We start from the raw sequence: 55853 nt of genomic DNA, 5'->3' as shown, positions 1-55853 counted from the left end.
ACGATTGCTTCTCGGCGCAACGTCTCCGCCTGTCGTTTCGCATCGGTCACCACGGATTCCGCTTCTTGCGCCGCACGCTTAGTGGACGCATTGACGAGAAAACGCGTGATGACGAATCCGAGGGCGATGCCAGCTGCGGCTCCGACAACGAGCCAGATGATTTCAGGCATACGCTCCCCCCTTTCGTTTCGCATTCTGTCAGTGTGTTTCAAAGTACTCGTAGGCATAAAAAATCCCGGCAAAACCGGGCATGAGCGAACGCACGCGATACGGGAAGCATCGTATGAATTTGTCTATAAGAAGTACCCTCATCAGGTACGTTTCACCCAAGCTTCTATACATAATAAGGCTTGTATGCGATTTGTAAAAGCCCTCGACAAGAAATATTCGGAAACGACAAGGCGAAACGCACCTTCACGAACAGGGTCGGCAAAACGGAGGCGCCGGACGGCTTGCACGTCCGACGCCCGGCCTTACCCTATCCGGTCGAACTGCGCCGAGCAAAGGGATTCATGCCATTGACGGGCGGCTGAGGAAGCGACCGATGAGCCGTAGCCCTTCTGGACGAGTTTTCTATACGCCGCCTCTCGAGCGTTCTTCGACCGAGGGGGCTTCCGCTCGAGCAAAGCGATGGCGCGCGAGATCTCCGACGCATCGTCGCCGACCCCCTGCCCTTCGGACAACGACGCGACTTCGTCGACGGCAATGCCAAGATCCTCGAGCTCGGCGACGATGCCGCGGCGCCCCTTGCCCTGCGAAAGACGGCTTCGGACGAGCACGTCGGCATAGCGAAGATCGTCGACAAGACCGCATGCCTGGGCGCGCGCCACCGCTTCCTCGACGGCATCCTCGCAAAATCCCTCGCGCACTAAACGTCGGCGCAAAGCCTCGCTTGCCTGTTCGCGCGCGCAGGCAAGGCGCTCGATCTTGCGAAACGCGCGCTCAGGCGAATCGTCCGGCCCTTCTTTATCCCGGCCGACGGAAACGCTCTCGCACGAGACGGGTCGTGCTTTTCGCTCGGAGCTCGTTGCCTGACGCGCACCGGGCAACGACGACCGTTCTCCCGATTCGATCGCAGCGATATTCGCCCGCAAGAGGGCTTTCACGTCGTCGGAGCTATGCGACATGACGCGCTACTTCTTTCCCTTGGGCTTCGCTACCGGAGAGAGAACGTCCGCCTCTTCTGCCGTTCGCGTGATAATGGGGATATCGAACGCCTCGCGCACCTTGTTCTCCAGTTCGTCGCGCAGATCGGGGTTCTCCCTAAGCGTCTGCTTCGCGGCTTCGCGGCCCTGCCCCAAGCGCTCTTCGCCGTAGGTGTACCATGCACCGGACTTTTTCGCGACGCCGGCCTCTACCGCCATATCGACGATGCAGCCTTCGCGAGAAATGCCCTCGCCGTACATGAGATCGAATTCAGCCTGGCGAAACGGCGGCGCCACCTTGTTCTTCACGACTTTCGCGCGCACGCGGTTGCCCACGATCTCGCCGTCTTTTTTGATGGAGTCGATGCGTCGGATGTCGATGCGCACGCTCGAGAAGAACTTGAGCGCCCGTCCGCCGGTCGTGGTTTCGGGATTGCCGAACATGACGCCGATCTTCTCGCGCAGCTGGTTGATGAAGATGCACGTGGTGTTCGACTTGGAGAGCGAGCCTGCCAGCTTGCGAAGCGCTTGAGACATAAGGCGCGCCTGCAAGCCCACCGTAGTATCGCCGATCTCGCCTTCGATCTCGGCCTTGGGCACAAGAGCCGCCACGGAGTCGATGACGATGCAATCGATGGCGCCGCTTCGCACCAGCATGTCGCAGATTTCAAGCGCCTGCTCGCCGGTATCGGGCTGGGATATAAGAACTTCGTCGATGTCGACGCCGAGACGCGCCGCGTACACCGGATCGAGCGCATGTTCGGCGTCGATGAAAGCGACGATGCCGCCGAGCGCTTGCGCTTCGGCAAGCACCTGAAGCGCAAGCGTCGTCTTGCCGCTCGATTCAGGACCGTAGACCTCCACGATGCGCCCGCGCGGCACCCCTCCGATGCCCAATGCGGCATCAAGAGGAAGCGAGCCTGTGGGTATAGCGCCAATATTGAGGCTCTGGTCGCTTTCGCCGAACTTCATGATGGAGCCTTTTCCGAACTTGGTCTCGATCTGATCGGTGGTCAGCTTGAGCATCTTCGATTTTTCTTCGTTCATGCGCTTCCTTCTCTTTCCGCAGGTGCGCCAAAGCGCCGCTTTTCGACTTCTCCTATTATACGAACATCTGTTTGTCGGTCAAGCATTTTTATCGGCAAGTCCGCAATTCAAGTATAGAAGCCCTTTCTAGCTGAATCATGACGCGCGTACAGCCAAAAACCCGCTCGATCCTTTTCGAATCAAGCGGGTTTCCAACATGGTTCTATCGGGGACCTGCGTCGAATCTTGCTGAAGCGCCACGCGAATCTAGCAGAAACCTATCGTCGCTCTAGCGGCTTTCCAGCGCATGCTGCATGACCTGGAGCGCAGCGCGCACCGTTTGGAGCCGCACTTGCTCGCGCGTGCCGGCAAAGCAGCGCGTCTCCGCTTCGACCGTACCGCAGCCGTCAGCGCAGCCGAGCCATACCGTCCCCACCGGTTTGCCTGGCTCCGCTCCCCCCGGACCGGCTATGCCCGTCACAGCCACCGCCACGTCGCAGCGAAGCTCTGTGCACGCACCTTGAGCCATGGCCTTCGCGGTTTGCTCGCTCACTACGCCATGCGCGGCGATCGTGTCGGGATCCACCGCAAGCACCAGGCTTTTGACCTCGGTCGCGTAACTGACCACGCTTCCGCGCATTACATCGGAACTGCCCGGGATCTGCGTAAGCGTAGCGGCGATCAGCCCGCCCGTCAGGCTTTCCGCCGTTCCGATGGTCTTTCCAGCCGCGCGCGCCGCGGAAAGCACGGTGGAAGCAAGGGCCTCGAGCGCCTCGGGGGCTATCTCGGCAAGATCCGCATCGGAAAGGACCCGGCTCTCTGCGGGCGCAGCAGGCGACGCCGGTTCGGACGCCACCGCGCGCGCATCCTTCGATCCCCGACGCTTCCGCTTCGGCTCCTTGGGCTTCAGTCCGATCAGGTGACGCGCTTTGTCGATGTAGTCCAGCATGGACACGATGGTCAGCACGAGCGCCACGATCATGACGAGCCAGCTGATCATCCACATCCAGTCCGAGAACGCAGCGTGCACGCTGCCCACCATGTAGCTGTCCTTGATGGTGAACAGCACGATAGCCACCATCTGCGAAACGGTTTTCGCTTTGCCGTACCAGCTGGCAGCGATAACCACGCCCTCGCTGGCCGCCACCATGCGCACGCCCGAAACGATGAACTCGCGAGCCAAGATGACGAGCACCACCCAGCTGGGCAGGGCTCCCAGCTCGATGAGCGCCAGCAGGGCCGCCGCAACAAGGATCTTGTCTGCCAGCGGATCCATGAACTTTCCGAAATCGGTGACTTCCCCCCGGCTGCGGGCCAGGTAGCCGTCAAGCCAGTCGGTGCATGAGATCAGAATGAATATGCCGGCAGCGATGAGGCTCTTGGAGTCGTCCGCCACCTGCGGCAGGCCGAACCACTGCGGCCAGGGGCTGAGCAATGCTACGACGAACAGGGGCACCAGGCAGATGCGCACAAGCGTCACGATGTTCGCCGGCGTCCACAGCTTGTCGGTCGGCGTGGGCTTCATCTGGCTTGAGCTGGCCATGGGACTACTCCCCCTCCATCTCGTACAGCAGCGTGTCCGTGATTTTCACGCGCTTGATCTGCCCCGGCTCGCCCGCCTCCACGTACGTGACGCCGTCCACCTCGGGAGCTTGGCACATGGCGCGGCCGAACAACTGCCCGTCCTCTTCCACGCCCTCCACAAGCACGTCCAATTCAAGCCCCACGCGGGCGGCTATGCGCGGACAGCATACCGCGTCCGCAAGGTCGCGCAAGCGCTGCGCGCGGTCGGCCTTCTCGTCTTCATCCACCTGATCGGGCAAATCATAGGCCTTCGTGCCCTCTTCGCGCGAATACGGGAAGACGCCCACGTAATCGAACAGGCCCTCTTCCACGAAATCGCACAGATCCTCGAACTGATCGTCGGTTTCTCCGGGGAACCCGGCTATCAAGGTAGTGCGCAGCGTGGCATGGGGAATGCGCGTCCTCACGCGGTTCGCAAGCGCCTCGAACTCGGCGCGCGAGCCCGAACGATTCATCGCGCGCAAGATGGAGGGATCGACGTGCTGCAACGGGATGTCGAAGTAGTCGCACACGTTTTCGTGCGAGGCTACCGCATCGAGCAGCTGATCGGTCAGCCCTTGCGGCTGGATATACATCACGCGGAACCAAGTATGAGAAAACTCTTCGGCCAAAGCGGAAACCAGCCATGCGAGAGAAGAGGGCTCGTCGAGATCCGTCCCCCATCTGCCAGTGTCCTGAGCGATCAGCACGATCTCGCGAACGCCCCCGGTAACCAGCCCGGCTACCTCGGCGCGCACGTCCTCGTACGCGAAGCTGTGGTACCGACCGCGGATGTACGGAATGGTGCAGAAACTGCAGAATCGGTCGCACCCATCGGATATCTTCACGTAAGCCGAGACGCTCGTCGGGGCCGTTTGCTTCGCGCAGGCGGCTTCCACCGTATCGAAGCGATCCGATACAGCGGGTTCTTCGCCAAGGCCGAGCGCGTCCACGAGAACCTGCGCGATGTCGTCCTCGCGGCTGCACGGAACGAACGCGCGCGCTTCGGTCAGCTCGCCTGCAAGGTCGTCGCCATAGCGCGCCGGCATGCATCCGGCAACGATGAGCGCGGCTCCCTCGGCCACATTGGGAAGGCCCGCTACATCGAACACGGCCTCGAGGCTTTCCTCGGTAGCGCTTTGGATGAACGAGCACGTATTGACCACGACGGCGTCCGCGGCGGCAGGGTCGTCCTCCAGCGCGAACCCTGCTTCTGCAAGGCGCGCTTTCATGTGCGCCGTGTCGACCTCGTTTTTCGCGCACCCGAGCGTAACGAACGCCACGGCGGGAACCGCGGCGTTCGGCTTTGTTGCTGACATCATGATAGGGCTGCCGTCCTTAGCGGTAGTTGACGTACTGAAGGGGCTGGCCGTAGTCCTTCTCTTTAAGGAAGGCGATGACCTCCTGCAAAGCATCGCGGGATGCGGAGCTCACGCGCAGCTTGTCGCCCTCGATCTGCACCTTCACCTTGAACTTCTCGGCCTTGATATCCTTGTTGATCTTGCTGGCGGTCTCTTTGTCGATGCCTTCGACGATAGTGCCCTTCTGGCGTACGCTCTGTCCGGCGGCAGCCTCCGGATCGGCCCACTTGATCGCGCCTAGGTCGATGCCGCGACGAATGATCTTGGACGCGATCACGTCAATGACCTGCTTGGCCACGAAGTCGGCAGGAGCCGCAACCGTCATGGTCTTGTTCGCCTTGTCAAGCGTGATCTCGGCACCCGAGTCCTTCAGGTCGTAGCGCTGCGCAAGTTCCTTCTTCGCCTGTTGAAAGGCGTTGTCGACCTCCTGCATATCAACCGTGGAGACGACGTCGAAGCTAGATTCCTTGGCCATGGAGACCGTCCTTTCCGTACAACGCGGCCTGCAAGAGCGCAGGCCGCTTGAGCGTTCGCATCATGACAGCATACCGCATTTCTGCAGGTGCTTGTTCGTTTATTCGGTGGAGGCGCCCGTAGATCCCGTCGCGCCGGTTGCCGTGCTGCTGTTCGACCCGGTGCCCGTCGACGTGCTCGAGCCGGTCGACGCAGCGTCGGGATGGTCGGCCTTCCATTGCTCGAGGTACGCCTGGAAATCCACCGTGCACTGCGGCATGCCGGACGCATCCTTGCCGTCGAAGCTCACGGCCTTGCCGTCCACCGTGATGGTCACCGCGTCGACGACCCAGGTGGCAAAGCTCCACGTGCCCGTAACGTCGACGGTTTCGGTTACTGGACCGGTGATCATCTGGGGCGTTTGGGTCCCGTCAGCCGTTATGACCGCGTACACTTCCTTCCCGGTTGCAACCTTGTACTCGACGGTCACCTTCGTGGGAGCGGTTTCCACCGGCTTCGCCTCTTGCGGCGGCGCCGTTTCCTGCCCGCCGTTCGATCCCTCTCCGCTTTGCGTCGTGTCCGTCACGCCGGTAATGGGAACCTTCGGCGCGTCGTCGGTGCTGCCCCCCTTGCCGCCGAACGCCAGCACGAGAACCAGGACCAGCAGAATCAGGATGACGCCGCCCGCAATGATGAAAGGAAGCTTCGATTGCACGGCATTGGGGGCCTTGGGGCCGGCGTAGAAATTCGTGTAGTGCCCGTTCGGAAGCGCCGCGTGCCTGCTCGGATGCGTGCGATCCTCTGAGTACAGACGCCCAGGCGCGCCGGCGCGCGAACCGTAATCGCGCACGTATTCGCGGCGATCGTCGTACATCGTGCGCCCGAGCGCGTTCTGGCGCGGCGGGCGTTCGGCCTCTTGCTGGGCTGCGCGCTCGCGCGGGCGGACCGGTCCGTTACCGCTGCCCGACGAGCTTCCTGCGCGGCGCGACGCCGCGCCCATGTCGAAGCGTGCGCCGGTTTTCGTCTCGGTGCGCACGCGTCCTACCTGATAAGCGTACGCCTCGTCCAGGTACATGCGCGTCATTTCGGTGGGATTGAGCCCCACGAGGCGCGCGTAAGCGTTCACCATGTTGCGCGCGTAACCGCGCGGAGGCATGCGCGAGAAGTCGTTCTCCTCGATCGCACGCAAGATGTCGGGCCTGATGCGCAGCCGGCGCGCGGCCGTGGCCAGATCGTAGCCTTTGCGCTCGCGCGCCTCGCGCAGAATCATCCCGAAATTAACCTGAGCCATCCTGTTACTCCTCCGGACCCGACGCGTCGTTCGCTTCGAACGCCTTCAGCGTTTCGAGCTCCATGGCGTCTACCAGCACTTCGCGGGGCTTGCTGCCGTTCGGCGGCCCCACGACGCCTTTTTCCTCCAGCATGTCCATTATACGGCCAGCGCGCGAATAACCCACCTTGAGACGGCGCTGGATGTTCGACGTGGATCCCAGGCCGCTCGACACCACGATGTCTGCGGCCTCCCAGATGAGCGGATCGTCCGAAAGCCCCGAACCGCCGCTGCCGTCGGGCTGCGAAGCGCCCAAGGTGATGAGGTTCGTTTGCAGGATCTCGGAATGGTACTCGGGCTCGCCCTGTTCTTTGAGCATGTCCACCACGGCGTTGATCTCGTCCTCCGAGACGTAGCAGCCTTGGATTCGCTGGGGCTTGGCGTACTCGGGCTTCGACAGCAAAAGGTCGCCCAAGCCGATCAGGTTCTCGGCTCCGGGCGTGTCCAGCACCACGCGGCTGTCGATGCCCGACGCCACATTGAACGCGATACGGTTCGTGATGTTCGCCTTGATGAGGCCCGTGACTACGTTCGTGGACGGACGCTGCGTGGCCACGATCAGGTGGATACCCGCCGCGCGCGCCAGCTGCGCGATGCGGCTGATGGAGAATTCCACCTCTTTGCCCACGTTCATCATGAGGTCGGCAAGCTCGTCGATGATGATCACGATGTAAGGCAGTTCGCCGCCCAGGTCGTTGGCGGGAGGCTCTTCTCCGGCGTCCGCCGCGCGCTCGGCCTCGGCCTGCGCCGCTTGCACCTTGGCGTTGTACTGCCCGATATTGCGCGCGCCCACCTTCGAGAACACCTTGAGGCGGCGTTCCATTTCCGCCACGCCCCACGACAGGGCGCTGGCCGCCTCGCGCGGCTCGGTCACCACGGGCACGTACAGATGGGGAATGCCGTTGTAGGGCGTGAACTCCACGCGCTTAGGGTCGATCATGATGAAGCGCACTTCGGACGGCGTGGCGCGCATGAGGATGGACATGATCATCGCGTTGATGGACACCGATTTGCCCGAACCCGTGGTGCCGCCGATAAGCAGGTGCGGCATCTTGGCCAGGTCGGACACGATGGAGCGTCCTTCCACGTCCTTGCCGATCACGATCTGGAGCGGCCCGGCAGGCGCGTCCTTGATCACGTCGCCCAAAAGCACGCTTTGGCGGGTTCGGTTCGGAACCTCGATGCCCACGTAGTTCGTCCCGGGAATGGGCGCGAAGATGCGCACGCCCGGCGCGGCCAGCGCAAGCGCGATGTCGTCTTCGAGCGCCGTGATGCGGCTCACGCGCACGCCGGCGGGCAGGTCGACCTTGAACAGCGTGACGGTAGGTCCGGCCACCCAGCCCACCACTTCCGCGAATATCTGGAAGCTCTCGAGCGATTCCTGCAGGCAGGCCGCCGTCTCCTTCAGCTCGACATCCGACGCGACGTCCTTCTTCGCGTTCTTGGACGTGGCCAGCAGGCTCATGGGAGGAAGCTCGAAGCCGTCTTCAGGGCGCGGAGCGGCCAACGGCGTGCTCGAACCCGACGAGGGCTTCGGCATGGATGCGGAGGCGTCGGCCTCGCGTTCGTGCTTACGGCCGAGCTTGCGCGTAAGCGTCTGAGGAGCCTCCCCTGCCGTATCGGCGGCGGGTTCTACGCGACCGATGGCCTGAGTGGCCAGGGACTGCGAGCCGCGACGAGCCTTCGAGGACCGCTCCTTTTCGGCTTTCTTGCCCTTGGGCAGCACGTTGGTGGCCCCTTGCGAGAATGCGTCGCCCATCGTGGGAACGACGGGGATCTTCGAGCTTGCCGAACGCTTGACGCGCGCGAAGGGCGGTGCAGCCAGCACGTCGTCGCCGCCCTCCCCCGCTGCTGCTGCGCGCGCGTCCTGCACGCGCTCGATGAGCTTGGAAAGGGAGAAGCCGATGACGATCAGCCCGGCCAAGATGACGCCGAGCATGATAATGCACGATATGACCTGGCCGAACAGACGAAGGCCGACCCAGGCGATGCCGGCGCCCACGTATCCGCCGCGCGAAACGAGCTCGGCCTCGACGAACAGGCGATCGACGGCATCAGGAGCCGATTCGGGCGTGAACAGGGCAAGCAGCACGAGCACTGCCACGAATATCATGACCAGTCCCACCGTCACCCGCAGGGGAACGCGCTCGCGCTCGAACCGAGCTAGAAAGCTTGCCCCTACGACCAGCAGGAAAAACGGCAGGATGTAGGCGCCCAGGCCCAGTAGCAGATGCAACGCGCTCGAAACGAACGAGGTCACCACCGCGTCGGAGGGCAGAACGGCCGTCACGAACAAGACGATGCCCGCGATGGCGAACGCGACGCCGGTGATGTCGCGGCGCACGCGATCGTCGAACAAGCGCTGCTCGTCGGCCGCCGCCTTCGCGCGGCTCGAAGAGTTCTTGCCGCCGCGCTTCTCCGCGGGCGAAGCGGCACGTCCCTTGGACTTCGAGGTCGCTGCCTTAGATTTCGATGTGGTTGATGAGTTCCGGGCCACGCCCCGCTCCTTCGTGCTGCATTTGATCTACGTTTGATGAGTTCGTTTTTCGTCGGCGAGGGCCGCATGCACCCAAGGCACATGCGGCCATTATAGCTTAAACCTCCAGCAAATTTACAATTACCATGGGGCGCGTCTTCGTGCGCTCCCACAGCAGCGAAAGGAGCGCGTCGCGCGCGGCCTTCTTGATCTCTTTAACGCCGCCATCCTTGGAAAGCGCGCGCCCGATGGCGTTCTTCACTGTAGTCTGGGCTTCGCGGACCAGGTAGTCGTCATCTCCGCCCGTGATGCCGTGCATCTCGACTTGCACCGCTCCCGCCACGGACTTCTTCTTCCCGGAAACCGCCGCAGCCACGGCGGCGAATCCTTGAGCCGCCAGCGCGCTGCGCTCGTCGAGCACGCCCTGGGAGGTATCCCCCACCGACAGGCCGTCGACGAACACGATGCCCGACTGCACGATCTCGCCGCGACGGACGCCGCGCGAGGTCAGCTCGAGGCTTTCTCCGTTTTCGCAGATGAACACGTTCTCGGCGGGCACGCCCGTAGCCTCGGCCAAACGCGCATGCGCGCGCAGGTGCGTGGCTTCGCCGTGCACCGGCATGAACGCCTTGGGCTGCACGATGGACAGCACCAGCTTGAGCTCCTCAGCTCCCGCATGACCGGACACGTGGACTCGCGCACGGCTCTTGTCGTACACGTCGGCGCCGATCTTCGCCAGGGAGTTGATAACGCGCGTCACCGCCTTCTCGTTGCCGGGCACCGGCGTGGCGGACACGATGACGGTGTCCCCCTCGTCGATGGAGATGGTGCGATGGTCGCCGTTGGCGATGCGCGCCAGCGCCGAAAGCGGCTCGCCCTGGCTGCCCGTGCACATGATGACCACCTGGTCGGCCGGGATGCCCTTGAGGTCGTAGGCGTCCACGATGTCGGTGTCGCTGATGTCCAGGTAGCCCAAGCGACGGGCGATGTCGGTGTTTTGGATCATCGAACGGCCCGTTACCACCACCTTGCGCCCGTTCGCCACGGCCGCGTCGCAGATCTGCTGCATGCGGTGGATGTGGCTGGCGAACGACGCGATGATGACGCGCCCCTTCGCCTGGGAGATGATCTTCGCCAGTTCTTTGCCCACTTCGGCTTCGGAGGGGGTGAAGTTCGGGTTCTGGGCATTGGTCGAGTCGCTCATCATGAGGTCCACGCCGATGCCGCTGAACTTCGAGAGCGCGGCGAAGTCGGTGGTCACGCCGTCGATGGGCGTTTGATCCAGCTTGAAGTCGCCCGTGTGCAGCACGTTGCCGGCCGGACTCTGGAAGAACACGCCCACCGCTCCGGGGATGGAGTGGTTCACGGCAAAGAACTCGGCGGTGAAGCAACCGAGCTTCACCTGGTCGCCCGGCTTGATCTCCACGAGCTTCGCGTTCTTGATCTTATGCTCAGCGAACTTGCCTTCGATCAGGCCCAGCGTCATCTTCGTGCCGTAGATGGGCACCTGGCGGTCAAGGTCTTTCATGAGGTACGGCAGCGTGCCGGTGTGGTCCTCGTGACCGTGCGTGATGATGATGCCGCGAAGCTTCTCGGCATTTTGCAGAACGTACGTGTAATCGGGCAGGATCAGATCCACGCCCGGATGGTTGTCGTCGGGAAACATCAGGCCGGCGTCGTCGAGTATCATGTCGCCCTTGCATTCGAAGGCCGTCATGTTCTTGCCGATGGCATCAAGGCCTCCCAGCGGGATGATCTTGAGCGTTGCGGAGCCGTCTTTCTTGGGCGACGAGAAGTTGCGTCGCGAGCTCTGGTTTCCGGAACCGGGCGCGCGGCGATTGCCGACGCCTTCCTTCGAGAGCTGCGGACGCCGCCGGTCCAGCTTCACGTGCTTGTACGAACGCGTCTTCTCGCCCGACTGCCCTTGCTGGGGATTGCCGGCTTGGTCCTGTTCGGTTTTGCGCGCACGTCCATTTCCGCGTTGCGCGCGCGGCTTGTTTTCTTCCATGTCATTCCTTTTCATCGTGCGCGCACGTCAGCGCATACGTAAGGAGCCGGGAGACCCGGCTTCCTCGCGCGAAGCCTGAACCAAAACGGCCAGCTTCTACGCTTCCGCACGTCGCTGCTATGTCAATGCGTCGTGACCGACGCTACATTCCTTTATTGCAGTACGCCCGTTTCGCGCATGATCTGCGCCAAACGCTCGGACTGTTCGGGTGTCGCATCCACCAGGGGAAGACGGACGCCGCCTACCGGGAAATCGAGCAGGCGCAGCGCCTCTTTGACGAGGATCGGGTTCGACGTTTCGAACAGGCCCGTCATAAGCGGCATGAGGCGGTCGTTGGCGGCCGCCGCCACTTCCCAATCGCCGGCGGCGCACAGATCGACGATTTCCTTCATACGAGCAGGCGCCACGTTGCCGATCGTCGAGATAACGCCGGCACCGCCCATCTGCATGATGTCGAACGTGGCCGAGTCGTCTCCCGAGTATACGTCGAAGCCTTCGGGGGCAGCGTCGATGATGGCCTTCACCTGGTCCATTCTGCCCGACGCTTCCTTGACGGCTACCACGTTGTCGAATTCGTTGGCCAGGCGCAGCGTGGTTTCCGCTTCCATGTTGACCACGCAGCGACCGGGGATGTTGTACAGGATGATGGGCAGCTCCACCGAGCCCGCGATAGCGCGGAAGTGCTGGTAAATGCCCTCTTGCGGCGGCTTGTTGTAGTACGGGACCACGCACATGAAACCGTCGACGCCCAAGGCTGCGACGTCGCGTGCGAAGTCGACCGTATCGGCAGTGCAGTTGTCGCCAACGTTGGCGATGACGGGGACGCGATCGCCAACGGCCTCGACTACTGCGCTGAACAGCTTCATCTTCTGCGGGTAGAACACGGTCGGGCTCTCGCCCGTGGTGCCGTTGATGATGAGCGAATCGCTGCCGCCGTCGACCAGGCGCACGGCGAGAGCCTGGGCTTTGTCCAGATCCAGTTCGCGATCCTGATTAAAGGGCGTCACCATGGCCGGAATCATGCGACCGAAACGGGGCTGCGACATGCTCGTGCTCCTCACCTTGCTGCAACGCGGCACCGTGCCGCATTGCTGTTCCTACATCATGTACAAACCGTCATTATGCCACGACGCAAGCGTCATGACATGAAGTTCTCCAAACCTACAATGAGGCCTTCGCGCGCGCCTACGCTGCGGATGCCCAGCAGCACGCCCGGCATGTACGACGTGCGATCCCACGAATCGTGGCGAATCGTCAGCGTCTGGCCGAGCGAGCCGAACATGACCTCCTGACTTGCCACGTAGCCCATCGAGCGCACCGCATGCACGGGAACGCCCTCGACGAGCGCGCCGCGCGCGCCCTCCATGCCCTCCATCTCGGTTTCGCGACCCGGAGCCTCGCTTGCGCGACCTCCGCGAGCTTCCGCGATGATCTGCGCCGTGCGCACGGCCGTTCCCGAAGGGGCGTCCTTCTTGTTGCAGTGATGGAACTCGATGACCTCGGCCTCCGGGAAATACGGTGCCGCCGCCTTGGCGAACTCCATCATGAGCACGGCGCCCGTCGTGAAGTTCGGAGCGTAGAACAAGCACGCACCCGGCGCCGCCGCTGCCGCAAGCTCCTCGAGCACCTGGTTTGACATGCCCGTCGTGCCTACGACGCAGTCAACGCCGGCCGACAGGGCCGCGCGCACGTTGTCGGCCACGACGGAAGGCTGCGTGAAGTCCACCAGCACGTCGAACGTCGCGCCTTCGAGCGCCTCGGCAACGCTGGCGAACACGGGCTGCGCAGCGTCGAGCTCCGCTCCGTGCGGATCGATGCCGCAGACGACTTCCATATCCTCGGCCTTCCCTACTGCATCCACCACCGCGGTGCCCATCCGACCTGCACAACCCGACACTGCAACCTTGATCATGTTCTTCCTTTCGTCTTTTGTTTGCAGCATAGTACCACGAGCCGGAAAGGAACGGCGCTGCATCGGCGCATCGGGGCTTCGGCGGCGGGATTGGGCGGCGTTCGCACATGAAGCCCATCAGCGGCAGAACGCCCTGCGTGGTCCCTGCGGGGCGGTTTCGCGCCCAAATCTCCGGAAGCGGCCCTACCGCTTCCGGAGAAACGAAACGGGCGCCGACAACCGCAGGGTCGTCGGCGCCCGTCGTCAAACGAAAACGTTCGAACTCGGAAAACCGCTTCGGCAGCCTTTCCCGAAAGATTAGCCCTCGTGACGCCTGCGAGGCGTACGGCCGTTGCCGCCGTTGCCGCCGCGGCCTTCGCGACCGCTACGACCGGGACGGGTGTCGCGGTCTCCGCGGTCCTCGCGACGCGGACGGTCGCCGCGCTCGGGAGCGGAGCCGGCGGGCGCTTCCGGCTTGTCCAGGCGGTCGAGCGAGATCTTACCGGAGTTGGGATCGACCTCGAGCACCTTCACCTTGACGATGTCGCCCAAGTTCAGCACGTCTTCCACCTTGCCCACGCGGCCGTTCGCCACGCGGCTGATGTGCAGCAGGCCGTCCTTGCCCGGCGTGAGCTTGACGAACGCGCCGAAGTCCTTGATGCCCACGACTTCGCCGTCGAACTCCTCGCCCACCTCGGGCTCCTTGACGATGCCCAGGATCATGGCCTTTGCAGCGTCGCCAGCAGGGCCCTCGATGGCGGCAATGTGGATGGTGCCGTCTTCCTGGATGTCGATGTGCGCACCCGTCTCCTCCTGGATGCCGCGCACGACCTTGCCGCCGCTGCCGATAACGTCGCGGATCTTGTCAACGGGAATGTGAATGGTCTCGATGCGCGGCGCGAACTGGGAAAGCTCCTCGCGCGGCGCGGCGATGGTCTCCAGCATGGCGCCCAAGATGTGAGCGCGGCCCTCGCTTGCCTGCTTGAGCGCGCGAGCGAGGATGTCGACGGACAGGCCGCGGGCCTTGTTGTCCATCTGAAGAGCCGTGATGCCCTTCTCGGTGCCGCACACCTTGAAGTCCATGTCGCCGAGGAAGTCCTCGATGCCCTGGATGTCGGAAAGGATGACCACGTCGTCGCCCTCTTTGATGAGGCCCATGGCAATGCCGGACACGGGAGCCTTGATGGGCACGCCAGCGTCCATGAGCGCCAGCGTGGAACCGCACGTGGACGCCATGGAGGACGAACCGTTGGACTCCAGCACCTCGGACACCACGCGGATGGCGTAGGGGAAGTCGTCCTCGCTCGGCAGAACCGGAATGAGAGCGCGCTCCGCAAGGGCGCCGTGACCGATTTCGCGACGCTTCGGAGCGCCCATGCGGCCGGTTTCGCCCGTGCAGTACGGCGGGAAGTTGTACTGGTGCATATAGCGCTTGCCCTCGGCGGGGTCGATGGTGTCAAGGCGCTGCCACTCGTTCAGCATGCCGAGCGTACAGATGGAAAGCGCCTGCGTCTGTCCGCGCTGGAACAGGCCCGATCCGTGCACGCGGGGCAGGTAGCCCGGCACGATGTAGAGCGGGCGGATGTCCTCGGGGCGACGTCCGTCGGCGCGCTCGCCCGTCTCGATGACCATGGCGCGCATGGCCTTCTTCTCGAGCTTCTTGAGCTCGGCGGAAACGTCGCCCTTCCAGGCGGCCAGTTCCTCGTCCGTGAACTGCTCGGCCTTGATGCGGTTCTTGAGCTCTTCCACCTTGCCCATGCGAGCCTGCTTGTCGGCGTCGCGCAGCGCGGCGGCCATCTCGGCCTCGAACGGAGCGATGCGCTCGGCGATAGCCGGATCGGCCACATGCACGGGCCACTCGCGCGGCTCGATATGGGCGCGGTCGAGGAAGCGCTGCTGCGCCTCGCAGAACGCGGCGATGGCCTCCTGGCCGAACGTCATGGCCGCCAGCATGTCCTCTTCGGAGATCTCGTCGGCGCCGGCCTCCACCATGGAGATGTAGTCGGCCGTACCGGCGATGGTCAGCTCGAGGTCGGAGTTCTCGGATTCCTCGAACGTCGGGTTGACGATGAACTCGCCCGTTTCGGGGTTGCGGCCGATGCGCACGCACGCAGCAGGGCCGTCGAACGGAGCGGCGCCCAGCATGAGGGCCGCGGAAGCGCCCATGACGCACACGGTGTCGGGCGGGTTGATGCTATCCACCACGAGCGTCGTGCACACGATGTGCACCTCGCGCTTGAATCCGTCCACGAAACCGGGGCGGATGGGACGGTCGACCATGCGCGCGGTCAGCGTGCCCTTGTCGGACGGACGCGCTTCGCGCTTGAGGTAGCCGCCGGGGATGCGGCCGACGGCGTACATCTTCTCGATGAAGTCGACCGTAAGGGGAAAGAAGTCGTAGTCTTTCTCCTGGTTCGAGATGACGGCCGTCACCAGCACGGTGGTGTCGCCCTGAGTGACGACGACCGAGCCCGTGGCCTGCTTGGCCAGCTCGCCTGTCTCCAAACGGTACTGCTTCCCGTACAGTTCGAAGGATTCGACGATTTTCTCCATAAGCTTCTTTTCTTTCTCTTCACCTGAGCGGCCCTAGTGCTGCTCAGCTTCTTCGGCGACGAGGTACTTACGTTTTCTCTCTGCCGCGAGCGAATGCGCCCTTGCGCTTCCGACCGCTTGTATTTCCAACCCCGCTCGTGCGGGGAAAGATCCCTGCGTTTATGCGAAAAAGCCCGCCGGGGCGGGCTTCTCGGAGCTTAGATGTTGTCGCGGATGCCCAACTTCTTGATGAGCACGCGATACTCTTCGATGTTGCGGTTCTTGACGTACTTCAGAAGACCGCGACGCTTACCGATGAGCATCATGAGGCCACGGCGCGTGTGGTTGTCCTTCTTGTGCACCTTCAAGTGCTCGGTCAGGTTGCGGATGCGCTCGGAAAGAATCGCGATCTGCACCTCGGGGCTACCGGAGTCGCCCTCGCCCTTACCGAACTCCTTGATGAGCTCCGCGGTACGCTCCTTGCTGATGCTAAGCCTATCAGCCATGTCTCCACCTTTCCTGCGGGCCTTGCGGCTCCGCGTTTTCTGCGCTCGTCCGAAAACGGAGCGCGGGGTACGCGCTTTCCTCTGGGTGGACATACGGTGGACGTATGCGAACCAAGCGGAAAGTGCCTGCGTTTTCGCAGCCCGCCTATTGTATGCCAAGCACCCGCGCCCGGCAAGCAGACGATACGGGCGCGCCACAGCTTGCCCACATATAACGGCGTCGGTCACTCGCAAGCGCTCTGCGACGGCGCGATCACGCTCGGCCCCTGGGGAATCCAGATGGTGAACGAAGTGACGCCCGCATCGCTTGTCGCATAGATGTCGCCGCCGTGCGCCCGCGCTATCTCGCGCGCGATGGCAAGCCCCAGCCCCGCCCCTCCCGACGAGGCGCGCGCCTCGTCCGCGCGGAAGAACTTCTCGAAAATGCGCTCGATATGCTGGGGAGACAGTTCGCGGCCCCGGTTGGTCACCGTCAGCTCCCACCACACGAAGCCGTCCGCCGCAACGGTCAAGTTCGTGCGCACGACCACGTCGGTTCCGGCATCGGCGTACGCCACCGCGTTCTTCATCACGTTGTTGAGCACGCGCGCGACGCGGCTTGCGTCCGCAAAGACCGAAAGCTCCTCGGGTCCTTCGTAGGCCAGGCTCAGGGCGCGCCCTTCGGCCAGAGGATAGAACTCCTCGATCACCTGGTTCACGAACAGAACGCCGTCGAAACGCGAGCGCTCAATGGGAAGCGCCTGTAAATTGTACCGCGTGATCTCGAAGAACTCTTCGAGCAGCTCCTCAAGCCGATGCGCCTTCGCCAACGCGATGCCCGTGTAGCGAGCGCGGACTTCCACTGGTAAGTCGGGCGACTCTTCAAGCAGCGAGAGGTAGCCGATAATGGACGTGAGCGGCGTCTTGATGTCGTGCGCCAAGTACATGACCAGCTCGTTTTTGCGCTCCTCGGCCGCCTTGGCCGTGCGCTCGTTCTGCTCCGACTCCACCTTTATCCCGTTCAAAGCCATGGCCGTTGGAGCCAGCTCGGCCGGCAGCACGATGGGGCCTTCCCGCTTCGCGAGAATGTCGGACACCGAGTCGAGCAGCAGATCGAAGTAGCCGAGCGCCCGGTTAATGCCGGAGCGCACCACCAGCACAATTCCCAGGACGAACCCGCAAATCGTCAGCGGGATGAACAGCATGGCGATCAGTCCGTGAATCTGGTCGTTGTACAGCACCAATCGGTAGACGAGGTTGGATACGACGTTGCCCAGCGTCAGCATGAACAGCGCGAACCCTGCTATGTACGCCACCGAGAACAGGATCACGTTCACGATCGTACGGCGCAAAATGGCATTCGAAAGCCTGCGCGTCTGATCCTGCCGGGCCTGGTCGAGGACCGTTTCCTTCATAGCATCCATCCCTTTCCTTGCAAGCGCGAGGCTGTCAGCCCAACTTGTACCCGACGCCCCACACCGTCTCGATGAATTCCTGCGAGGAATCCACGGCGGCCAGCTTCTTGCGCACGTGCCTGATATGCACCATGACCGTGTTGTTGCTTTGAGGGTTCGCAGGTTCGTTCCATACGCTCTCGAACAGCGATTGCGATGCCACCGGCCGCCCTTTCGCGCGCAGCAGCTCCGCCAGTATAGCGAACTCCTTCGGCGTGAGCGTGAGCGGTTCGCCGTGCAGCGAGGCTTCGTGGGCACCCTCGTCGAGCACGATTCCGCTCGATTCCAACAGCGACGGCGTTGACCGCGCATCTGAGGGTTGAGCCGTGCGGCGAAGACGCGCCCGTACGCGGGCTATCAGCTCGCGCGGCTTGAACGGCTTGACCACGTAGTCGTCGGCGCCCAGCTCGAAGCCGACCACCTTGTCGATCTCCTCGTCTTTCGCCGTGAGGAAAATGATGGGAACGGCGCTTGTCCTGCGGATCTCGCGACAGCAGGCGAACCCGTCCATACCGGGCATCATGATATCGAGGATGACGAGGTCGAACCCCTCGCGCTCGAAAACGTCGAGCAGATCGGCGCCCGCGTAGAACACCGCGGGCTCGAAGCCCCGCTCGGAAAGCAGCTGTCCTACCAGGTCGGCGATGGCCTGCTCGTCATCGCATACGGCCACCCGGTTCCTCGACTCCACGTCTAGCCCCTTTCCTTGCCTCTCGTTGGATTCATTGTATCCGCCCCGGTCGATCCCCCGGTCGCGGCGACTCAAAATTTAAGGAAAGCTTAAGATTTAATCTCTCTGACCTGGGGTTATTCGTCGAAATATCCTTAAATATCCTAACTGGACGCAGATTGCACCAAGGCGCGGCCCACGGCGTCCACCAGGTTGTCGACCGTCGGCTTGAGGTAGTGCTTGCCGGTCACCCCCGGCAGGACGTGCCCCATAAGGAATTCCAACGTGTCGAAGTCTACCATCCAATCGTACTGGGCGATGGTGCGCCATGAGTTCCGGAGGCTGGCGAACGGTATCGCGTCAGAGCCGGCGGACGCTTCCCAGGCGTGCTTCAACGAGTTCATGCTGAGCGGCACCCCGTCGCCGCGGTCGGCCATCCATCCCGACCCCTCGGCTATCCTCTGGCGCGCTATTTCGTGCAAGCGGACCCCGTAAGGCTCCGGTATGACGGTCGTCCTCACGCTCTGCGGGTTCTTGAGATCGCCGTCCGGCATCGGGGCCTCCCCCGCCTTCTCCATGCGACGCACTATCGGCACGACCGCCAGTCGCACGCCGTGGGATTCGACGAGCTCCACTTCCTCCGGCTTGACGCCCAGCGACTCGCCCGTGCGCGCCCCTCCGAAGCAAGCCATTATGTAGGGTGCTTCGACGATGGTCCCTCGCAGCTTCGCGAGCACGGCTTCCGCGCGCGCAAGGTCGTACGTCCCGACTCGCCTCTCGATCGCTTTTCTGACCGGCATCTCGTACGGAAGCCGGAACTTGTTCGATAGGACCAGATCGTACTGGACCGCGAAGTCCAGCACTTTGCGCAGGATCACGACGGCATGGCTAGCATTGCCGACGGAGAGCGTCAGGAGCCACTCCTGGACCCTCGCCGGCTCGACGCTGTCCACGGGCACGCGATCCCATCGCGGCGCCGCCACGTTGCGCCAGCAGACGGCGTACGCGTCGCGGGTGTTCGGCTTCGTGCGACCGTCCGCAACCCGCCGCTCGATCCACGGCAGGTACCACATTCGGTACGCCTCCCCTATGGTCGGGACGGGGCGGTCCTCCGAATGCTCGACCTCCAGGCGGCTCAGCTCGAAGCACGCCTCCTTGTAAGTGCACTCGACGGTGCGCGAGCGCCGCTTCCGCCCCTCCGGCGTGTTCTCCGTCCAGCGCAGGACGTGCTTGGTTTTCGTCACGCTCGTGATCGATCCCCATGAGCGCCGCCGTTTCTTCCTCGGCATGGTACAATTCACCTTGCCTTTCCGTCAGGTTAGGTTGCACCCCCGCCCAGGTCGCCAAACTTACGCGGGGGTGCGATTGCCGTAGACCCTACTTGGACATCTCCTCGATCGCTCCTTTTATAGCGGTTCCCGCTTTGGCTATCTCGCTTTTCAGGCCGCTGCCGTTTTTACCGATGGAATCGGCGATCCTCTCGACCGCGCGCCTGGTTTGGCGCTCTTCTGAATCTGTATATATCGAGCCAAGAAATGCATCGTAATCCAGAAAGTACTCGTCGCAAAACCGGGTTCCTTCTTTATTGCTTCTACCGTAATAGAATACTCGAACCGGTATAACTCCAACAGGATCACGAAATACGGCATCGGACGATATCCCGACCACTGAGTCCACGTACGTTCCGGGAGCGAGCATTTTAATCCCGCTTTTGTTGAGCTTGTCCACGAAGCCACGATCCAAACAATCGAGCCCAGGCAGGCCATTCAGTTCAAACGATATGTCGAAAGCCACGCCGTTTCCAATGTTCTTCACCCAGAGAACAATGGATCCTTTCGATCTGTCGTGGTCGACGTAGACGATCACGTTAGGACGCGTTTGGGACAAGTACACTTTGCGCGAAACGATCGCCGACGCTATAGCGCCGACAGCGGCAACAGCCGCCACCAGCACCGAAAGGTACGGTAACGCCTGGCCCCAATCGAAATGTGACATATCTGGGATGTTCATACTGCATCCTTTACCGTTAGGAGAAGCTCCATGAGCATAGACACGCTGTTCAAGATCGTCATCGGCTGCTGGATCGTCGTCCTCGCCCTCCTACTGTGCATGCTCGCCATCATGACGGTGGCGCTCTTCTATTAGAGCTTCTTCTCTTTAAGACGCTCGAATCCTTCTATCTTGCTTTTCGCTTCGTCCAAAAAGAACTGGGTCTCCGTAGAAACGGCCTTGTTCATTTCGGGCGTCAACCTCAAATCGAACGAATCCCCATCGCTGTAGCAATGCATGGTCGCCTCCGTCGGCATCATGGCGACGCCTATCCCGGCGAGCTCAATCGCATCTTGTGCTTCGATCTGCAGCTTCGCTCCCATAGAAGCATCCATCACCAACCTCACTTGGGAGGCGGTCATCTCGGCGATTTTCGAACGAAGGAACTCCCTTGTCCTGTTCCGCTTGTCAGTCTCCGTCATCACGGTACGTTGCCCCTGGATTGGGCGCTTTTCAAGTTCGGCCACCTGTTTTTCTAGTTCGGCGAACTCGACGTCTTTGGCCTCGAGTTCGGCATCCTTGGCTTTGATCCGCGCTGCCACCCGCCACTTCATGACTGGGATGGCAATAGAGCATGCGATCCCCGCGCCGGCGATTGCGGCGAGGGCGCAGGAGAGGACGAGTGCATTCTGATTTGCGGCCATCTGCTCTTCGAGCCAGCCGTTGATAGACGACAAGATGATCGCCGGAAAAAACACCGAGCCGAAGATGCCAGCGGCTCCGACACCGCCATACTTGGCGATCGAATCAAATACATCTCCCTTTTCCTCGCTCATCTACGCTCCCTTCGCGATCTGACCGTCAGCACGTTCCGGCCTGTCTTTAACGATTCGGTTGGCCGTGTCCCTCTCCATGGACCGGGCAACCGCGGCGAGGGTCTCCTTCCCGCTCTCGTTCATGTTCTCGTAGCTCGCGTTGAGTGCAGCCTGCCCTGGGTCGTCGTAGGCGCGATCGGGGGGCTTGCGTCCTCCCAAAGCGTCGAGGGTGCAGTCCAGCGCGTCGGCAAACTCCCAGGCACGCTCATAAGAGAGGCTTATTCTTCCCTGCTCATATCCAGTATAAGTATCCTTGCTTAAGCCAACATGGTCTGCAAAAGCCTTGGCAGACTTGAATCCGGCAGCCTTTCTTGCGGCCTGAAGATGTGTGCCTATAGCTTTTGCGCGCTCTTTGGTGTCAATTCCCACAATCTCCTCCTCATTAAGTGCAAAAAATATTATCTCCTAGATACAAAAAAATCAACCTCGTTTGAGAATTTTTGTTGACATAGGGTCGTATAAAGACTAGTCTAGGCAAATAGTTAGTCGTTAAACGATCAATATTGAAGGAGAAGCCGGTGAGAATGTTCCGCGCAGTTGCTACGGGGTTCGCCTGGGCGGCGATTGTGTGCTTCGTGGGCGCCTTCCTCGGAGGACTGCAGGAGGAAGCGGGTCTTCTGATCTGCTCCTGCTTTCTGGCGGGCTTCTCCGCCGTGGCGCTGTTGGTGACGAAAGGGGGTGAGTGAATGCCGTACGACAAGAACGTCCTGGCCGCGAACCTGCGGGCATTCCGCGCGAGGGCGCGCATGAAGCAGTCCGAGGTCGCCGCCGCCGTCGGCGTGACCGCGAACACGATCATGAACTACGAGAACGGCGAGGGCGGCATCGGCTACGAGACCGCCTGGGCGCTGGCCGACCTGTTCGGCGTGACGCTGGGCGAACTCGGCGGACGTGACGAGAGCGAAACGGAATAGAAGCAGGATAGAGAGGAAGACCAATGGGACTGTTCGAATTCGCAAGCCAGATCGCGACGCCGGACTACGTCGCGGCGAAGATCGCTTCGTGCGAACTCGCGATCTCAGGGTACCAGATGGCCGTCGCCATCGAGTTGTCGATCGTCGCCGTCTGCGCCGTCGCCGCAGTGGCTGCCTGGCGCAAGGAGGAGCACGGCGGAGAGACCGTTTGGGCCGGGGTTTGCTGGGTTGCGACCATCATCGGCGCAATAGCCGCATTCTCCATGCTTCTCAGCTTGGCTTCAATCGGCTCTGAATACCAGAACCTCGCAGCATGGAGCAACGACCCGGTGACGGAGGTCGCCACGAGGCTGGCCGACAAGCTGTAAGAGCCGGCCGCGGCGATTCGTGTTTTTTCTCGACATCGTCAAGCTCGCGAAAAGCCGAAAGGAAGCGAAAAGGAGGTGAATGCCCAGATGGAATGGATTACGGATTGGATCCGCCAATGGGACGGACCAAGCGTCGCGATCTTAGTAAGCATCTTTTTTACCTATTCCGAAGCGCTAAAGGCCAACAAGCGCCTTTATCGCATCGAACAGGAGGCCGCCCGAGACGCAAAGTCGAACCGTCAACGATAGGAGGCGAGACATGGCAACGCCTAGGAAGTACCCCACCCTCGCCGAGTTCGAGGAGCTCAAGGAGGCCGTCGCCCGCATCGAGTCGGGGATGGCCGAGAAGCAGCGCCGCGCTTCCGTGCACGTGGACGCGCAGCAGATCGCAGACGCGCTCGGGCTGATGGACGCGTACGGGGACACGGTAGCCGTCGGCGACAAGCTGCTGTCGCTGGCCGACGGGAAGGTCTACACCGTCGACTCCGTGCACATCAGGAGGTCGAGTCCCGGAAGCGTGAACGTCGGAGCCAACCTGGCCGACGAATCGAACGTCATCGTGAATGGAACCAGGCCGATCGCCGTAGACATGCAGCTGATGGGCTACGCGCTGAACAAGAAAGCCACCGCGTAATGCGGTGGCCGGAAAGACAAGCGGGCGGCAATCCCTGCCAGGAACGCCCGCATGACATGAGAGAGGATACCACAATGGAGACCATCGGAGATACCGGTCAGCTCCTCGGGATGGCCCGTTTGGTCGGGCTGCCGGTCAAAGGAGCGTACACCATCAGCGAGATCGCGGCGGCGTCGGGCGTATCCCCCACGACGCTTCGGCGCGAAGCCAGCCGAGGGCGACTGAGGACGTTCCTGCCGCCAGGCCGCGAGCGAGGGCAGCTGGTGAAGCCCGAATGGTTCGACGAATGGTTCGAGGAGGGCGTCAGATGAAGGGATCGTCGTTCAATGGCCGCGAAAGCGGGCGGCGCGGAGCATACAACGACATGCGAAGCGATCTGCTGTTCGCGTTCGGGTCGTTCGCCGTCACCTACGCCGTCATCGTTCTGGCGGCGCACGGCATGGCGCAAGGATGGTGGTGACCGTGGAGCAGGCGCCCGCGATGAAGGCGGCCCGCGAGGCCGTTGCATGGGCCAAGGCCCCGTCGAAGGTCGACCCGGCCGTCAACAACTACACGGCGCTGTACCTGGACGTGCTGCGCGTCGTCCGCACGACGGACGCGGGCCAGGCGGTCGTGCACCAGCTCCCCGGCTTGGCCATGGCCCACTGGCCGTGCCTGTCCAGGCTGCTGATCATGGACAATCCCGGCCTGGCCGACCGGATACACCCGCATCTCGACCCGACGCTCGACAGCCAGGCCGGCACGACGTGGCTGCAGCTGCAGTTCGCCGAGGTCACGGGGCGCCGCCTCCTGGTCCGCAGCTGGCGGCACGTGAAAGCGTCCATGCCGCGATGACGCGAAGAGGATCGGCCCAGAGGGCGTGGACCACCGCCGAGATCGACCGGCTGCGCGACATGGCCGGCAGGATCCCCGTGCGCGAGATATGCCGCAACCTCAAGCGCTCGCGCAAATCGGTGGAGCACGCCGCCGCCAGGCTCGGCCTGTCCCTGAGGTGCTGCCGCACGAGGCTCGTATGGTGCGACGAGTGCGCCACGTGGCGCTCCGCCCTCGACAGGGACGGAAGGTGCCGGGTGTGCCGGATGCGCGAGCAGCTGGCAGGGCGCGAGGCGGCGTGCGCCGAGGCGCTGGCGGCCATGACCCCGGAGCAGCGAGCGGTGTACGCCGAGAGCGAGGCAAAGAGATCGACGCGCCGGTTCCCAGCGAGGCCGAGGCCCGCCAAGCGCGAGAGCTGCCCCATGAGCCGCTACGAGAGGGACAAGGCGCAGGCGGAGTACCTGCTCGATCTTGAAAAGTGGGAGTACCGCCGCCTCAAGCTGCCGTACGACGCCGCCAAGACACGACTGCGCCGCATGCGGGAAGTCACGGGAACGAACCCGAGAAAAAAGTGAAACGAGTGGGGGTTTTCAACGAAATCCCTGTTAGGAGGGTGTCAATGGAACTCAGAGAAATCAATGTCGAGGACGTGTACCCCGACGAGATGAACCCGAGGCAGGACTTCGGCGACATCGCCGCCCTGGCCGAGAGCTGCATGCTCAACGCGGTCAACCCCGGCGAGCCGGTGAACCCCATCGTGGTCGTGCAGGACGGAGGCATCTACCGCATCGTGGACGGCGAGCGCCGATACAAGGCCATGAAGGCCAACCGCCTCAAGCGCTGCCATGCCGTCGTGTGCGACGGCATGGACGAGGCCAACGCCATGGTGGCCATGGTCGCGACCGACGACAAGCGCCAGCTGACCGAGATCGAGCGAAGCCGCGGCGTCCAGCAGATGCTGCTGCTCGGCGTGGACCCGGAGAAGGTCGAGCGCGCTGGGCGCATGGCCAAGGGCAGCGCCGCGAGGCTGCGGCGCGCCAGGAAGGCCGTCGACGACGCGGGAGACGACATGACGCTCGACCGCATGCTGGCCATAGCCGAGTTCGACGAGGCCGGCGACGAGGACGCGGTCGAGCAGCTTGCCAGCTGCCGGCACGAGGACTGGCGGCGCATCGCCAAGGATCTCCGCGAGAAGGCCGAGAACGAGCGGGCCATGGCGGAGCTGCGCTCCAAGGCCGCGGAGCTCGGCATCGAGCTGCTGGGAAGCGTCGAGGGCATGTCCTACGTGGCGACCTGCCGCACTCCTGGCGACCTGGAGACCGCTCGCGCCGACGCCCCCGAGGGGGCCGCGTACGTTGCGATCGCGGACCGATGGAACGGCGCGCGCGTCGTCGTCTACGCGCCGGACGAGGCCGAGGACCCCGAGGCGTCGGCGGCTCGCGAGCTCGCCGACGCGTACGCAAATGCGGCCGAGAAGGCGCTGGACTCCGTCCGCGACTACCTGGTGGCCGCGCTCATGGAGGGGCCGTACCCGGAGAAAACCATGGCGCGCGCCATGGACGAGTTCATGGGCTGCGACGATCAGTGGAGCCGCCGCAGCAAGGCGGCGGAGGCCGTGAACGCATCGGGCTGGGACGGCCCGCGCCGGATCGGAAAGGCCACCTGCATGGCAGGCGTGTCGATTCTGCAGGATTGGCTCTCGTCCGCCCGCAGAGTCAAGGTCGCGATCCCGTACGCGACCGGAGCCGACGAGGGGCATCCCCGCTGGGCCGTCGAGTACGCGAGGGCGTTCCGCGACGCCGTGACCCTGGCGAAGGCCGACGGCTGGGAGATGCCGCTCTCATGCGCCGACGTCGTCGCCGAGGTGGGCGCATGGCTCGAATCAGCGCCTGAGGAAGAAACCGAAGAGGAGGAATAGAATGGCCGTGAAGATAAACAGCCTGGAAGTCGAGAACGTCAAGCGCGTGAAGGCCGTGGCCCTCGAGCCGTCCGAGGACGGGCTCACCGTCATCGGCGGGCGCAACGGGCAGGGCAAGACCAGCGTGCTCGACGCCATCGCCTGGGCGCTCGGCGGCGACCGCAAGCGGCCGAGCGACGCCAAGCGGGACGGCAGCGCGACCGACCCGCATCTGCGGGTGGAACTGTCCAACGGCATCGTCGTGGAGCGCCGCGGCAAGTCCGGCTCGCTGAAGGTGACGGACCCGGAGGGCCGCAAGGGCGGGCAGCAGCTGCTCGACTCGTTCGTGGAGTCGCTCGCGCTCGACCTGCCGAAGTTCCTCGCGATGAACGACAAGGACAAGGCCCGCACGCTGCTCGGCATCATCGGCGTGGGCGAGGACCTGGCGCGCCTGGAGCTGGAGGAGCAGACGCTCTACAACCAGCGCACCGGCATCGGGCAGATGCGCGACCAGAAGAAGGGCGCGGCAGCCGACATGCCCATGCACCCCGACGCGCCCGCCGAGCCGGTGAGCGCCATGGAACTGATCCAGAGCCAGCAGGAGATCCTGGCGAAGAACGGCGAGAACCAAGCGAAGCGGCAGAAGGCGGAGCAGTTGAAAGCGGCGTACGACAACGCCACGAACGATGCGCTGCTGATCCAGGAGCAGATCGCCGGCATGCAGAAAGCCCTCGAAGCGAAGCGCGAGGAGGTCTCCGACCTGCACGCCGACCTCCTGATCGCGAAGAAGACCGCCGAGGAGCTGCAGGACGAGTCCACGGCCGAAATCGAGGAAGAGCTGCAGCAGATCGAGACCGTCAACGCGAAGGTCCGCGACAACCAGCGCCGCCTGGACGCGGAGCGCGAGGCCGAGGAACTCGACGAGCAGTACGCGGAGATGACCGAGCGCATCGAGTCGGTGCGTCGGGCGAAGATGGACCTCCTGAAGGGCGCCGACCTCCCGCTGCCCGGCCTTGCGGTCGAGAACGGCCTGCTGACCTACCAGGGCCGCAAGTGGGACTGCATGAGCGGCTCCGAGCAGCTGCGGGCCGCAACCGCGATCGTGCGGCGCCTCAAGCCAGAGTGCGGGTTCGTCCTCGTCGACAAGCTGGAGCAGATGGACGCCGAGACCATGCGCGAGTTCGGGGAGTGGGCCGAGGCCGAGGGCCTGCAGGTCATCGCCACCCGCGTCAGCACGGGAGACGAGTGCTCCATCGTCATCGAGGACGGCTACGGCGGACAGGCTGCGCATCCCGACGCGGGAAAGGTGCTCAACTGCGGCAATCCCATCGCCCCGAACCATGCCGTGCTCGACGCCGAGGCCGTCGAGACCGAGTCGAAGTGGGTGATGTAGATGGCGCTCAACATCACGCGCGGCATCGTGCCGAAGGCGCAGAAGGTCGTCGTGTACGGGCCCGAAGGCGTAGGCAAGACCCTGTTCGCGTCGAAGTTCCCCGATCCGCTGTTCATCGACACCGAGGGCTCTACCGAGCACTACGACGTGGCCCGCACGGAAGTCCCGCGAAGCTGGCAGATGCTGCTCGACCAAGTGCGCGAGGTCAAGGCAGCGCTCCCCTGCTCGACCATCGTGATCGACACCGCCGACTGGGCCGAGCAGCTGGCGATCCGCCACGTCTACGCCGAGAAGAACTGGAAGAGCATAGAGGACGCGGGCTACGGAAAAGGCTACACGTTCGTGGTCGAGGAGTTCGGCAAGCTCCTCAACCTGCTGTCCGACGTCGCGGAGGCGGGCGTCAACGTGGTGCTCACGGCCCACGCTGCGATCCGCAAATTCGACCAGCCCGACGAGGCCGCGAGCTACAACCGCTGGGCGCTCGCGCTCATCGACGCGGCGAAGATGTCGAACGCTGCGAAAACGAAGGAATGGGCGGACGCGGTGCTGTTCGCCAACTACGAGACGATCGTGGAGACGGTCGGCGAGGGAAAGGGCGCGAAGGGCAAGGCCCGCGGCGGCCAGAAGCGCGTGCTTCACACGCAGCACCATGCGTGCTGGGACGCGAAGAACCGCTGGGGCCTGCCGCCGGAGATCCCTCTCGACTACGCGCAGATAGCGGCCTTCGTGCCGACGGCGGCTCCGAGCCCGACGCTGCAAGCCGCGCCAACTCCTGCCGCAGCGGCCCCGGCACCTGCCGCTCAAGCATCTCCCGCCCAGAGCAGCGCGCCGCGCCAGGATCGCCCCGCCGCTCCGAAGCCCGTGCAGAGCGTCACGTTCGCGCAGGACGGCACGGTGGTGAGCGACACGGCGAAGGCGGCTGCCTCCGGCCTCCCCGGCTTCTGGGCGCCCGCGCTGCAGCTGATGGAGAAGGACGGAGTGACCATCGACGACATAGTCGCGAACGCGGTCTACAGGAAGCACTTCACGCCCGACACGCCGCCAAGCCGCTATCCGAAGGACTACGTGGAGGGCGCGATCGTCACCCAGTGGCCGAAAGTAGTGGAAAACGTGCGGAACCTCCGCGAGAAAAACGAACCGGTGCCGTTCGGCGCGCCGGATATGACCAAAGCTTAGGAAAGGACAAGGACATGGCAGACAACGAAAAGGGAGAGGCGTTCGACTGGGACGTCAGGGAAGTGTCTGACGACGGCGGGTTCACGCTGCTGCCCGCCGGGACCTACGCATTCGAAGTGCTGAAGATCGAGCGCGAGCGGTTCGAGGGATCCTACAAGATGGCGGCCTGCCCGCGAGCAAAAGTAACCCTCAACGTCTGGACCGACCAGGGATGGGCGCCCATCTCGGACCGCCTGATGCTCAACACCAAGATGGCGTGGCGGATCGCCAGGTTCTTCGAGGGGCTGGGCTTCGAGCGCGACCCGCAGACGGGCAGCGTGCGCATCGACTGGAACGAGGCCGTCGGAAAGCAGGGGTACGTGAAGATCAAGGTCCGCGAGTACGAATCGAAGGGCGAGACGCGCCAGGCCAACGACATCGACGCGTACCTCAAGCCGTCCGAGTGGCCCGTCGACCAGCAGCAGGCCGCGCAGCAGACGATCATTCCGGTCCCGCCGCAGCCTACCGCGCCGGCTCCGCACTCCACCTACGAGATGTAGCGACATGGAGGCCGTGAATCTCAGGCCGTACCAGGACGAGGCGCGCCGGGCGATCGAGCGCGAATGGGACGAGGGGCGCGCCAAGACGCTCCTCGTCCTCCCCACCGGGTGCGGCAAGACCATCGTGTTCGCGATGGTCGCGAAGGACGTCGTCGACCGGGGAGGCCGCGTGCTCGTGCTCGCCCACCGGGGCGAGCTGCTCGACCAGGCGGCCGACAAGATCGGCAGGGCGACGGGCCTGGGCTGCAGCGTCGAGAAGGCCGACCGCACGTGCCTGGGCGAATGGTTCCGCGTGACCGTCGGATCCGTCCAGACGCTCATGCGCGAGAAGCGGCTGAAGCGGTTCGACCGAGACTACTTCGACGCCGTCATCGTGGACGAGGCGCACCATGCGCTGTCCGCGAGCTACCAAGCGGTGCTGGACTGGTTCGACGGGGCCGACGTGCTCGGCGTGACCGCCACGCCCGACCGAGGAGACCGCCGGAACCTGGGCGCCTACTTCGATTCGATCGCCTACGAGTACACGCTTCCGCGCGCCATCAAGGACGGGTACCTCTGCCCCATCAAGGCGCAGACGGTGCCGCTGTCCATCGACCTGGCGGCCGTGCGGACGCAATCGGGCGACTACGCGGCGGGCGACCTCGGGACGGCGCTCGACCCGTACCTGGAGCGCATCGCCGACGAGATGGTCGCCGCCGGATGCATGCGACGCAAGACGGTGGTGTTCCTCCCGCTCGTCAAGACGAGCCAGAAGTTTCGCGGGATCCTCGCATCCAAGGGCTTCCGCGCCATGGAGGTCAACGGCGAGAGCGCGGACCGCGCCGAGACGCTGGCGGAGTTCGACGAGGCGGGGCCTGGAGCGGCGCTGTGCAACTCGATGCTCTTGACCGAGGGATGGGACTGCCCGAGCGTGGACTGCGTGGTTGTCCTGCGCCCGACGAAGGTGCGCTCGCTGTACTGCCAGATGGTAGGGCGAGGGACGCGCCTATCGCCGGAGACCGGCAAGGACCACCTGCTGCTGCTCGACTTCCTCTGGCACGTCGAGCGCCACGAGCTGTGCCGCCCCGCGCACCTCATCGCGGAGAGCGGCGACGTGGCGCAGGCCATGACCGAGCGCTTGGAGCAGGCCGGGTGCCCTGAGGACCTGGAGGCCGTCGAGCGCGAGGCGGCCAAGGACGTCGTGGAGGAGCGCGAGCGCAAGCTCGCCGAGCAGCTGGAGTCGATGCGCAAGCGCAAGCGCAAGCTCGTCGACCCGCTGCAGTTCGAGATGAGCATAGCGTCGGAGGACCTGACAGGCTACGTCCCCCAGTTCGCCTGGGAGATGGCGCCGGCGAGCGACGCCCAGAAGGAGGCGCTCGAGAAGGCGGGCATCTGCCCCGACGAGATCGAGTGCGCCGGCAAGGCGTCGCTGATGATGGACAAGATAGCGAAGCGCAGGGCCGAGGGCCTGGCGACGCCCAGGCAGATCAGGCAGCTGGAGGGGCGCGGGTTCCGCCGCGTCGGCGAATGGACGATGGACCAGGCGTCGGCGCTCATAAGCCGCATAGCCGCCAACGGGTGGCGCACGCCGGCGAGCATCGATCCCGCCACGTACGAGCCGGGGCGGGCCGCGCAGGGCGCCGTCCACGTCCCGACGCTGCAGCTCGGCGCGTAAAGAGGAGGGAAGATGGCCGAAGGATACGATCTGGCGGAGTGCCTGGGCGCGATAGACCCCGCCGCGTGCAGCTACGAGGAGTGGCTGCGCGCCGGCATGGCCCTGCACGCCGAGGGGATGCCGCTCGCGCTCTGGGACGAATGGAGCCGCCGCGACGCGGCCCGCTACAAGGACGGCGAGTGCGAGAGGAAATGGAGGGGGTTCGGGCGCTGCGGCTCGAGCGACGTGAAGGGCGGAACCATCGTGCAGATGGCGCGCGACGCGGGCTGGTCGCCCGCCTGGGACATGGGAGAGGCCATCGGCTGGGACGTGTCGGAGCTTCCAGCGTCGTCCGCGCCCGGCCGCATCGTCGACCCGACGTGGGTCGAGAGCGCCGACCTCGTCGAGCCCGGGGCGGACTGGAGCGGGTCGGCGGACCTCGTGCGCTACCTGGAGGCGCTGTTCGACCCCGGCGAGGTAGTCGGCTACGTGGTTGAGGCGTGGGACGACGAGGGCGCGTGGAAGCCGTCGAACAAGGGCCCGCACACCGAGACCGCCGGCGAGATAATCGAGCGCGTCAAGAAGCACGGCGAGGACATGGCGTCGTCTCTCGGATGGAACAACGCCGAGGCGGGCGCGTGGATCCGCTTCAACCCGCTCGACGGCAAGGGCGTGCGCAACGAGAACGTGGCGGAGTTCCGCTACGCCCTCGTGGAGAGCGACGACATGGCCGTCGGGCGGCAGCTGGCCATCATGAGGGAGCTGGAGCTGCCGGCGGCGGCCATCGTGCACAGCGGCGGCAAGAGCGTGCACGCCATCGTGCGGGTTGACGCCGCGAACTACGACGAGTACCGAAAGCGCGTCGACCTGCTGTACGCCACGTGCCGTGAGAACGGGCTGAAGGTCGACGTTCAGAACAAGAACCCGAGCCGCCTGTCCAGGATGCCCGGCGTGACCCGATCGGGCCGCAAGCAGTGGCTCGTGGCCACCGACGCCGGCAAGGCGTCATGGGCCGAGTGGCGCGAGTGGATCGACGAGCAGAACGACGACCTGCCCGATCCGGAGAGCCTGGCGGACTGCTGGGACGCGCTGCCGGAGCTGTCCCCTCCCCTGATCGAGGGCGTGCTGCGCCAGGGCCACAAGATGATGCTGGGCGGGCCGTCCAAGGCCGGCAAGTCCTTCGCGCTCATCGAGCTGTGCGTGGCCATAGCCGAGGGCGTGCCCTGGCTCGGCTTCGGCTGCGCCCAGGGGCGGGTGCTCTACGTCAACCTGGAGCTTGACCGCGCGAGCTGCCTGCACCGCTTCAAGGACGTCTACGGGGCCATGGGCGTCGAGCCGGCGAACCTGGCGAGCATCGACGTCTGGAACCTGCGCGGCAAGTCCAAGCCCATGGACCAGCTGGCGCCTTCGCTGATCCGGCGCGCCCTCAAGACGCGGCCCATCGCCGTTGTGATCGACCCGATCTACAAGGTCATCACCGGAGACGAGAACTCGGCCGACCAGATGGCCGCGTTCTGCAACCAGTTCGACCGCGTGGCCACGGAGCTGGGATGCGCCGTCGTGTACTGCCACCACCATTCGAAGGGCAGCCAGGGATCCAAGCGATCCATGGACCGCGTGAGCGGCTCGGGCGTGTTCGCCCGCGACCCGGACGCGCTCCTGGACATGATCGAGCTGGAGCAGACCGACGCGCTGCGCCAGCAGCAGGAGGACGCCGCCGTGTGCGCCGCTCTGGAGCGGGCCATGGCCGAGCTCGGCCCCGACGGATGGCGGGACGTGATCGGCGACGACGACCGCCTGTCGGCCAAGCGGTTCCTGGAGGGCGCCCGCGCCCTGCTCTCGCGAGCCGGCGAGCGCGCCGCGCTGGACGCCGTCGTGGCCGCGAGAGCCGCCGCCAAGGCCCGCACGGCATGGCGCATCGAGGGCACGCTGCGCGAGTTCCCGCGCTTCGATCCCCTCAACCTGTGGTTCGACTACCCGGTGCACCGCCCCGACGCGACGGGGGCCCTGTCGGACGTCGACCCCGAAGGCGAAGGCAACAGATGGGCCGGCAAGGCCGGCAGGGACCGTCGGGCGAAGACCTCCGAGGAGCGGAAGAAGGAGCGGCGGGCCGCGCTCGAGGAGGCGTTCTCGGCATGCGACACGGGCGGCGGCGTGACGCTCAAGGACGTGTCCGAGTTCATGGGCGTGACCGAGAAGACGGTGCGAAACCGCGTCAAGGAGCACGGCGGCTTCTGGATCGACGGCAACTCGATCGGACGGAAGGCGCAATCGTGAGGAGGGAAAAAAGCGGGTTTTTTCCTTCTCGTTCCGACGTCTTTTCCGACGCGAAGCGACGCTTTTTTCCTTCCGTCCGAAAAGACGCGAAGCGGGTTTTTTCCTTCTTTTCCCTCGCAGGGAAAAAAGCGGGAAATCCGGCTTTTTTCCGAGGGAAGGAAAAAGCTTACTACTTCGTAGTTAAAAAAGGCTTTCCTTCCCTCACGGTCAGAGGGGAAAGGAAGGCGGGCGACAGCTTACGCCCGCCGTCCTCCCTTCCCCTGCCTCTGACGAAGGCGCCGAAAATCAAAACCAGAATGATAGAAGGAAGGTAGCAATTATGAAAGCAAGACGGTTGGACAAGAGGCTGGACGCGGCGAAGCGCATGCCCGCACTCCATCACACGCTGCCGGGCAGAGAATTCGACGCGAAGTCGAGCGAGGTGCTGCAGTGGCTCGCATCGCAGCCGGAGCTGATGTTGTACCTGTTCGACAAGGCCAGCGGCAACGGCCTCATAGAATACGACGCCGCAACCGGCACGTGGAAGGGGGCCTCGTCATGAGCTGGCCCGAGTACGAGACCATCGATACCTGTCCGTACGGCAGCGCCGTGGAAGCCGAGCGCGCGGGATTCTCGGCCTGCGAGGTCTGCGCGATACCGGACTACGCATGCGTCAAGATCGACGAGTACGAGTACGCCAGGCGCCACTGCCGGGATGGCTGCACCCACCCTGAACAGTGGCTGTACGGGTGCTGGTGCTGCGAGGAGCGCTACGACGCATACGACATGGTCGTGCCGTGCAAGCGGAAGGCGATTGGCGAATGATCGAGTTCTTCGCCCCCATGGTGCCGCCGACCGCGACGCACAACGACCTCGTGGCCGTCTCCGATTCGCATGGAAAGGCCCGTCTCGTCAAATCTGCGGCCCTGAAAGCGGCGGAGGCGAAGTGGGAGGCGCATCTTGCCACCTTCGCGCCTCCTGCGCCCCTCAGAGGGCCGCTGCGCGCGGATCTGAGGCTGTGCTGGCCGACCGACGGCAGGCACCCGCAAGGGACGCCGAAGGGCACCAAGCCCGACTTGGACAATGTGGAGAAGACGTTCTGGGACGTGTGTCAGAAGCTAGGCTACTTCGATGGCGACCAGCAGGTAGCTGACAAGCACGTGGCGAAGATGTGGGCCGATCCCGCCGGCGTGTACTTGAGATTGGAGGAGATATGAGCGTGATGATGCGAAAAGGCGAGTTCAAAGCCTATATGCTGAACGTGATAGAACACATGGATGAGGGAAGCGAGCAGTACCGGAGGTTCTCGGAGCTGTTCCTGACCGCTTGCGGCGTGATCGACGAGGACGGGAATTTGACCGAGGAGTACCGCTGCTCGCCGTACTGGTCGGGAGGTGACGACGGAACGCCACTGCGGCAGAGCGTCGAAGCGGAGCTTCTCCGAAAGGTTTCGCCCGAAGTCAGAAATGCGATCATGGAGATGAAGCGCGCAAGGAAGGGGAAGCTATGAAGTTCGTCATGCTGGTGTTCGCCGGAATGACCGTGATCGCGGTGGCCGCGCTCTCCATAGCCGGGTGGCTGTTCCACGCCGGCCAGAACATGCCCGCCTTCGCGATCCTCGTGGCCGGTGCGGCCTTCTTCTTCAGGATGCCCGCCGGCCTGTCCGGGAGCTTCAGCGAAGGCGGCGATCGGTGAGGGTCTACGTGGCAGGCCCCGTGACCGGCGTGCGCGGCCTCAACCGGTTCGCGTTCGAGGACGCCGCCGACCAGCTCGCCGAGCTCGGCCTCCGGCCCGTCGTCCCCCACTGGTTCGTCCCGCCCGACGCCGAGTGGCGCGCGGCGATGCGGTCCTGCATCGAGACGCTCGTCAAGTGCGACGGGGTCTGCCTGCTGCCGGGATGGAGGGCGAGCAGGGGCGCGCAGACCGAGTACCTGCTCGCGATGAGGCTGGGGATGGACGTGCGCGAGCTCCCACGCTGGCTCGGGTGACGCCTCCACCATCATGCACGGTGCCGGCGATCGGGCCGGCACCCTCCCGACAGCCCCGCGCCCCATCGCCGGCGCGCGGGGCGTCGCGCGCGAAAGGACGCACGGAATGGCCAGGAAGCTGAGGATCCCCCGACTGGTGCCCGACGGGACGGCCTGCCGCGTCCAGACGCACTCCCCCGCCCGCCCCAGGACCGGGCGCAGGCCCGACTCCGAGCGCCTGGCTTCGGAGCCGTGGCGAGCCGACGGCTACGGATCGGCGTACCGCAGATCCCGCCAGGCCGTCATCGAGCGACAGCGCGGGCGCTGCGCCGTGACCGGCGAGCAGGTCGCCGTGAAGGTGGACGGGACGTGGCGCATCTCCCAGCCAGGGGCCGGGGTGCACCATCGCGTCGCGCTCTGCGACGGCGGCGCCGACGACCAGGCGAACCTCGTGCTGCTGTCCGCCTCGGCGCACGCCCGCATCGACGCCGAGCGCAGGAGGGGTGAGGGGTCGGAATAGCCTCCCGCCACGCTTCCCCACCGCGCGCCAGTCTCAAGAGCGCATTTCGATGAAATTGGAGTATCGGCCGTCACGCTAACGTCACGGTAAGTGACACCTCGGCGAACATCAAAGCATGGAAACCATCAAGACATGCCCAGTGTGCGGGAGCGACTTCGCGGCGAAGCGCTCTACCGCAGTGTACTGCAGCCCCGCGTGCCGTAAGGCATCCCAGCGAAAGCGTCAGCTCGAAGAGGACTCCGGCCACCTGATCCAGGTGATCAAGATGGCGCCTCCCCATCCCGTAAAGCCGAAGCCGGCCACCGTCGACAACATCGCCGACGCGGTGATGATGGCGCGCGCCGCATCGACGTCCCTCAACCGCTACGCCTTGTCGTGCGCTCCGGCCCTGCGGGCGGTCTGCCTCAAAGCCGCGCTCGGAATCGACGAGGCGTTGAGCGAGGCCGGGCTATGAGCCGAGGAAGGAAGCCGGCGCCCAAGCTGGCGGCTCGCGACAATCAGGGCATCGACGCGGAGGTGGCGATCTGCCCGCGCGCTCCCGAGGTCGTGGCCATGAACGCGTACGCCGAGCAAGCATGGCACCTCGTCATGGACAACCAGACGAGGTTCCGCCGGCAGGAGCTGCCGCTGATCGAGCAGTACTGCATGGCGTACGCCATCAGCCGCCAGGCGCTCGACAACATGTCGGGCGAATACGGGACGATAAAGACCACGTGCCTAACGGCCGCCGGAAACGTCGTGCAGAACCCCGACTTCCGCACGTGGAAAGACGCGGTGAACCAGATGCGTCAGCTGTCGGGCGTGCTGGGCCTGGACACCCTCACCGCCGAACGGCTGAAGCTGACGCAAGCGGCGACCACGTCGCTCGCCGCAGACATCCCGAAGAAGGTCATGGAAGCGATGCGCACGATGCAAGGCAGCAATGGCTGAGGCGTTTCAGCCAGGCGTGGACAAGGCGCGCTGCAGCAAAGCCGGCGTGTTTATCGCCGATGCGTACGAAGCATTCCTGACGTCCCATGTGCGCCACACGGACAACGAGTTCTTCGGCGTGCCGTTTAGGCTCGATCCGTTCCAGCGCGATATGTTCTGGCGGCCCGTGTTCGGCCAGGGACGATACGTCGGCAAGGGCGCGGCGCGGCGGTTCCGCCGCAAGATCAACACGGTAGTGTTCGGCTTGCCGCGAAACTCCGGCAAGTCCGACCTCGCATGCGGAACGCTGCTCACCATCGCCACCATGGAGCCTACCCACGCAGGCGAGTACGCCATCATCGCCGGGACGAAGGTGCAGGCGTCAAAGGACATGGGCAAGCTCAAGTCGATGATCCGGCAGGATCCCGACCTGCGGGCGCTATGGGAGATACGCAAGGACGAGATCGTCAACCGCGAGACCGACGCGCGCATCATGGTCATGCCGTACTCGGAGGAGGCCCTGCAATCGTGGCATCTCAACGTCTGCATCCTGGACGAGGCCCACATCTACAGGGACAGCGCGCTGTACGACGCGGTCGTTTCCGGCAACGGAAAGATATTCGGCGCGCTCACCATCATCATCACCACCGCCGCGAAGTCTCGCAGCGGCTTTCTGTGGGACAAGCTGCCCGAATGGCGCGAGGACCCTGCCGTGCACGTCGCATGGCTCGGAGCGCGCGACGACGAGGACGTGGACGACGAGCGCATGTGGAGGCGCACGCATCCCATGTCGTGGTGCGGCCTCGACTACATGCGCGACCAGAGGCGCAAGCTCTCGCGCGCCAGCTTCGAGCGATACGAGGTCAACCGCTTCCCGCTCGAGAAGTCGGCCGACCGATCAATGCGGATGTCGGACATCAGGGCGTGCCAGCGCGTGGCGAACGGCTTCGACTTCTCCAAGCGCTTCTGCCTGGCGATCGACGGCTCGACGTCGGGCGACGCATTCGCGATCGTCGCGCATCAGATCGCCGACGGCGTGGACTGCTGGCGCGAGTGGGTCTACGACGACCCGGGAGAGGCCGGCTACTACCCGCTCGGCCAGATCGAGCAGCTGGTGGCGGAGCTGCACCAGCGCTACCGCTGCCCCGTCGGCATCGACCAGGCTCGGCTGCTCCTGATGGCCCAGCACCTGCAGGACGACTACGGCGTGGAGATCTACGAGGTCCCCCAATCCAACAAGGTGATGTGCCCGGCGTGCTCGCTCGTCGTGCAGACGGTGCGCTCGCATTCCTGCGCGCTCGAAGGGTGCCCGAAGCTGGCCGACCACCTGTCGAACTGCCGCGACCTGGAGCGCGAGCCGTTCGGCAAGCGCTTCGCATGCGAGAGGCACGGGCGCGGAACCGAGCGCATCGACGCCGCCGTCGCCGCGGCGATGGCCAAGTGGATGACCGCGACCATGCCCGAAACCCTCTCGTTCGCCGAGACCGGCGGCGTGTGGAGCGTGTGACACGAGAGGGATCATCCTCGGAAACGGCCGCTAGGAGGAACATGAGATCGCTTAAGGAGATCGTATCGGGATGGGCGTCCCCGAAGGCGCTCGCCGCAGGCTCGGCGCCCGTGGCGGGAGGCCCGCGCACGCAGCTCGACCTGCTCGACAAGATCCCGCCGAAGTCTAGGATCGAGAGGTACGGGGCCCTGCTGTCGAACGACTTCCTCGCATGCGAGACCGTCAAGGCGCGCGCGGTGCGCTCCCTGCCGGTCTCGGTGCTCATGCGCGTGGAGAACGGGCGCGTGCCGGACGACGGCCACTGGCTCGCGCCCGTGCTGCATCGCCCCAACTCGATGATGACGTGGGGAGATCTGATCGCCTGGGCCATGATCCGGCGAGACGTCTTCGGAACGGCGTACATCCGGGTGGTCAGGGACCCGATCAGGGGCGCGGCGAGGGAGCTGCGGCCCGTGCTCGCCGCAGTCGGCTACTCGTTCGACCGCGCGACCGGCACGGCGACGTACTCGGCGGGGCGAGATTACTTCAACGATCCGTGGACGTGCCGCGAGGACGATCTCGTGGTCCTGAAGACCGACGTCAGCGAGGACGGAGGCGTCACGGGGCGGTCCATCGTGGAGATGGCGGCGAACGACATCGGGCTGTCGGTCGACCTGGTGAACTTCTACCGAACGCTGGTGGAGAACGGCAACTTCTTCCAGGGATGGCTCGAGACCGACAACCAGCTTTCCCCCGACGACGTGAAGGCGGTGCGCGAGTCGCTGGACGCGACCCGCGGCCCGGAGAACGCCGGGAGCATCCGCGTGTTCGACCGCGGGCTCAAGTACCACGACGTCTCGATCGCGCTCGACGGCATGGACATCGTCGCGCAGGAGAGGTTCGTCCTGGAGAAGGTCTGCCGAGCCTGCCACGTGGACATGCACCACGTGTTCGCAGACGACAAGGCGTCGGCCACGAGCGCGTCCGGCGCGGACATCGACTTCGTCAAGAACACCGTGGTGCCGGACGTCACGGCGATCGAGCAGGCGTTCCAGCCGGTGCTGGACCGCGCCGCGTCCCTCGGAGGGTCAGACAGCGGGTACCGCTTGAAGTTCAACGTCAACGGCCTGCTGAGGGGCGACTTCCGAACGCGAATGGAAGGGTTCCGCATCGGCGTGTACGCCGGGATATTCACGCGCGCCTGGTGCGCGACGCAGGAGGACATCCCCTGGCTGCCGGGCCAGGACAGGCTCCTGCAGCCGACCGCCTACTACGTGCTCGACGAGGACGGCATGCCCCAGCTCCCCGACGCGGCGACCGCCGGCACGTCCGGCCAGTCCGACGGCGTGTCGGGGATCGAGGAGAGGGCCGCCGCCGATTCGCTGCGAAGGCTGCAGCCGGTGATAGCGGACGCGCGGCGCAGGATCGAGAAGAGGGCGCGCGCCGACGGGGACTGCGACAGGACGCGCGACTTCGCCGCCCAGGTGATGGCCCCCGTCGAGCTGGCGGCCGCCCACTGCGGCGCGTACCTCATGACGGGCGAGCTCGTAGACGACGCGATAGCGAAAGGAACCGACGATGCCGAACAGCGAAGCTAGGGAGTGGTACCGGATCAACGACTCCGCCGACGAGGTGGAGATCTCCATATACGGGGACATCGGGGACACCTGGTGGGGCGAGAGCGTGAGCGCGAAGGAGCTGCTCGACGCGCTGAAGGAGGCCGACGGCAAGCGCGTCAGCCTGAGGATCAACAGCGGCGGCGGAAGCGTGTTCGACGCGTACGCCATGATGAGCGCCCTCAGGTCCCACAACGGAAGGGTCACGGCGCACGTCGACGGGGTCGCGGCGTCCGCCGCGTCGTTCCTCATCGCGGCCGCAGACGAGGTCGTCATGTCGAGCGTCGGCTGGATCATGATCCACGACGCGTCCATCTGGTGCAGCGGAACCGCGTGCGACCTGCGGGAGACGGCCGACTGGATGGAGCGCGTCGACGACCAGATTGCCGGCATCTACGCGGCGCGGGGGGCGCTGTCCAAGGAGGAGTTCGCGGCGGCCATGGACGCGACCACGTGGTACACGGCCGACGAGGCCCTAGAAGCCGGCCTTGTCGACAGGGTCGAGCAGGCCGTCGCCGCAGCAGCCTGCGCCACGGACGACGCGGCCACCATCGAATCCGCTCCCCAAGGAGCGAAGGCCCTGCTAGGCGAGCTCTCGCCATGCGAGGCCGTCAAGGCGCGCGCAGCGCTCCCGCCGTCCGGCTCGCGCGATCCCGCGCCGGCCGTCGCGGGTGACACGTCCGCGACCATCGCAGCAGACGGGGCGGACGGCCAGGAGGCCGGCCAGCCGGAAGCGCAGGAGCGCGTCGTCGTCATCGACTCGAAATTGTACAGATTGGAGAACTAGATGCCTGGAATCGCAACGCTGCAGGACAGCCTGCGCGAATACGAGGGTCAGGTCGCCGCGCTCGTGGCGTCCGGCGACAACGACGCCGCTCGCGAGATGAGCGGGCGCATCGCTCTGACCCGAGAGCTGATCATGGACGCGGCCGCCGAGGTCGAGGCCGAGAACCGCGCGCTGCGCGAAGCAGGATCGGCGGCTCGCGCCGAGTCCGCCACTATCGGCGCGCAGCTGCTCGGCGACATCGCCGCGTTCGCCGGGATCTCCAACGGCTGGCAGGGCCGCGCGCCGATCGGCAACTCCATGCCGAGCCTCGCGCGCCCGGCGAACGCCGTGTCCGGGCTTACCACCCCGCAGATCTACCGCTACGACATCGGCGGCCCGGTCGCCCCGCCTACCGGTTTCCTCGCCACGATCCCGAAGGGCGCGACCGAGGGCGACGAGCACTTCTACCGCGCCCCGGTCCTGACGAACAACGCCGCAGGGTGGACCAGCGGCAACAAGCCCGAGTCCGCTCTCCAGTGGACCCCGGCGGTCGCCAACCTGGAGACGATCGCGCACTGGATGCCCATCAAGCGCCAGACGGCCAACCGATACAAGCTGCTCGAGAGCATCGTGACGAACTCGCTCCTGCTCGGACTCGACCTGCGCTGCAACGAGTACGCCCTGCGCGGCTCCAACAGCAGCGGCATCGTGGGCGTGCTCAACACGACCGGCATCCTCGAGCACAATAAGGCGTCAGGGAAGAACATCAAGGACACCCTCGCCGCCATGAAGCGAAAGGTGCGCGTCGCCACCGGCATCGCCCCGACGCACGTATGCCTCTCCCCGTACGCGATCGAGGAGCTGTCCGAGGAGAAGGACTCCACCGGGCGGTACCTGTTCCCCGAAATCGCAAACGGCGGCACCATCGCCGGCCTGACCGTCGTCGAGGACGTGAACATGACCGTCGCTGCTCACGACAGCGTGCAGGCCAAGGAGTCGGCGCTGGTCTACTACCCCGCCGGCGCGAGCTTCGACGTGGCCGACCCCGAAGAGGTCATCGTCGGCCTCAAGGACAGCCAGCTGATCCAGAACGAGTACACCATCCTCGCCGAAACGACCGCATGCCTGCGCGTGGACATGCCGGCGTGCTTCTGCCATTGCGCGGACCTCGGCATCGCGGCGGAGGCGTAGGCCATGGCCGGGGTCTACACGGCCGAGGAGCGCGTCGTCCGCGACGGCGTGCTTATCGCCTTCGAAGGCGAGGTCATGACGAACGAGGAGGCGGAGGCGCGCGGGCTGGTCGCCGCCGTCGAAGAAGAGCCGGGGCGCAAGGCGAAGACGCCGAAGGAGGAGCTGGCCGAGCGCGCCGGAGCGCTCGGCATCGAAGTGCCGAAGAAGGCGACCGTCGCCGAGATCGAGGCGCTCATCGCCGAACGCGCCGGCGGCGGGGATGCGAAATGACCCTGCTGCTCCGAAAGGACGTCGAGACGAGGTGGGCCGCATCGGACGGCCCCGTCTCGGTCGAAACGTCGGGGGCGAGCGCCACGGCCGTGTGCGGCAGCGTGAGCGCAGAGGCGCGCGTGGAAGGCGGCATGGCCGTGCTCGCGGAGAAGGACGCCGTCAAGCTCATGCCCTCGCCCGGGCGCTACGAGATCGCGTGGGAATGCGGAGTCGAATCGTTCTCGACCCATGTGGAGCGCGTCGGCGCTCGGTACTGCTCCCCCTCCGACGTGGTCTCGTACGGCCGGAAGAACAACGACGGGTTCGAGGACGAGGCCCGCTACCCAGCAGCGGACATCGCCGCCGCCATCCAGGCCGCCGAGGAGACAATCGAGGACTGCACCGGGAGGAGCTTCTGCGAGCGCGGGATCAGGGTTCGCCTGTCCCCCGGCCTCAACGAGCTGCCCGTGCAGGACGCCCGCGAAATCGACTTCGGCGAGCTTGTGAGCGACCGGCAGGCCGTGTCCGAATCGCGAGGACCGGCCAACGTGAAGTACGGCGCGACTCCCGACGCGAGGATACGCGAGGCCGCAGTGAGGCTCGCGGCTTCCGCGCTCCGCCCGCGCCTGGGTGCGGAGAACGCGCGGGGCCAGAGCGTCGACGGCGTCTACACGAGCTACACGCTCGCGACGGGCGCGGAGGGGGCGTGGACTGGCATACCGTACGTTGACGCCGTCATAGAGGGCCGCAGGTCGCGCCGCGCGGTGATCGCATGATCGCCGACGTGGCGGGGCCCGCCATCATGCGCGTCCACGCGGACCTCGAAGCCCTGTTCTCGCGCATCTCCGAGCTGGCCCCGAACGTGCCGCGGCCGCGCGTGACGCTCGACCTGCCGGGATCGGAGCCCGAGCCGCTGCACGTGGCCACATGGGGCACCGCCAGGGAGTTCGGCGTATCGGGCTTTTTGACCGGCGGCGTGCTCGGGGTCACGTTCCACGTGTGGGTCACGGTCGCGGCGACGGCCCCGACGTCCGACGAGGCCGCCAGGATAGCCAACGCCTACCAAGCGGTCGCGATGCAGCTCCCTCTCGTGGACATCGACCTCGGAGGAGCCGCCAACGAGATCGGCGTCCCCCAGGTGAAGGAGGCGGAATCCTGGGGCGACTCGGACGGGCGCAGGCACGCGGGGTACCTGCTCGACTACGAGGTTTCGGTAAACGTGGCCGCCTCTCCTGAGGCTGCAAGAATCATCGAGGAGATGAGCATATGAACAAGAACCATGGAACGTTCGGATTCGGCAAGCAGACCGCCGCCGGGTCCCCTGCGGCGCCGACCGTGACCGTCCTCGCGAGCGCGGACTCCGAGGGCATCGACGCATCGACGTCCACGGACTCCGTCAGCCTGACGAACGGGAAGCGCGACACGACCGCGGGGCGCTACATATCAGGCTCCGAGGCGACCGCGAAGCTGACGACGCTCGCGTTCGCCGACTTCATCGGCATGGCGCTCTTCGGGGCGCTCGGCAGCGACTCCGTATCGGGGGAAAGCGCCCCTTACACGCACGACATCAAGATGGGCGAATCGCTTCCCTATCTGACGTTCGTCCAGCAGGTCGGAGCATCCGACGCAGCCCTCCAGCAGCTCGAAGGATGCAAGGTGGACTCGCTTTCGATCTCCGCAGAGGGGACGAAGCCGCCCAGCGTGGAGATCGCGCTCAAGGGATGCGCGGCAAGCTGGCTCGCGGCTAAGGCATGGAACGGCCCGGCCTTCGACGCGTCCAAAGGCTGGTTCAAGACGGCGGGCGCGGAGGTCCTCTTCTCCCCCACGACCAACGAGCCCGCCGCGGTGCCTCCGTCGATCGACCTGTCGAGCCTGTCCTTCAAGGTCGAGAACGCGGTCGAAGCGTCCGTTCCCCTCGGCCAGATCGCGCCGAAGCGCCAGACGGAGAAGTCGGCCACCGTCACGGTCGAGCTCTCCGGAACGACGGATTCGACCGAGATGTACCGGCTCGTCAAGACCGGGAGCAGCTCTGGCACGTCCGTCGCGGACTCCATCGTCGTCGGCTCCCTGCAGGCCAAGTTCAAGCACACGGTCCACGAGGATTGGTCGCTGACCGTCAAGATGGGCGCGATCCCCTGGAAGGTGAACGCCATGGGCGTGTCCACCGACGGAGGCCCGTTCGACCTCACGCTGTCCACGGACGGCGCGATAAGCGTCGGAGGCACGTCCATCGAGGCGATCCTCGTAAACGACACGGCGAGCTACTAGGAAGGAAGGCGACATGGAGCAGATCAAGCTCGGCAACCTGGAGAACGCCTACCGCATCGTCGGCCCCGACGGCCGCGAGGCCGTCACCGTGACCACGCCCTCCATGTGGGCCGTCGCCGACGAGTTCGCCGACGGGCTGCGCGCGTCGGGGACGCACACGGAGCTGTGGATCCTGAGGAAGATGACGTTCGCCATCCAGATGCAGGCGGCGCAGGCGGAGGGGCTGCACCCGGAAGGCCCCGTCACGCTCGACGGCATCTGCGAGTTCCTCAACTCGTGCAAGGTCGAGCCCGTGCCGTCCGAGCGGATCCACACCGGGGGCGACGAGCCGGAGGACCCTACCGCGGCCGCCCGGGAAGGCGGCCTGGAAGCGGAATAGGGGACCTCGCGGCGGCGCTGGCGGCGAAGACCGGGTCCGATCCAGCCGCGCTGGTAAGGCTTCTCCGCGAGGATCCGCGCTCGTTCGACTCCATTTGGTACTCGGCGTTCCCTCCGCCGGAGCAGGGCTCGTGTGACATAGATGCGATCCTCCGAGGCGAAGCAAGCTAGGAGGATCGCGAGTGCTCGACGTAGACGTGAAAATCGGGGGGATCGACGCGGTCAGCGCCGCGCTGCGCGGTGCGCAGCCGGAGGTGAGGCGGGCCACCGTCCCCGTGATGGAGATGGCGGCCCGGTCCATAGCTTCGAGGGCGACGTCGATCGCGAACCCGTCGAGCCCCCATAACCTATGGCGCGGATCCCGCGGCGCATCCCTTCGACCGCGGTACGCGGCCGACCGGAGAGGGCCGTACTGGTTCCGCGTGGAGACTCCTGGTGGAAATGTCGGAAAGGCCGAGGCGATCGCCGAATTCTCCCGCCTCGCCGTCACCCCCCAGGGAGGCGCGCTCGTCTCGGCCCTCACGTCTGCGCACGGCAGGCCGGGCGGCGCCGGGAACGGGCGCATCCTATGGCGCGCGGCGGACGGGATGTCCGACGACGTCTATTCGAGCGTCCGACGCGCCGTCGACGCCGCAGCCGCGTCCATCGAGGGCAAGATGGGCGGCGCATGATGGCCGGCAGAGGATCCGTGAAGCTGTCCATATACTCCACCTTCGACGACAAGGGGACCAAGAAGGCGCAGAGCGCCATGAAGCGGTTCGCCAAGGAGTACGGCACGGTGAACGACGCCACGAAGGCGTTGGAGCTCGACCCGGTCACCAGGGCGCTGGCCGAGCAGTCGATACAGGCGGACATGGCGTCCGCGAAGTGGGCCGGGTACTCGTCCACGCTGGGATCGGTCGGCTCGAAGATGACCGCCGGCGTGACGGTTCCCATCGTGGCCGCCGGGGCGGCGACAGTCGCGGCGGCCGTCGACATCGACAGCTCGCTGACCAGCGTCAAGAAGACCGTCGACGGAACCGAGGAGCAGTACCGGCAGCTCAAAGACGCTGCAATCGAGTTTTCTGAAACGAACGCCGTCAGCGCGTCGCAGATCCTCGACATCCAGGCGCTCGGCGCGCAGCTCGGCTTCGCCATAGACGAGCTCGACGAGTTCGGGCGCGTGGTTTCGGGCCTCGACATCGCCACCAACATGGACGCCGAGACCGCCGCAACCGAGATGGCCCAGTTCGCGAACATCACGAAGATGGGCCACGGAGAGATCAGCAACTACGGAAGCGCCATCGTCGGGCTGGGCAACAGCTTCGCCACCACGGAATCGGACATATCGTCCATGGCCATGCGCATCGCCGCCGCCGGAACCCAAGTGGGCATGTCGCAGGCCGACATACTCGGATTGGCGACCGCGCTCAGCTCCATGGGCGTGGAGGCGGAGGCCGGCGGCACGGCCATCAGCACCGTGATGGCCCAGATCGACAAGGACGTAGCGACCAACTCCGCATCGGTCGAGACGTGGGCGAGCACCGCGGGCATGTCGGCGCAGGAGTTCGCCGACGCTTGGCGAAACGACCCGGTCGACGCGCTCTCCGCGCTCCTCTCGAACATGGAATCGACGACCGCCGAGGGCGGCAACATGTCGGTCATGCTCGAAGAGCTCGGCATCGACAGCGTGCGCCAGACCGACATCATGAAGCGCCTTGCCGGAAACTCGGAGCTCGTCGGCAGCGCCGTCGCGAAATCCAACGAGGAATGGACGAAGAACTCCGCGCTGCAGAGCGAGGTCGACAACCGCAACCAGTCGCTCGCCTCCCGCATGAAGATCGTCGAGAACCGCGCCGTCGCGATGGCGGAGAAGTTCGGCGGCCCGCTCGCCGACGCCATGCTCGACTCGGTCGAAGCGGCGGAGCCTCTGTTCGAGGCGCTGTCCAACGGAGCGAAGGCGTTCGCCGAGATGGACGAGGGACAGCAGCGCGCGATCATCGGAGCGCTCGCCGCAGCAGCCGCCATGGGACCCTTGGTCTCGGTCGGCGGGAAAGTCGCGGGCACGGTGTCAACGTGCTGGAGCGCGTACGGAAAGCTGAGCGCCGGGCTCGCGAAGTTCTCGTCCAAGTCGAAGGACGCGGCACGCGCGGCAGAAACCGTCAACGCCGGGATGGGCGCGCTTGCGAAAGGCGCGGGGGCCGCCTTGGCTGTGACGGCGGTCGCCGTCGCCGTGAACGAAATCATATCGGCTGCCACCGGACTTGACGAAGCAAATTCGAAATTCGACGCGTCATGCAGCTCCATAAGCTCGTACGCCGACGCATGTGAAGTCGCCTCCTCGATGGTGACCAACATGGATGCGGTGCTCACGTCCTCGGGCACCACGGTTGGCGAGGTGTCTGGCGTCATCGGAGAGCACGAAGCCGCCATCACTGCCATCATATCGGCAGCTATAGCTGAGCAGCGCGCCCTGCGCGACGACGAACTTCAGAGCATTCGCGAGCACAACGCCGAGATAGAGAGGCTTGAAGCCGAGAAGGTGACGGCGTACTCGTCCGGGATGCAGGGCGTGACGGCTGCGGTCAATGCGGAGGGATCCATAACGCAGGAGCATTCCGCCAAGATGCTGGCGACCGCCCAGGACTTTCACGACAAGGGCATTGCGAGCATAGACGAGTACTACAACTCTAGGCTGATGACCCTCACGCAAGCATTCAGCGTCGAAGGATCCATGACGCAGCAGGAGTACGACCAGTCGATATCGGAGCTCAATCGATGGATCGGAGAGCAGAAAGCGTCGCTAGACGAAGGCTTGTCGAACACGAAGCTGGCCATCGCCGAATCGACTGAGACGATAACAGGCTTCACGGACGAGCAGAAAGCGGCGGTCGAGACGCTTTCCGATCCGTACTGGAAATTCGAGGCAGACGTGACGAGAGCCCTAGGAGCGCTCGTCACAGACCAGAACGCATCGTTCATGGCCATGCAGGCGTCCATCGCCGACAACGGCGGGAAGGTCAGCGCCGAGAACGCCGCGATGGTGGAAGCCATATTGCAATCAGTCGAGAAGCTACCGCCCGGGATGAAGGAGCAGGCGGATCAGGCGATGCGCGCGCTCGCGAGGGGCCTCGACGCGGATCTCGGGATCGACGTGGCCAATTCCACGGCGGACGAGATCATCGCCGCGTACCGCTCGAAAACAGGCGTCGCAGAAGGGGCCGGGCGCGACACGTCGGCGGCTTACGCGAGCGGGTTCGCGTCCAACGCTCAGGCGGCGCTCGACGCGGCCGCAGCGGTTACCGGCGCTTCCGCCGACCAGCTCGCGCAGTTCGCGGCTGCGGCGGGCATCAAAGGAGACGAGGCAGTAGGGGCCTTCGCCGCCGCGATCGCCAACGGCGAGACCATCGCCGAGGCGGCAGCCCTCGCGAACTCGTCCGCTGCGACGGCCGGGCTGTCCACGGACGGGGCCTCCCCCGGCGCAGCTGGAGCGGCGGACTACGCGATGGCCATCGGAGGAACGGCATGGCTGTCCCAGCAGCAGGCCGCGCTCGTCGCCCAGAGCGGCGTGACGGGCTTCGGCTCGGTCGATATGACTCCGTCCGGCTCGACGGCTGGCGGGCAATACGCCGAGGGCGTCGGCAGCCAAGCCGAGCCGTCGAAAAAGGCGGGCGCTAGCCTGGCGGACAATGCCAACAGCGGCGCCAGCTCCGTGGACGGGTCGAGCGCCGGCGACTGGTTCGCGCAGGGCTTCGTCGGAGCGATCGGCAACTGGATCCAGAGCGCGTGGGACGTCGGCGCCGCCCTCGTCAACGCCGCCCTCGGCGGAGGCAACGCGGCGCAGCAGACCGGGTCCCCCGCGAAGAAGACGCGCGAGATGATGAAGTGGTACGCGCTCGGGTACATCGAGGAGGAGGCGAACCACGAGGACGCGGCGTACGCAGCGGGGCGCTCCCTCGCGTCGGCGTCGCTCTCCGGCACCGAGGACGCCCTCCGGGGCGCGGTTCCCGCCGTCCTCCCGAACGTCCAGACGCGGTCGCAGGTGACTCCGCTCGTACCGTACGGGGAGAACGGACGCGCCGTCGGAGTCGACCGTCCGATAGCCGTCGAGTGCAAGATAGAGAACCCGATCACGACCTCGGACATCTACGATGCGGTGTCGGCCGCGATGTCGTCAGGGAAGCTGTCCGTCGCGCTGTACCTGGACGGCAGGGAGCTGTACAACGCAGCCGCCGCCCCGATCGGGGCGAGGCTCGGAGCCATCGAGCGGAGAAAGGGGTACGGGCTGTGAGCATAACAGTCGGAGGCGTGGACATCGAGAGCCGGTTCGGGGTCATGCTGACCGACGAGTCCACCTTCAACCCGCCTCCAGTGAAGAGGTGCATGCTCGAACGTCCCGGCGGAGACGGATCCCTCGACGTGACCGAGGCGTTCGGAGACGTCCTGTACGGGGACCGTGAGGACAGGCTCGTGTTCCTCGTCGACTCCCCTCCGAGCGAGTTCGAGCGCGTGAAAACTGAGTTGGCCCGGTTCCTGCACGGCCGATCCTACGACTACCAGCTGGCGAGCGACCCGGGATACACGTACCGCGGCCGCTTCGTCGTCGACGAATGGTACCAGCAGGCATGCTTTCAAAAGATGATCGTGAACGTTTACGCGAACCCCTACAAGTCCGCCGGCACGAAGGTCCATACGGTCGACGCCCAGGCGGGCGCGAACGTGCGCCTGCTGCCGGGGCGGGGGCGGGTGCGCCCCGTGTTCGAGTCGCAGATGCCCTGCCACGTCGTGGCGAACGGCGTGGACGTCGTGCTGCCGCCCGGATCGCACACGGCCGTGGGCCTCACGATCCGCGACGGGGCGTCGGACGTGTACGTCAACACCGGCGGCTCGATCAGAGGAGGCACCACGACGTGGGGCGACCTCAAGGCGAGGGGCCTCACGTGGGCCGACCTCAAGGGCAAGAGGTGGCACGAGGTCATGTACATGGCCGGCGCGCCCGCCCCCAACGAGGCGTACCGGGTCAAGATCGCATACGAGGTATTGGAGCTGTAGCATGGAAACGACGACGAGGCTCGGGCTGAAGCTGCCCGGCGACAACGACCTGGTCGATCCAGCCGACTTCTGCGGCAACGACCAGATGATCGAGAGATACATAACGACGCTCACCCAGGCGGCGTCCGCTTACGCGCCCTCCGCGCTGAACCTCACCAACCAGTACAAGACGGTCCCGTTCGGCTCGATCGTCAAGACGGGATACGCGTTCAGCCTGTCGGGCGGCGGCATCAGGATCGCCGAAGCGGGCTTCGCCAAGGTGTCGGTGCACATCTACGCGAACAGCCTGCCGGCGGGCGACGCGCTCGAAGTCGACATCAGGAAAAACGGGACGACGTTCTGGCAGTACTCCGCCGAGGACAGCGATTCGACCTACGTGGTGTTCGACCTGGTGTCGCGCCTTATCCCGGTTGCCGCTAACGACGTCATCACCATGGCGGTGCGCAACTGGCAGTACGTGCGCGGGAAGATCGTTCCGGAGTCGACCTACATGACCGTGGACCTGTACAAAAACCTCAACTTCTAAGGAGGCGCGCATGCGTATTCTGTACGGCGGCCGCGTCCTCTACGATCCGGACGCCGGCGTCGAGCTTTTAGACGTTGAGCTTACGCGCTCGCTACGCGCTGCGTCGGAGCTTTCGTTCAAGATGCCGGCGACCCATGAGTGCGCCGGCATCATCGAGCTCGAATCGGTCGAGCCGGAGATCGAGGCGTGGGAGGGCGCGCGCTGCCTCATGCGGGGCCGAGCCTACTCCTGCGAGGACGTGGACGACGTGGGCACCGTCGAATACCGATGCGAGGGCGAGCTCGCCTACCTCAACGACACCTCGGTGCGCCCCTACTCCACGGTGGCGGGCGAAGCGCCGCTGCTCGCGCCGAGCGACCCTTACGGGTACTTCGAGTGGCTCGTCGACAACCACAACGCGAAGGTGGAGCCAGCAAAGCAGTTCAGGGTCGGCGTGAACCAGGGGCACCTCCTCGACGACAACGAGCACATCCTGCGCTCCGACTCCGACTACCCCAGCACCGGCCTCGTGGTGCGTGAGAAGCTGCTGGAGTCCCTCGGCGGCTTCGTCCGCGCCCGCTACGTGGGCGGCGCGCGCTACGTGGACTACCTGGCCGACACCGACGGCACCGCGTCCCAGCGCATCGAGTTCGGCGCGAACCTGCTGAAGTTCGCCCGCACGCGCGACGGATCGCCCATTTGCTCCGCGGTGATCCCGCTCGGCTCGAAGCCTGAAGGATCGGAAGACCGCATCACCATCGCGCCCCTGGGAAACGGCGACGCCGACGTGTACGGGCGGTACGAGAAGCGCGGGGACGCGGTCGTCTCGGTCGACCTCGTGTCGAAAGTGGGGTACCGAGAGCGCGCCGTCGTGTGGGACGACGTGACCGACCCGGCGCACCTGGTAGACCGCGCCCTGTCCTGGCTGCCGGGCCAGGCCAACGAGATCGAGACGGTCCACGTCAAAGCCTACGACCTGTCCCGCATCGATCCGCGCGTCCAGCCGATCGATCTCGGCGACTACGTGCGCGTGACGAGCGCCCCGCACGGGTACGACTCATACATGATAGTGTCGAGGATCGTCCACCGTCCGACCGACTGGCAGGGCGACGAGTACGTGTTCGGCGTCGAGGGCGACGACATCGGCGACATCGTGCGCAAGCACGCCGCCACGCTCAACGCCGGGATCAACGGCGCCTACGAGAAGGCGGAGGCCGTCGACAAGATCGCCAAGGACGCGCAGGCGCGCGCCGACGCCGCCCAGGGAAGCGCGGACAAGGCGCAAACCGACGCAGACGCGGCCAAGCTTGCGGCTGATGCGGCCAAGACCGAGGCCGACAAGGCGTTCGCGGACGCATCTCGAGCCGCCGCCGACGCGCTCGCGGCCAAGGACAAGGCCGACCAGGCGACGGCGAAGGCGGAGGTCGCCGAGTCCGAGATAGTCGTCGTCAAGCAGACGGTGGCGGCGGCCGAAGCCGCAAGCAACGCCGCGCAGATTGCAGCCGGAGAAGCCAGTACGAAGGCGGACGGGGCGCAGACCGCCGCAGCCGAGGCCAAAGCGTCCGCAGGGACGGCGATGCAGAACGCCGCCGCCGCGATCGCGGCGGCCGACGCGGCGACCGCGCAAGCGGCGGGAGCGAAGGCCGACGCCGCGCAGGTGCGAACCGACCTCGCCGGGCAGATCAAGACCGTCACGGACACCATGGCTGCCGACTACACCAAAAAGACCGACCTCACGCTCACCGAGTCGCGGCTCATGTCGGAGATCGAGCGCAGCGCGGCGGGCATCACGTCCACGGTGGCGCAGCAGTACGCGAAGAAGACCGACCTGACGAGCGTCGAGAGCGGCCTGCAGACGCAGATCTCGCAGAACGCGGAGGCGATAACGAGCACGGCGGCGTCGGTGACAGCAGTGGACACCAAGGCCAACAACGCCCAGAGCGCAGCCGACGCGGCTAGAACCGCCGCCGCGAAGGCGCAAACGGACGCGACGGCTGCAGCGGGCAACGCAGCGGCGGCCCAGACCGCAGCCGACGCGGCAGCGGCGAACCTCGCAGCAGCCGAAGCCAATCTAGATGCGATATCCATCCGAGTAGGTGCGACCGAAGCTGATGTCGCCGCCGCAGAATTAGCGGTTGAAAATGCCAAGGCAGCAGCCGACGCAGCAGCCGCGAGCGCGTCGACCGCGAAAACGAGCGCCGCGACCGCGCAGGCGACAGCCGATGCGGCCAAGTCGGCAGCCGCAAAGGCCCAATCGGCAGCAGACGCCCTTGGAGCGAGGGTGACTTCCGCCGAGACCAAGATCGAGCAGAACGCGGAAGCCATCGTCCTGCGCGCCACCAAGGCCGAGGTGGACGCGGCAAAATCTGGTGCGATCAGCACCGCTGCAACCGATGCGAAAACCAAGGCCGACGCCGCCCTTGCTGGCGCGAAGACGTACGCCGACGCTCAGATCAAGGTGCAAGCGGACCGTATAACGGCGAGCGCGGCCGCGACCGACGCCCTCGGCGCGCGCGTGTCCACGGTGGAGCAGACGGCGAGCGGGCTGTCCGTGTCGCTCGAGTCCGTCGAGGCGACGGCGAACTCCGCGAGCGCGACGGCGAACGCGGCGCGGACCGAGGCCGCGAGCGCGGCGAAGACGGCCTCGGACTACATGCAGTACACGAGCGACGGCCTGGAGGTCGGCAACAAGTCGTCCGGCTCTTGGAGCGGGTTCCGATCGCGCATGGCGGCGGGGGCTTTCGAGGTGCTCGACGCGGCCGGCAACGTCGTCGCGAGATACGGGGCGAAGGAGATCGAGCTCGGCATGGGGATGCTCGACGCCGTCATCCGCATGTGCGGCGGCAAGGGGGCGATAGCCTACTACGCGGGCACCGACCAGCTGGCGGTCATGGCCCCAGGCTCGATTGCGCTCGCCGCCTGCCAGACGCTCCCCGACGGGACCGTGCAGCCCTACGACTCCGGCGTCGCGTGCAACAGAAGCGGCGTGCTACTGAAGGGGGCCGTGGAGGCGTCGGGCACCTTCAGGCTCAACGGCGGCAACATGGCCGACTTCGTTGTGGCCCAGGGCACGAGCGGCATCTGGCGGTGGCGCAAGTGGGCGTCGGGGTTCGCCGAGTGCTGGGGCGCAACGTCCACGCCGACGTCCACGAACGTGCAGTGGGGCGGCATGACGTACGACGGGACGATGCGCGGAGGCCACGCCCTCCCGTTCGCCCTTAAGAATCTCGTGCATGCAGACGTCGTCATCGAGGACCCGGGCGGCGGAGCGTTCTGGCCCGGCGTGCACACGGTGTTCGGCGACAAAGCCCCGAAGTTCTTCGTCCTGAGCGTCGGCAACTACTCGAGAACGGTGTACCTGCACTACTACGTTACCGGAACATGGAGGTGATGGGCATGGCCGGCATGAGGATCGTCGACGAGAACGGGAACGAGATAGCCAACCCCGACCTGTCGGCCGGGACGCTGTCCCCGACCATAGTCGTCAAGAAGGGAGCCGTCCCGCCCGACGACGTGGAGAAGTTCGCGTGGGCGGACGACGACTACGAGGAGGCCATGCTCTACGCCGTGCCGACGCCGGAGGAGGCCGCCATGGCCGTCGAGCGCGGGCGGGCCGCCGAGGAGGCCGCCGCGCGGGAGCGCGCGAACGAGGAGATGCTGCTGGCGGTGGCCGACATGATAGGGGGCGCGATATGACGGACGCGCAGCTTCGAGTGCTGACGGCAGCCGCCAGGATCCGCGTTTCGCGCGGCGAAAGGCTGGAGGACGTCCTCGGCATGTGGCCGGCGATAGACGACCGAGAGCGGGGGCTGATAAGAGCCGCCGTGCTAGACGAGGAGGCGGCCGGTGCCGTACGAAACGAGCGTTAGCACGCTTGCGCAGGCGATCGCGCAAGAGGGGGCGGCCTGGGTCATGTGCGCCCTGGTCGTGATCGTCTGCGCGGCGCTGCTGTCGAAAGGCTTCCCCGCCTGGTCGTCGTACATGGACAGGCGGGCGGCGGTCGAGGAGGAGCGGGAGCGCCGCAAGGCCCGCGAGAGCGAGGAGCGCGCCCGCACCGAGGGGCAGTGGATCCAGGCCATAGACCGCAGCAACGACGTGAGCGAGAGCGTGGCCGCCGCTCTGGAGTCCTCTACGCGCATGATCGACCGGGTGTCGTGCAAGCTCGACGAGGACGCCAGGCAGGCCGAGCGCAACGCGGCAAAGCTGGACAGGCTGGAGACGGACATGCAGGTGCTGTTAGAAAGGACCAAAAAATGAAGGACGAAGAAATGGACGGAATCAAGAAATGGGCGAAGGCCGCATGCGTGCGCGCGGTCAAGACTGCGGCGCAGACCGCCGTCGGCGTCATCGGCGCAGCAGCCGTCATGGGAGAGGTGCAGTGGGCCATGGTCGCCAGCGCGGCCGCCCTGGCTGCCGTCGTGAGCCTGCTCACGAGCGTGGCGGGCATGCCGGAGGTCGAGGGCGGCGCGAGCGTGGCGAAGATCGCCGCGAAGAAGGAGGGCTGACATGGCCTACGTCATGGACGAGGACTACCGCGCCTCAGGCAACACCAACCATATCTCTGCCGAGGGGCGCGGGTTCTGCGTCCACCACGCCGCCGGGACGTCCATCGACATGGCCCCGACGTTCCTGGCCAACGGGACGTCGGCGCACTACGGCGTGGAGCCTGGCCACGTGCGCCGCTTCCTGGCCGACGAGGACAACGCGTGGGCCGCGGGAGACGCATGGGCCAACGCGCACCTCGTCCACGTCGAGTGCGTCAACTCCTCCGCGGGCGGGGACTGGCCGGTGGCCGAGGGCACGGTCGACACGCTCGTGGAGTTCCTGGCCGACAAATGCCGCGAGCTGGGGTACGCGCGACTGGACGTCGGCGAGACGCTGTACGGCCACCGCGACTTCTACGCGACGTTCTGCCCCGGCGTGCTGTACGGCCGCCTGGGCGAGATCGCCGACCGGGTGAACGCGCTATTGTCCGGCGCGTCCGGCGAATGGGTGCGCGACGGGAAGGGCTGGTGGTACAGGCGCGCCGACGGCTCCTGGCCGGCGGGAGAATGGCTCGCGCTCGACGCGTGGTACCGCTTCGGCGCCGACGGATACGCGCTGACCGGCTGGCAGATGGTCGACGGCAAGTGGTACCTGTTCGGCGACGACTGCCGCATGCTAACCGGCTGGCAGAGCGTCGGCGGCAAGTGGTACTACCTGACAGGCTCCGGGGCCATGGCCACGGGATGGGCCGAAGTGGACGGAGCATGGTACTACCTCGACGAGTCGGGCGCGATGCAGACCGGATGGCTGCTCGACGGCGGCAAGTGGTACTGGCTCGACGAGTCGGGGGCGATGGCGCGCTCGTCGTGCCGAAGCGTCGGCGGCAAGTGGTACGCCTTCGGATCGTCCGGCGCGATGATATCCGGCGAGGTGCCGACCGGCGTCGGCGGGGACATGGAGCTGGGATAGCCGGCGGTTGCGCTCGGACGGCCCGCCGTGCAGCAGTCTGCCCAGACTGCTGCATCGTCCTTTCGGGGACGGCCCGCGCTCCTTCGGGGGCGCGGGCTTTTTCGATGTCGTTTTCGACGCTTTCCCATATCCTTCGCATATCCTAAGTTGGCGTTTTTACGGTTGCTAAGGTTGATGGGATTATAAAAACCGCTGGTCAGACTGCTGCGGTTATTTGAAATGACTATATTTGTTAAGGAAAGCTTAATACATCGGTTGGCGTTTCTTATGAGACGCGAAAGCTGCCTGCGGGGATACTGGAAGCGAAGGCTCGCGCGGACCGACGCCCCGCCCCGCGGCGCTCCGCCGCATCGGCCAGTAGAAAGGACCCGCTATGGGCTACACCAATTCGTTCGAGCACGATCGTCACGGCTATCGGCCCGTCCGCCGCAGCGTGCCAGCTCGACGTGGCACGGCGAAAGGACGGGCCGGCGCCGTCAAGCTGGCCGGGTTGACGGGACTTGTCGCCGCGCTCGTCGGGGCGTGCTTCTACGCAGCCACCTCGCTCACGACGCTCATCGAGGGCGCGCAGGCAACCGCGAACGCCGGTCCCGCAGCGCAAAGCACGCCGCGCAGCGCCTGGCACATCGGCG

General features: G+C 65.4%; 64 protein-coding genes (2 of these 64 cut by a window edge). 45 read left to right on the top strand and 19 right to left on the bottom strand.

Annotation, left to right across the window (positions count from 1 at the left end):
* The 19 genes from rny to ACTQZK_RS01755 form a co-directional block, all read right to left on the bottom strand.
* Positions 1-170, bottom strand: partial view of a ribonuclease Y gene (rny, locus tag ACTQZK_RS01845; protein ID WP_114566104.1) — the start only. The gene continues 1363 nt to the left of window position 1, outside the view; 170 of the gene's 1533 nt are visible here — the first part of the coding sequence; it begins with the start codon at positions 168-170; its stop codon lies beyond the left edge, outside the window.
* 303 nt (positions 171-473) lie between these two features.
* Positions 474-1127: a regulatory protein RecX gene (locus tag ACTQZK_RS01840; protein WP_441898191.1), complete on the bottom strand. Its 654-nt coding sequence runs from the start codon at positions 1125-1127 to the stop codon at positions 474-476.
* 6 nt (positions 1128-1133) lie between these two features.
* The gene (recA, locus tag ACTQZK_RS01835; protein ID WP_114566106.1) at positions 1134-2192 is read right to left on the bottom strand and encodes a recombinase RecA; all 1059 of its coding nucleotides are present in this window, start codon (positions 2190-2192) and stop codon (positions 1134-1136) included.
* A gap of 268 nt (positions 2193-2460) precedes the next feature.
* Positions 2461-3714, bottom strand: a complete 1254-nt coding sequence (gene pgsA / locus ACTQZK_RS01830; RefSeq protein WP_441898189.1) for a CDP-diacylglycerol--glycerol-3-phosphate 3-phosphatidyltransferase — start codon at positions 3712-3714, stop codon at positions 2461-2463.
* A 4-nt stretch (positions 3715-3718) separates the two neighbouring features.
* Entirely contained in the window at positions 3719-5056 is a 1338-nt protein-coding gene (gene rimO / locus ACTQZK_RS01825) for a 30S ribosomal protein S12 methylthiotransferase RimO (protein WP_441898187.1), read from the bottom strand.
* Positions 5057-5072: 16 nt separating this feature from the next.
* Positions 5073-5570, bottom strand: a complete 498-nt coding sequence (locus ACTQZK_RS01820) for a YajQ family cyclic di-GMP-binding protein (protein ID WP_114566108.1) — start codon at positions 5568-5570, stop codon at positions 5073-5075.
* 99 nt (positions 5571-5669) lie between these two features.
* Entirely contained in the window at positions 5670-6839 is a 1170-nt protein-coding gene (locus ACTQZK_RS01815) for a helix-turn-helix domain-containing protein (RefSeq protein WP_441898184.1), read from the bottom strand.
* A gap of 4 nt (positions 6840-6843) precedes the next feature.
* Positions 6844-9375: an FtsK/SpoIIIE family DNA translocase gene (locus ACTQZK_RS01810; protein ID WP_225749184.1), complete on the bottom strand. Its 2532-nt coding sequence runs from the start codon at positions 9373-9375 to the stop codon at positions 6844-6846.
* A gap of 97 nt (positions 9376-9472) precedes the next feature.
* Entirely contained in the window at positions 9473-11362 is a 1890-nt protein-coding gene (locus tag ACTQZK_RS01805) for a ribonuclease J (protein WP_441898182.1), read from the bottom strand.
* A 152-nt stretch (positions 11363-11514) separates the two neighbouring features.
* Positions 11515-12408 (bottom strand): 4-hydroxy-tetrahydrodipicolinate synthase, encoded by an 894-nt coding sequence (dapA, locus tag ACTQZK_RS01800; RefSeq protein ID WP_216528525.1) that lies wholly within the window; start codon positions 12406-12408, stop codon positions 11515-11517.
* Between the two features lie 92 nt (positions 12409-12500).
* Positions 12501-13274 carry a 4-hydroxy-tetrahydrodipicolinate reductase gene (gene dapB / locus ACTQZK_RS01795; RefSeq protein ID WP_441898180.1) on the bottom strand — a complete coding sequence of 258 codons (774 nt, stop codon included), beginning with the start codon at positions 13272-13274 and terminating at the stop codon, positions 12501-12503.
* 297 nt (positions 13275-13571) lie between these two features.
* Positions 13572-15806 carry a polyribonucleotide nucleotidyltransferase gene (locus ACTQZK_RS01790; protein WP_114566114.1) on the bottom strand — a complete coding sequence of 745 codons (2235 nt, stop codon included), beginning with the start codon at positions 15804-15806 and terminating at the stop codon, positions 13572-13574.
* A 197-nt stretch (positions 15807-16003) separates the two neighbouring features.
* Complete coding sequence (rpsO, locus tag ACTQZK_RS01785) at positions 16004-16291, bottom strand: 30S ribosomal protein S15 (RefSeq protein ID WP_114566115.1); 288 nt, start codon at positions 16289-16291, stop codon at positions 16004-16006.
* Positions 16292-16515: 224 nt separating this feature from the next.
* A complete protein-coding gene (locus ACTQZK_RS01780; RefSeq protein WP_225749185.1) occupies positions 16516-17694 on the bottom strand; it encodes a sensor histidine kinase in 1179 nt (392 codons plus the stop codon).
* 25 nt (positions 17695-17719) lie between these two features.
* Positions 17720-18415 carry a response regulator transcription factor gene (locus ACTQZK_RS01775; RefSeq protein WP_216528527.1) on the bottom strand — a complete coding sequence of 232 codons (696 nt, stop codon included), beginning with the start codon at positions 18413-18415 and terminating at the stop codon, positions 17720-17722.
* A gap of 143 nt (positions 18416-18558) precedes the next feature.
* Complete coding sequence (locus ACTQZK_RS01770) at positions 18559-19683, bottom strand: hypothetical protein (RefSeq protein ID WP_417123204.1); 1125 nt, start codon at positions 19681-19683, stop codon at positions 18559-18561.
* Positions 19684-19771: 88 nt separating this feature from the next.
* A complete protein-coding gene (locus tag ACTQZK_RS01765; RefSeq protein WP_225749187.1) occupies positions 19772-20404 on the bottom strand; it encodes a hypothetical protein in 633 nt (210 codons plus the stop codon).
* 131 nt (positions 20405-20535) lie between these two features.
* Entirely contained in the window at positions 20536-21219 is a 684-nt protein-coding gene (locus ACTQZK_RS01760) for a hypothetical protein (RefSeq protein ID WP_441898177.1), read from the bottom strand.
* On the bottom strand, positions 21220-21627 hold the full coding sequence (locus ACTQZK_RS01755) for a helix-turn-helix domain-containing protein (protein WP_441898176.1): 408 nt from the start codon (positions 21625-21627) through the stop codon (positions 21220-21222). It lies immediately after the preceding gene.
* A gap of 149 nt (positions 21628-21776) precedes the next feature.
* On the opposite strand from ACTQZK_RS01755, the gene ACTQZK_RS01750 reads away from it, so the two are divergent.
* The 45 genes from ACTQZK_RS01750 to ACTQZK_RS01530 form a co-directional block, all read left to right on the top strand.
* The gene (locus tag ACTQZK_RS01750; RefSeq protein WP_441898175.1) at positions 21777-21944 is read left to right on the top strand and encodes a hypothetical protein; all 168 of its coding nucleotides are present in this window, start codon (positions 21777-21779) and stop codon (positions 21942-21944) included.
* Entirely contained in the window at positions 21945-22172 is a 228-nt protein-coding gene (locus ACTQZK_RS01745; protein ID WP_441898173.1) for a helix-turn-helix domain-containing protein, read from the top strand.
* Between the two features lie 23 nt (positions 22173-22195).
* Entirely contained in the window at positions 22196-22540 is a 345-nt protein-coding gene (locus ACTQZK_RS01740; RefSeq protein ID WP_441898172.1) for a hypothetical protein, read from the top strand.
* A gap of 87 nt (positions 22541-22627) precedes the next feature.
* Positions 22628-22789, top strand: a complete 162-nt coding sequence (locus ACTQZK_RS01735; protein ID WP_225749021.1) for a hypothetical protein — start codon at positions 22628-22630, stop codon at positions 22787-22789.
* A 10-nt stretch (positions 22790-22799) separates the two neighbouring features.
* Positions 22800-23174 (top strand): hypothetical protein, encoded by a 375-nt coding sequence (locus ACTQZK_RS01730; protein WP_225749194.1) that lies wholly within the window; start codon positions 22800-22802, stop codon positions 23172-23174.
* A 74-nt stretch (positions 23175-23248) separates the two neighbouring features.
* Entirely contained in the window at positions 23249-23485 is a 237-nt protein-coding gene (locus ACTQZK_RS01725; protein WP_417123195.1) for a hypothetical protein, read from the top strand.
* Positions 23482-23634, top strand: coding sequence for a hypothetical protein (locus ACTQZK_RS01720; protein WP_417123194.1), 153 nt, complete (start codon positions 23482-23484; stop codon positions 23632-23634). Before ACTQZK_RS01725 ends, ACTQZK_RS01720 begins: the two co-directional genes overlap by 4 nt.
* Positions 23625-24008 carry a hypothetical protein gene (locus ACTQZK_RS01715; protein ID WP_441898169.1) on the top strand — a complete coding sequence of 128 codons (384 nt, stop codon included), beginning with the start codon at positions 23625-23627 and terminating at the stop codon, positions 24006-24008. Before ACTQZK_RS01720 ends, ACTQZK_RS01715 begins: the two co-directional genes overlap by 10 nt.
* On the top strand, positions 24005-24562 hold the full coding sequence (locus ACTQZK_RS01710) for a hypothetical protein (protein ID WP_417123190.1): 558 nt from the start codon (positions 24005-24007) through the stop codon (positions 24560-24562). The genes ACTQZK_RS01715 and ACTQZK_RS01710 overlap by 4 nt, the downstream gene beginning before the upstream one ends.
* A gap of 44 nt (positions 24563-24606) precedes the next feature.
* Complete coding sequence (locus ACTQZK_RS01705) at positions 24607-25905, top strand: ParB/RepB/Spo0J family partition protein (protein ID WP_441898167.1); 1299 nt, start codon at positions 24607-24609, stop codon at positions 25903-25905.
* Between the two features lies 1 nt (position 25906).
* Positions 25907-27277 carry an AAA family ATPase gene (locus ACTQZK_RS01700; RefSeq protein WP_441898166.1) on the top strand — a complete coding sequence of 457 codons (1371 nt, stop codon included), beginning with the start codon at positions 25907-25909 and terminating at the stop codon, positions 27275-27277.
* A complete protein-coding gene (locus tag ACTQZK_RS01695; RefSeq protein ID WP_441898164.1) occupies positions 27278-28453 on the top strand; it encodes an ATP-binding protein in 1176 nt (391 codons plus the stop codon). It abuts the gene before it with no gap.
* Between the two features lie 14 nt (positions 28454-28467).
* Entirely contained in the window at positions 28468-28992 is a 525-nt protein-coding gene (locus ACTQZK_RS01690; RefSeq protein ID WP_441898163.1) for a hypothetical protein, read from the top strand.
* Between the two features lie 4 nt (positions 28993-28996).
* A complete protein-coding gene (locus ACTQZK_RS01685; RefSeq protein WP_441898161.1) occupies positions 28997-30646 on the top strand; it encodes a DEAD/DEAH box helicase in 1650 nt (549 codons plus the stop codon).
* 12 nt (positions 30647-30658) lie between these two features.
* Positions 30659-32902: an AAA family ATPase gene (locus tag ACTQZK_RS01680; protein WP_441898160.1), complete on the top strand. Its 2244-nt coding sequence runs from the start codon at positions 30659-30661 to the stop codon at positions 32900-32902.
* Complete coding sequence (locus ACTQZK_RS01675; protein ID WP_441898158.1) at positions 32899-33216, top strand: hypothetical protein; 318 nt, start codon at positions 32899-32901, stop codon at positions 33214-33216. Before ACTQZK_RS01680 ends, ACTQZK_RS01675 begins: the two co-directional genes overlap by 4 nt.
* A 5-nt stretch (positions 33217-33221) precedes the next feature.
* Positions 33222-33443, top strand: coding sequence for a hypothetical protein (locus tag ACTQZK_RS01670; RefSeq protein ID WP_225749199.1), 222 nt, complete (start codon positions 33222-33224; stop codon positions 33441-33443).
* On the top strand, positions 33440-33706 hold the full coding sequence (locus tag ACTQZK_RS01665; RefSeq protein WP_441898156.1) for a hypothetical protein: 267 nt from the start codon (positions 33440-33442) through the stop codon (positions 33704-33706). The genes ACTQZK_RS01670 and ACTQZK_RS01665 overlap by 4 nt, the downstream gene beginning before the upstream one ends.
* Positions 33703-34098 (top strand): RusA family crossover junction endodeoxyribonuclease, encoded by a 396-nt coding sequence (locus ACTQZK_RS01660; RefSeq protein WP_441898154.1) that lies wholly within the window; start codon positions 33703-33705, stop codon positions 34096-34098. Before ACTQZK_RS01665 ends, ACTQZK_RS01660 begins: the two co-directional genes overlap by 4 nt.
* The gene (locus ACTQZK_RS01655; RefSeq protein WP_441898152.1) at positions 34095-34391 is read left to right on the top strand and encodes a hypothetical protein; all 297 of its coding nucleotides are present in this window, start codon (positions 34095-34097) and stop codon (positions 34389-34391) included. The genes ACTQZK_RS01660 and ACTQZK_RS01655 overlap by 4 nt, the downstream gene beginning before the upstream one ends.
* Positions 34388-34576 carry a hypothetical protein gene (locus ACTQZK_RS01650; RefSeq protein WP_418831824.1) on the top strand — a complete coding sequence of 63 codons (189 nt, stop codon included), beginning with the start codon at positions 34388-34390 and terminating at the stop codon, positions 34574-34576. Before ACTQZK_RS01655 ends, ACTQZK_RS01650 begins: the two co-directional genes overlap by 4 nt.
* Positions 34573-34869, top strand: a complete 297-nt coding sequence (locus tag ACTQZK_RS01645; protein ID WP_441898150.1) for a DUF4406 domain-containing protein — start codon at positions 34573-34575, stop codon at positions 34867-34869. The genes ACTQZK_RS01650 and ACTQZK_RS01645 overlap by 4 nt, the downstream gene beginning before the upstream one ends.
* A gap of 106 nt (positions 34870-34975) precedes the next feature.
* Positions 34976-35368, top strand: a complete 393-nt coding sequence (locus ACTQZK_RS01640; RefSeq protein WP_441898148.1) for an HNH endonuclease — start codon at positions 34976-34978, stop codon at positions 35366-35368.
* Positions 35369-35483: 115 nt separating this feature from the next.
* A complete protein-coding gene (locus tag ACTQZK_RS01635; RefSeq protein ID WP_418831819.1) occupies positions 35484-35822 on the top strand; it encodes a hypothetical protein in 339 nt (112 codons plus the stop codon).
* Positions 35819-36298, top strand: coding sequence for a P27 family phage terminase small subunit (locus tag ACTQZK_RS01630; RefSeq protein ID WP_418831818.1), 480 nt, complete (start codon positions 35819-35821; stop codon positions 36296-36298). The genes ACTQZK_RS01635 and ACTQZK_RS01630 overlap by 4 nt, the downstream gene beginning before the upstream one ends.
* Positions 36291-37784 carry a terminase large subunit domain-containing protein gene (locus ACTQZK_RS01625; protein ID WP_441898146.1) on the top strand — a complete coding sequence of 498 codons (1494 nt, stop codon included), beginning with the start codon at positions 36291-36293 and terminating at the stop codon, positions 37782-37784. Before ACTQZK_RS01630 ends, ACTQZK_RS01625 begins: the two co-directional genes overlap by 8 nt.
* A gap of 41 nt (positions 37785-37825) precedes the next feature.
* Positions 37826-39361, top strand: a complete 1536-nt coding sequence (locus ACTQZK_RS01620; RefSeq protein WP_441898144.1) for a phage portal protein — start codon at positions 37826-37828, stop codon at positions 39359-39361.
* Positions 39342-40166, top strand: coding sequence for a head maturation protease, ClpP-related (locus tag ACTQZK_RS01615; RefSeq protein WP_441898142.1), 825 nt, complete (start codon positions 39342-39344; stop codon positions 40164-40166). The genes ACTQZK_RS01620 and ACTQZK_RS01615 overlap by 20 nt, the downstream gene beginning before the upstream one ends.
* A complete protein-coding gene (locus ACTQZK_RS01610; protein ID WP_441898141.1) occupies positions 40167-41336 on the top strand; it encodes a phage major capsid protein in 1170 nt (389 codons plus the stop codon).
* Between the two features lie 3 nt (positions 41337-41339).
* Positions 41340-41606, top strand: coding sequence for a hypothetical protein (locus ACTQZK_RS01605; RefSeq protein ID WP_441898139.1), 267 nt, complete (start codon positions 41340-41342; stop codon positions 41604-41606).
* The gene (locus ACTQZK_RS01600; protein WP_225748996.1) at positions 41603-42361 is read left to right on the top strand and encodes a hypothetical protein; all 759 of its coding nucleotides are present in this window, start codon (positions 41603-41605) and stop codon (positions 42359-42361) included. The genes ACTQZK_RS01605 and ACTQZK_RS01600 overlap by 4 nt, the downstream gene beginning before the upstream one ends.
* On the top strand, positions 42358-42855 hold the full coding sequence (locus tag ACTQZK_RS01595) for a hypothetical protein (protein WP_225748995.1): 498 nt from the start codon (positions 42358-42360) through the stop codon (positions 42853-42855). Before ACTQZK_RS01600 ends, ACTQZK_RS01595 begins: the two co-directional genes overlap by 4 nt.
* Positions 42852-43853, top strand: a complete 1002-nt coding sequence (locus tag ACTQZK_RS01590) for a hypothetical protein (protein WP_441898137.1) — start codon at positions 42852-42854, stop codon at positions 43851-43853. The genes ACTQZK_RS01595 and ACTQZK_RS01590 overlap by 4 nt, the downstream gene beginning before the upstream one ends.
* 13 nt (positions 43854-43866) lie before the next feature.
* Positions 43867-44232 carry a hypothetical protein gene (locus ACTQZK_RS01585; RefSeq protein ID WP_441898135.1) on the top strand — a complete coding sequence of 122 codons (366 nt, stop codon included), beginning with the start codon at positions 43867-43869 and terminating at the stop codon, positions 44230-44232.
* Between the two features lie 196 nt (positions 44233-44428).
* Positions 44429-44902 (top strand): hypothetical protein, encoded by a 474-nt coding sequence (locus ACTQZK_RS01580; protein ID WP_441898134.1) that lies wholly within the window; start codon positions 44429-44431, stop codon positions 44900-44902.
* A gap of 17 nt (positions 44903-44919) precedes the next feature.
* Entirely contained in the window at positions 44920-48501 is a 3582-nt protein-coding gene (locus ACTQZK_RS01575) for a phage tail tape measure protein (protein ID WP_441898132.1), read from the top strand.
* Positions 48498-49262: a hypothetical protein gene (locus ACTQZK_RS01570; protein WP_441898131.1), complete on the top strand. Its 765-nt coding sequence runs from the start codon at positions 48498-48500 to the stop codon at positions 49260-49262. The genes ACTQZK_RS01575 and ACTQZK_RS01570 overlap by 4 nt, the downstream gene beginning before the upstream one ends.
* A gap of 1 nt (position 49263) precedes the next feature.
* Entirely contained in the window at positions 49264-49788 is a 525-nt protein-coding gene (locus ACTQZK_RS01565; RefSeq protein ID WP_225748975.1) for a hypothetical protein, read from the top strand.
* A gap of 10 nt (positions 49789-49798) precedes the next feature.
* Positions 49799-53158, top strand: a complete 3360-nt coding sequence (locus tag ACTQZK_RS01560; RefSeq protein ID WP_441898129.1) for a hypothetical protein — start codon at positions 49799-49801, stop codon at positions 53156-53158.
* Positions 53159-53163: 5 nt separating this feature from the next.
* Positions 53164-53463: a hypothetical protein gene (locus tag ACTQZK_RS01555; RefSeq protein ID WP_225748973.1), complete on the top strand. Its 300-nt coding sequence runs from the start codon at positions 53164-53166 to the stop codon at positions 53461-53463.
* Entirely contained in the window at positions 53460-53636 is a 177-nt protein-coding gene (locus tag ACTQZK_RS01550; protein WP_417122996.1) for a hypothetical protein, read from the top strand. Before ACTQZK_RS01555 ends, ACTQZK_RS01550 begins: the two co-directional genes overlap by 4 nt.
* Positions 53614-54024, top strand: coding sequence for a hypothetical protein (locus ACTQZK_RS01545; protein ID WP_417122997.1), 411 nt, complete (start codon positions 53614-53616; stop codon positions 54022-54024). The genes ACTQZK_RS01550 and ACTQZK_RS01545 overlap by 23 nt, the downstream gene beginning before the upstream one ends.
* Complete coding sequence (locus ACTQZK_RS01540; protein WP_417122998.1) at positions 54021-54272, top strand: holin; 252 nt, start codon at positions 54021-54023, stop codon at positions 54270-54272. Before ACTQZK_RS01545 ends, ACTQZK_RS01540 begins: the two co-directional genes overlap by 4 nt.
* Before the next feature lies 1 nt (position 54273).
* The gene (locus ACTQZK_RS01535; protein WP_417122999.1) at positions 54274-55221 is read left to right on the top strand and encodes an N-acetylmuramoyl-L-alanine amidase; all 948 of its coding nucleotides are present in this window, start codon (positions 54274-54276) and stop codon (positions 55219-55221) included.
* Positions 55222-55594: 373 nt separating this feature from the next.
* On the top strand, positions 55595-55853 hold the 5' portion of the coding sequence (locus ACTQZK_RS01530; RefSeq protein WP_441898126.1) for a C39 family peptidase. The gene runs 485 nt beyond the window's last position; 259 of the gene's 744 nt are visible here — the first part of the coding sequence; its start codon is at positions 55595-55597; the stop codon falls past the right edge of the window.

Source organism: Paraeggerthella sp. LCP19S3_G8 (assembly GCF_052119225.1).
In the GTDB taxonomy this organism is placed as follows: domain Bacteria; phylum Actinomycetota; class Coriobacteriia; order Coriobacteriales; family Eggerthellaceae; genus Paraeggerthella; species Paraeggerthella hominis.
Note: the sequence above shows the minus strand (reverse complement) of the source record. Positions and strands in the feature narration are given on the sequence as shown.

Bases quoted from the DNA above. Each gene is read 5' to 3' on its own strand.
- ACTQZK_RS01840 (WP_441898191.1), bottom strand. From the start codon at position 1,127: ATGTCGCATAGCTCCGACGACGTGAAAGCCCTCTTGCGGGCGAATATC.
- recA (WP_114566106.1), bottom strand. From the start codon at position 2,192: ATGAACGAAGAAAAATCGAAGATGCTCAAGCTGACCACCGATCAGATC.
- pgsA (WP_441898189.1), bottom strand. From the start codon at position 3,714: ATGGCCAGCTCAAGCCAGATGAAGCCCACGCCGACCGACAAGCTGTGG.
- rimO (WP_441898187.1), bottom strand. From the start codon at position 5,056: ATGATGTCAGCAACAAAGCCGAACGCCGCGGTTCCCGCCGTGGCGTTC.
- ACTQZK_RS01820 (WP_114566108.1), bottom strand. From the start codon at position 5,570: ATGGCCAAGGAATCTAGCTTCGACGTCGTCTCCACGGTTGATATGCAG.
- ACTQZK_RS01815 (WP_441898184.1), bottom strand. From the start codon at position 6,839: ATGGCTCAGGTTAATTTCGGGATGATTCTGCGCGAGGCGCGCGAGCGC.
- ACTQZK_RS01805 (WP_441898182.1), bottom strand. From the start codon at position 11,362: ATGGAAGAAAACAAGCCGCGCGCGCAACGCGGAAATGGACGTGCGCGC.
- dapA (WP_216528525.1), bottom strand. From the start codon at position 12,408: ATGTCGCAGCCCCGTTTCGGTCGCATGATTCCGGCCATGGTGACGCCC.
- dapB (WP_441898180.1), bottom strand. From the start codon at position 13,274: ATGATCAAGGTTGCAGTGTCGGGTTGTGCAGGTCGGATGGGCACCGCG.
- ACTQZK_RS01790 (WP_114566114.1), bottom strand. From the start codon at position 15,806: ATGGAGAAAATCGTCGAATCCTTCGAACTGTACGGGAAGCAGTACCGT.
- rpsO (WP_114566115.1), bottom strand. From the start codon at position 16,291: ATGGCTGATAGGCTTAGCATCAGCAAGGAGCGTACCGCGGAGCTCATC.
- ACTQZK_RS01780 (WP_225749185.1), bottom strand. From the start codon at position 17,694: ATGGATGCTATGAAGGAAACGGTCCTCGACCAGGCCCGGCAGGATCAG.
- ACTQZK_RS01770 (WP_417123204.1), bottom strand. From the start codon at position 19,683: ATGCCGAGGAAGAAACGGCGGCGCTCATGGGGATCGATCACGAGCGTG.
- ACTQZK_RS01765 (WP_225749187.1), bottom strand. From the start codon at position 20,404: ATGAACATCCCAGATATGTCACATTTCGATTGGGGCCAGGCGTTACCG.
- ACTQZK_RS01760 (WP_441898177.1), bottom strand. From the start codon at position 21,219: ATGAGCGAGGAAAAGGGAGATGTATTTGATTCGATCGCCAAGTATGGC.
- ACTQZK_RS01745 (WP_441898173.1), top strand. From the start codon at position 21,945: ATGCCGTACGACAAGAACGTCCTGGCCGCGAACCTGCGGGCATTCCGC.
- ACTQZK_RS01740 (WP_441898172.1), top strand. From the start codon at position 22,196: ATGGGACTGTTCGAATTCGCAAGCCAGATCGCGACGCCGGACTACGTC.
- ACTQZK_RS01735 (WP_225749021.1), top strand. From the start codon at position 22,628: ATGGAATGGATTACGGATTGGATCCGCCAATGGGACGGACCAAGCGTC.
- ACTQZK_RS01730 (WP_225749194.1), top strand. From the start codon at position 22,800: ATGGCAACGCCTAGGAAGTACCCCACCCTCGCCGAGTTCGAGGAGCTC.
- ACTQZK_RS01725 (WP_417123195.1), top strand. From the start codon at position 23,249: ATGGAGACCATCGGAGATACCGGTCAGCTCCTCGGGATGGCCCGTTTG.
- ACTQZK_RS01720 (WP_417123194.1), top strand. From the start codon at position 23,482: ATGAAGGGATCGTCGTTCAATGGCCGCGAAAGCGGGCGGCGCGGAGCA.
- ACTQZK_RS01715 (WP_441898169.1), top strand. From the start codon at position 23,625: ATGGTGGTGACCGTGGAGCAGGCGCCCGCGATGAAGGCGGCCCGCGAG.
- ACTQZK_RS01710 (WP_417123190.1), top strand. From the start codon at position 24,005: ATGACGCGAAGAGGATCGGCCCAGAGGGCGTGGACCACCGCCGAGATC.
- ACTQZK_RS01705 (WP_441898167.1), top strand. From the start codon at position 24,607: ATGGAACTCAGAGAAATCAATGTCGAGGACGTGTACCCCGACGAGATG.
- ACTQZK_RS01700 (WP_441898166.1), top strand. From the start codon at position 25,907: ATGGCCGTGAAGATAAACAGCCTGGAAGTCGAGAACGTCAAGCGCGTG.
- ACTQZK_RS01695 (WP_441898164.1), top strand. From the start codon at position 27,278: ATGGCGCTCAACATCACGCGCGGCATCGTGCCGAAGGCGCAGAAGGTC.
- ACTQZK_RS01690 (WP_441898163.1), top strand. From the start codon at position 28,468: ATGGCAGACAACGAAAAGGGAGAGGCGTTCGACTGGGACGTCAGGGAA.
- ACTQZK_RS01685 (WP_441898161.1), top strand. From the start codon at position 28,997: ATGGAGGCCGTGAATCTCAGGCCGTACCAGGACGAGGCGCGCCGGGCG.
- ACTQZK_RS01680 (WP_441898160.1), top strand. From the start codon at position 30,659: ATGGCCGAAGGATACGATCTGGCGGAGTGCCTGGGCGCGATAGACCCC.
- ACTQZK_RS01670 (WP_225749199.1), top strand. From the start codon at position 33,222: ATGAAAGCAAGACGGTTGGACAAGAGGCTGGACGCGGCGAAGCGCATG.
- ACTQZK_RS01665 (WP_441898156.1), top strand. From the start codon at position 33,440: ATGAGCTGGCCCGAGTACGAGACCATCGATACCTGTCCGTACGGCAGC.
- ACTQZK_RS01660 (WP_441898154.1), top strand. From the start codon at position 33,703: ATGATCGAGTTCTTCGCCCCCATGGTGCCGCCGACCGCGACGCACAAC.
- ACTQZK_RS01655 (WP_441898152.1), top strand. From the start codon at position 34,095: ATGAGCGTGATGATGCGAAAAGGCGAGTTCAAAGCCTATATGCTGAAC.
- ACTQZK_RS01650 (WP_418831824.1), top strand. From the start codon at position 34,388: ATGAAGTTCGTCATGCTGGTGTTCGCCGGAATGACCGTGATCGCGGTG.
- ACTQZK_RS01640 (WP_441898148.1), top strand. From the start codon at position 34,976: ATGGCCAGGAAGCTGAGGATCCCCCGACTGGTGCCCGACGGGACGGCC.
- ACTQZK_RS01635 (WP_418831819.1), top strand. From the start codon at position 35,484: ATGGAAACCATCAAGACATGCCCAGTGTGCGGGAGCGACTTCGCGGCG.
- ACTQZK_RS01630 (WP_418831818.1), top strand. From the start codon at position 35,819: ATGAGCCGAGGAAGGAAGCCGGCGCCCAAGCTGGCGGCTCGCGACAAT.
- ACTQZK_RS01625 (WP_441898146.1), top strand. From the start codon at position 36,291: ATGGCTGAGGCGTTTCAGCCAGGCGTGGACAAGGCGCGCTGCAGCAAA.
- ACTQZK_RS01620 (WP_441898144.1), top strand. From the start codon at position 37,826: ATGAGATCGCTTAAGGAGATCGTATCGGGATGGGCGTCCCCGAAGGCG.
- ACTQZK_RS01615 (WP_441898142.1), top strand. From the start codon at position 39,342: ATGCCGAACAGCGAAGCTAGGGAGTGGTACCGGATCAACGACTCCGCC.
- ACTQZK_RS01610 (WP_441898141.1), top strand. From the start codon at position 40,167: ATGCCTGGAATCGCAACGCTGCAGGACAGCCTGCGCGAATACGAGGGT.
- ACTQZK_RS01605 (WP_441898139.1), top strand. From the start codon at position 41,340: ATGGCCGGGGTCTACACGGCCGAGGAGCGCGTCGTCCGCGACGGCGTG.
- ACTQZK_RS01600 (WP_225748996.1), top strand. From the start codon at position 41,603: ATGACCCTGCTGCTCCGAAAGGACGTCGAGACGAGGTGGGCCGCATCG.
- ACTQZK_RS01595 (WP_225748995.1), top strand. From the start codon at position 42,358: ATGATCGCCGACGTGGCGGGGCCCGCCATCATGCGCGTCCACGCGGAC.
- ACTQZK_RS01590 (WP_441898137.1), top strand. From the start codon at position 42,852: ATGAACAAGAACCATGGAACGTTCGGATTCGGCAAGCAGACCGCCGCC.
- ACTQZK_RS01585 (WP_441898135.1), top strand. From the start codon at position 43,867: ATGGAGCAGATCAAGCTCGGCAACCTGGAGAACGCCTACCGCATCGTC.
- ACTQZK_RS01565 (WP_225748975.1), top strand. From the start codon at position 49,264: ATGGAAACGACGACGAGGCTCGGGCTGAAGCTGCCCGGCGACAACGAC.
- ACTQZK_RS01560 (WP_441898129.1), top strand. From the start codon at position 49,799: ATGCGTATTCTGTACGGCGGCCGCGTCCTCTACGATCCGGACGCCGGC.
- ACTQZK_RS01555 (WP_225748973.1), top strand. From the start codon at position 53,164: ATGGCCGGCATGAGGATCGTCGACGAGAACGGGAACGAGATAGCCAAC.
- ACTQZK_RS01550 (WP_417122996.1), top strand. From the start codon at position 53,460: ATGACGGACGCGCAGCTTCGAGTGCTGACGGCAGCCGCCAGGATCCGC.
- ACTQZK_RS01540 (WP_417122998.1), top strand. From the start codon at position 54,021: ATGAAGGACGAAGAAATGGACGGAATCAAGAAATGGGCGAAGGCCGCA.
- ACTQZK_RS01535 (WP_417122999.1), top strand. From the start codon at position 54,274: ATGGCCTACGTCATGGACGAGGACTACCGCGCCTCAGGCAACACCAAC.